The following is a 55,268-nucleotide window of genomic DNA, read 5'->3' as shown; positions in this document are numbered from 1 at the left end:
TGTTCAGCACCTCGTCCGTGATCAACCCGCTCATCTCGGTCCACTGCTGCCGCCGCGACATCCGGTGCAGCTCCTCGTGCAGCGTTCCCCAGCCGTGCAGCTCCAGCACCGGCCGGTAGGCGGGCGTCGACCCGTAGAACGCGATCTGCCGCTTGACGTCGGCGATCTCCTCGTCGTTCGTCGCGGCGAACACCGGGCCGCTGATCTCGAAGCCCTCCAACGTCTTCCCCGCCTTCGCGCGGCCGCGTTCGAGCGCCGGCAGCGTCACCTCGCGCAGGTACCGCTCCGTCGTGAAGTTGTGGCACAGGAAGCCGTCCGCGACCTCGCCCGCGACCTCGGTCATCAGCTCACCGACGCCCGCGAGGTAGATCGGCGCGTTGCCGTGCGGGTTCGGTCCCGGGTCGAAGAACGGTGTCATCAGCGTGTGCTTGTAGAACTCGCCGCGGAACGCCAGCCGCTCGCCGGTCTCCCACGCGTGCCAGATCGCCCGGATCGCCAGCACGAACTCGCGCATCCTCGCGGCGGGTTTGCTCCACGGCATCGAGAACCGCTTGGTGATGTGTGCTTCGACCTGCGAGCCCAGCCCGAGGTTGAAGCGGCCCTTCGAGAGCAGCCGCAGGTCGTTCGCCGTGGTCGCGATGGTCATCGGGTTGCGCGCGAACGCCACCGCGATCGCCGTGCCGAGCTCGATCCGTTCGGTCGCCGCGGCGGCACCGGCCAGCGCCAGGAACGGGTCGTGCTTGGTCTCCGCGAGCCAGAACCCGTCGTAGCCGCCGTCCTCGGCCCGTTTCGCGATGGCCCCGGCGTCGCCTGGGGTGTAGTCGACGGCACTCCTGTCCAGCTTCATGCCGCTGAGGCTATGAGGGCTATGAGGTCACCGGCGCGGCGGCTCGCAGGCGATGCCGTTGCGGTTGTAGTCGAGTTCGACCCGGTACCCCGGCTGGCCCCAGTAGATCGGAGCCGCGCCGGCCCGCCAGGCGTCGTCGCACGTCGCGAAGAAAACGGGCTTCGGCGTCGGCTTCGTCGTGGTGGTCGGCTTGGGCGGGGTCGTGGTGGGCGGTGGTGGAGGCGGAGGCGGCGGAGTGGGGGTCACGGTGGCGTCCTTGCCGCCGCACGGTGCTCCCCACAGCCCGATCGGGACGCGTTGCGCGGCCCCCTCGGCTTCCTTCTGCGCGGGCGACGGGGCGCCCGCAGTGCGCCCAGCGCCGTTGCCCAGCGCGAGCAACGCGTAGTCCGTGCCGTCGGCGAGGGTCAGCGCGCCGGTGGCACGGTCGTAGCGCACCTGCTGGTTCAGCAGCATGCTCCGCGCGAAGCCCGCGGCGGCCTCCGCCCAGCACGGTCCCGGCTGGGCGAGGCCGCTGACCTCTGCCTTCGACCCGTCGGACAGCATCACGGCGCGCCCGTCGACGACCGACACCACGCTGATGCCCAGCATGGCCGGTGGCACCGACGGCGACGTCGTGACCTGCGTCTCCCCGGCTCGTTTCTCCACCGCAACGGGAGTCGACTGCTGTGCCTGCGCGGTGCACCCCGCGCTCAACAAGGCCAGCAGGACACCGCCCACAGTTCTCCACCCCGACATGACACCGAATGGTCCTACTCGGGCGGGGTGTGGCCAAGGTTACGTATTTGGCCCAGATCGGTTCACGGGTATTCCGAACTGAAATACGGAGATGCGCAGTTCAGCGCGCGGGCTTCAACGTCCAGACGACGGTCATCTCGCCGGTGGTCACTCCCTCGGCGTTGGTGATCGTGATCGTCACCGGGAACTCGGGCCGCGTACCGGACTCCAGCTCGGCCAGAACCTCGTCCGCGGAACGGCCCAGAACGGCCTCGGCACGCAGAACGCCGAGCGCGACCTTCTTGTACGCGATGTCGGCACGGGCGACCAGCGGCGTGGCCTTGCCCAGGTGAGCGGCGAACGCGGCCATCACCACGGCGCCCGACGCGGTCTCGGCGAGACCGAACATCATCGCGGCGTGCGGGCCGCCGACGTGGTTGCGCAGCGTCTCGTCGTCGGGCAGCGACGCGACGACACGGCTGGCGGAGACCTCCTCGAACTCGATGCCGGTGGTCTTCACCCACGGCACGGCCTGCTTCATGGCGTCAGCGACGAAAGACACGTCTTGGCTCATGAGACGGATGCTACCGGCGGGTAACCAGCGAAGCTACCCGTCGGTAACCACTACTCCTCGCAGCCTCACCACTCCTCTGTGGAGTGAGACTTGAAACCCACTTGCGTTCCGGTCGACCGAGATGGATGCTTGTAGCGAGCAACTAGTTGGGTGATACAAGCAACGGGGTGTGGGATGGTCGAACCGGGCAGCTGCCACGTCGATCCCGAGCAGGGGCTCGCCGATCGCGTGAGCATGGCGATGACGCGCCTGAACAAGATGCACGCCCAGGTCACACACCAGATGTCGAAGCAGGGCTTCGACAAGTCGGCGTTCATCCTCCTGCTGACGATCGCGGGTCTCGGCGAATGCCGGTCCAGCGCTCTCGCGGAGGCGGTGTTCTCCGACCCGTCCACGGTCAGCAGGCAGGTCGCCGCGCTGGTGAAGGACGGGCTCGTCGAGCGCCGTGCTGATCCGGCGGACGGCCGGGCCAGCGTGCTGGCGGTCACCCGGGCGGGACGCGAGTTGCTCGTTGAACGACGCCGGATGCGCATCGAAGCGTTCGAGCGGGTGTTCGCGGGCTGGTCTGAAGAGGAACTCAAGGTGTTCGCGGACCAGTTCGAACGCTTTGTCCAGGACTACGAGTGCACCATTCCGGCGCTTCTGACCGAACGCGGACTGGGGATCCGCGCAGGAGGGGAAAAGTAGAGATGTCACAAACAACCGAGGCGACACCCTCAGGGGTCTCGTTGACGCACCGCCAGATCATGACGGTGCTGTCCGGCCTTCTGCTGGGCATGTTCCTCGCTGCGCTGGACCAGATGATCGTCGCCAGCGCCATGAAGACCATCGCGGACCAGCTGCACGGCCAGACGCTGCAGGCGTGGGCGACCACCGCCTACCTGATCACCGCGACCATCACGACCCCGTTGTACGGCAAGCTGTCGGACATCTACGGGCGCAAGCCGATGTACCTCGCGGCGATCTCGCTGTTCCTGCTCGGCTCGCTGCTCTCGGGCATCGCGACGTCGATGTACGAGCTGGCCGCGTTCCGCGCGGTGCAGGGCCTGGGCGCCGGCGGTCTGATGTCGCTCGCGTTCGCGATCATGGCCGACATCATCTCGCCGCGTGAGCGCAACAAGTACTCGGCGTACTTCATGGCCGTGTTCGGTTCGGCGAGCGTGCTCGGACCGGTCATCGGCGGTGTGTTCGCCGGTCTGGACTCGTTCCTCGGCGTCACCGGCTGGCGCTGGGTGTTCCTCGTGAACGTCCCGATCGCGCTGCTCGCGCTGTTCGTCGTCGGCCGCGTGCTGAACATCCCGCACAACCGCGTCGACCACCGCATCGACTTCGGTGGCGCCGCCGCGCTGACCATCGGCCTGGTGCCGCTGCTGATCGTGGCGGAGCAGGGCCGCGAGTGGGGCTGGGCGTCCGGCACGTCGATCGCGATGTACGTGATCGGTGTGCTCGGCCTGATCGCCTTCGTGTGGGTCGAGAACCGCATGGGCGACGAGGCGCTGCTGCCGATCCGGATGTTCCGCAACCACACGTTCGCGCTCGGCAACACGATCAACTTCGTGCTCGGCATCGGCATGTTCGGCGGCATGGTCTCCATCCCGCTGTACCTGCAGATCGTGAAGGGCGTCTCGCCGACCGTGTCGGGTCTGATGCTGCTGCCGATGACGTTCGGCATCATGTCGGCCACGGCGATCGCGGGCCGCATCACGTCGAAGACCGGCCGCTACAAGGTCTTCCCGATCATCGGCGCCGGGCTGATGGCGACCGCGCTGTTCCTGTTCAGCACCATCGGCACGGACACGCCGAACTGGCTGACCATGGTCTACATGTTCGTCATGGGTGCCGGTCTGGGCCAGTGCATGCAGACGCTGCTGCTGGCGATCCAGAACGACGCCGAGCCGCGTGACATGGGTGTGGCGACCGCTTCGGCGACGTTCTTCCGCCAGATCGGTGGCACTGTCGGTACCGCGGTGTTCCTGTCGATCCTGTTCACCACGGTGGGCGACAAGATCGCGGAAGGCCTCAAGGCCGCCATGCAGACCGAGGCGTTCAAGGTCGCGCTGAGCCACAACCCGGAGTTCGCCAAGTCGCTGCAGGCGGGTGGCGGGTCCGGCGTGGACATCAACAACACCGAGTTCCTCAACCACCTCGACCCGGTGCTGGCCAAGCCGTTCCTCGACGGGTTCTCCAGCGCGATCGACCTGGTCTTCATGACCGGCGGCATCGTGATGATCGCGGCGTTCGTCCTCGTGTGGTTCCTGCGCGAGAAGCCGCTGTCGACCAAGTCGGGTCTGGAGCGGGTCGCGGACGCCGAGTCGATCGCGGTCTGACTTTCAAACGATGAACGGCGCTTTTGTCCACCTCAGGTGAACAAAAGCGCCGTTCGTCGTTGTCAGCTCAGTGCAGCGTTTCGCCGCGCGCCTCGGCGTCCTTCAGGCGCTGGTAGGAACGCTTGATCTCGGCCTCGGCCTCGGTGCGGCCGACCCAGGTCGCGCCCTCGACGCTCTTGCCGGGCTCGAGGTCCTTGTAGACCTCGAAGAAGTGCTGGATCTCCAGGCGGTCGAACTCCGCCAGGTGGTGGATGTCGCGCAGGTGCTCGTGCCGCGGGTCGAAGGCCGGAACACACAGAACCTTGTCGTCGCCGCCCTTCTCGTCGGTCATGCGGAACATGCCGATGGCACGGGCCGCGATCAGGCAGCCGGGGAACGTCGGCTCCTGGACGAGGACGAGGGCGTCCAGCGGGTCGCCGTCCTCACCCAGGGTGTTCTCGATGAACCCGTAGTCAGCCGGGTACTGCGTCGACGTGAACAACGTGCGGTCGAGGCGGATGCGGCCACTCTTGTGGTCCACCTCGTACTTGTTGCGCACGCCCTTGGGGATCTCGATCAGGACGTCGAACTCCACTGGTCCTCGCTCATGTAGCCCATTCGTGACGCCACTAGTGTGGACCACGACGCCCTGTCAACCCTCATCGGAGCGGCGGCTGGAGGGTGTGAGATTGCCCGTACCGAGCTGACGGAGGTCGCTTTGCCGGACGAGCCCATGTGGCCGACCGAGGACGACGACACCGAGCTCGACTCGGCGCCTTCCGAGCCAACTGTGCAGGTCAGCCGCCCGTCCGTCGACCAGCCGACGATGCGTTTCCCCCTCGCCTCCGTGCTGGCCACACCGTCCACTGAGGAGCCGTTGCGCTCGTCGCCGGTCGGTGGCGCCTCGAGCGGGGCGGGCAGCGGTTCCGGTGGCCCGAGTGTGCCTTTGAACGGTTCCGGCGGGTCGGCGGGCGGATCTTCGGGTGGGAAGTCTCACGGCACGATTGGTCCAGGTGGCGGCCAACCGCAGCCGGTCTCGGAGCGCACGACCGCGGATCTCTCCAAGACGGAGCCACCGCGGGCGGCGCCGGTGCGGATCGAGCCGCGGGGTGAGCAGACCCGCGTGGTGCCGAAGCCCGACCTCGTCCACAAGCCCGACGCCGCTCACAAGCCCGAGGTCGCTCACAAGCCGGAAGTTGTCCACAAGCCCGAGGTTGTCCACAGGGCGGAGCAGAAGACGGCGGAACTGTCGGTCCCGCCTGGCAAAATTGAAAACGGGGGACCCCAGGGAGGGGACCCTCGCGCCAGCATGGCCGCCAACGCCAAGACGGCGCGCGTCGACCAGCTGCCGATGTCCGAGCCGTCGTGGTTCGACCAGCCGGTCAGACCGGACCAGCAGCCCTCGCGCGAGCAGCCGCAACGTCCCGAACAGCAGCGTCCTGAGCCGCAGCGGCCCGAACCTCAGCGTCCTGAGCAGACCATGCGCGTCGACCAGCTCCAGCGCCAGGAACCTCCGCGCCAAGAGCCTCCGCGCCAAGAACCTCCCCGCCAAGAACCGCCGCGCCAAGAACCTCCCCGCCAGGAGCCCCCGCGCCAGGAACCGCCGCGCCCCGAAACGGCCCGCTTCGACCAGCCGCAACGCCCCGAACCGCCCAAGCCCAAGGACCCGGTCCGCGAAACCCTCCCCGTCTCCGGCTACGACGAGGAGCCGCAAGACCGCCTCACCGACGAGCCGAAGAAGGGCCGCAAGTCCCTCGTCGTGGTGATCGGCCTCCTGGTCGTCGCGGCGCTGGCCGGCGCCACCGTCTACGCGGTCAAGGAGTTCGGCGGCGCCAAGGCGATCGAGACCAGGCCTCCCGCCGCACCGGCCGTCGTCCAGCCGCTCGTCAAACCGGCCGGCGCGGGCTCCCCGGCGCCGTCCGCGGCGGGGGTGAAAGGCGTTCTCACCGGACCGGCCGGCAACAGCGCGCTCGGCACGCTCACCGGCAGCGTCGTCGACCCCGCCAACGGCGCCGCGCTGTGGCAGCAGGGCGACACCACGCCCGCTACGCCGGCGTCGAGTCTCAAGATCCTCACGGCGGCCGCCGCCCTGCTGAGCCTCGAGAAGACCGACCAGCTGTCCACCAAGGTCGTCCAGGGTGCCGAGCCCGGCACCGTGGTGATCGTCGGCGGCGGTGACCCGACGATCTCCGGCACGCCCGGCAGCTCCGTCTACCCCGGCGCGGCCTCCCTCGACGACCTGGTCAACCAGGTCAAGCAGAAGGGCACGGTCACCAAGGTCGTCTTCGACCTCGGCCGGTACGCGGGCGAGGCGCTCGGGCCGCAGTGGGAGTCGGCGGACATCGGCGGCGGCTCGGTCGCGCCGATCGTGCCGTTCATGCTCGACGGCGGACGTGTCGACCCGAAGAACGTCAACGGCGCGCGCACCGGCAGCCCGGCTCAGGCTGCGGCGGACGCGTTCGCGCAACGCATCGGGGCTCCTGGCGCGACCGTCGGCACGGCTCCGCAGGGCGCGCAGGTGCTCGGCGAGATCAAGTCGGCGCCGATCGAGCAGCTCGTCGACAACATGATGCAGATCTCGGACAACGTCCTCACCGAGGCGATCGCCCGCGAGATCGCGATCAAGAGCGGCAACGAGCCGTCGTTCGCGGGCGGGGTCAAGGCCGTGCGGGACGTGCTGACCAAGAACGGGTTCGACCTCACCGGGGCGAACTTCGTGGACGGCAGCGGGCTGTCCGCGAGCAACAGGATCCCCGCCAAGCTGCTCACCGACGTGCTCTCCCAGGCGGCGAAGCCCTCGCTGGACGACCCGCGCACCGCGAAGCTCCGGCCGTTGCTGACGGCGTTGCCGGTGGCGGGCGGCAGCGGCACCCTCGCCGGTCGTTACGGCGGGAACGCCGCGCAGGGCAGGGGCTGGGTGCGGGCCAAGACCGGCACGCTCACCGGGGTCAACGCGCTCGCCGGCACGGTCGTCGACGTGGACGGGCGGGTGCTGGTCTTCGCGTTCATGTCGGCCAGCAACCGCAACGCCGAGACCGAGGTGCGGCCCGCGCTGGACGTGATGGCCGCTGCGTTGCGGGGTTGCGGCTGTTCGTAGCGGGGCGTGCGCAGGTAACTTCGGCAGGGTGAACGGCGCGACGGAGGCAGAGCTCGGCCCGGTGGACTGGGAGCTGGCGGTGGCGACCGCGGTGCGGCTCGTGCGACCAGGCCCGGTGATCGGGAAGGACGAGGCCGACCACGTCGTCGGCAGACTTCGCGAGCTCGCGCCGCAGGCGGAGGTGCACGTCCGCGAGCTGACCGGCCTCGGCCAGGGGCTGCCGCTGCTGCCCGGCGAGGTCGTCGACCGGCCCGCCTGGGTCAGAGCCGCCGCGCAGGGTCTCGCCGCGCTGACGGCGCCCGCCATGCCGCGTCAGTCCGGTGCGATGGCGGGCATCCTCGCGGGCACGGCCGGCGTGCAGGCCGGTGTGGTCATGGCGTTCCTGTCCTCGCGGGTGCTCGGCCAGTTCGACCCGTTCGGCCCGGACGACCAGCTCGCCGGACGGTTGCTGCTCGTCGCGCCGAACATCGTTGGCGCACAACAGGCCCTCGACGTGCCCGCGGACGACTTCCGGATGTGGGTGTGCCTGCACGAGTGCACGCACCGCCTGCAGTTCACCGGCGTGCCGTGGCTGCGGAAGTACTTCTCCGACCAGGTCACCGCGCTGCTGTCCGCAATGGACGAAGACAGGGCGCCGCTGTCCGAGGTGATCCGCGACTTCCGGCACAAGCTGCGCGAGGGCGACGGCCCGATCGGGCTGATCGAGCTCATCCAGTCGCCGCAGCAGAAAGCCGTGCTGGACCGGTTGATCGCACTGTCCACTTTGCTCGAAGGCCACGCCGACCACGTGATGGACGCGGTCGGCCCGTCCGTCGTGCCGTCCGTCGGGACCATCCGCAGCCGCTTCACCGCGCGGCGCAAGGGCGGCGGTCTGCTCGACCGGATCCTGCGCACGGTGCTCGGCGTCGAGGCGAAGGTGCGCCAGTACGCGGAGGGCGCGGAGTTCACCGAGTACGTCGTGGAGCGCGTGGGCATGGACGGCTTCAACGCGATCTGGACGTCCGCCGAGACCCTGCCGACCCGCGCGGAGATCGCCGAACCGATGACCTGGCTGCGCCGCGTGGCACCGTGAACGGCCCGGTCGCCGAGATCAGGACGGCGGTCCGCAGGTTCCTCGACGACGTCCGCCCGGACGCGGTGACGGTCGCGGTGTCGGGCGGCGCCGACTCGCTCGCGCTGGCGGCCTGCGTGGCACGGCTGGTGCCCGACGCGTCCGCCGTGGTCGTCGACCACCAGCTCCAGCCCGGTTCCGCCGAGGTGGCCGCCCGCGCGGCCCGGCAGTGCGCCGAGTTCGGTCTCGTGGCGCGGGTGGAGACCGTCACGGTCGACGGCGCCGGTGGGCCGGAGGCGGCGGCCCGCAAGGCCCGCTACGCGGCTCTGAGGCCGGCGGAGGGCGTGGTGCTGCTCGGCCACACGCTGGACGACCAGGCCGAGACGGTGTTGCTCGGTCTGGGCCGCGGGTCCGGTCCGCGGTCGATCGCGGGCATGCGCGCGTACGACCCGCCGTGGGGCCGTCCGCTGCTCGGCGTCTCACGATCGATCACCCGTGCCGCGTGTGTGGAGCAGGGCATCGAGACGTGGGAGGACCCGCACAACGATGACCCGTCGTTCACGCGTGTGCGTCTCCGCAACGAAGTCCTGCCGTTGTTGGAGAACATCTTGCAGGGCGGTGTCGCGTCGTCGTTGGCGCGCACGGCCGCACAGTTGCGTGAGGACTGTGACGCACTCGACTCTCTCGCGGAAGCCTTCGCCGGCGACTGCTGCGCGGTCGACGACATCGACGAGTTGCCCGTCGCACTGCGACGCAGAGTGCTCAGGTCGTGGCTCATCGGCGAAGGTGTGCCGGAACTGTCCGATTCGCATCTGCGTCGTGTTGACGCACTGGTGAGTGAATGGCGCGGTCAGGGCGGTGTTTGGCTACCCGGCGGCTTTGTCGTGCGGCGCGCGCATGGCAGGCTCGTTGTGGAACCACAGTCTTAAGCAGAGGGGACCTGTCCGTGTACGACGGCGACATCGCATCCGTGCTCATCACCGAGCAGGAGATCAGCGACAAGGTCACCGAGCTCGCCAAGCAGGTCGCGGATGATCACCCAGAAGGTGACTCCGACCTCGTGCTGATCACCGTGCTCAAGGGCGCTGTGATGTTCATGGCCGACCTCGCCCGTGCGCTGCCCGTTCCGGTGCAGCTCGAGTTCATGGCCGTTTCGTCCTACGGCTCCTCCACGTCGTCTTCTGGCGTGGTGCGGATCCTGAAGGACCTGGACCGCGACATCGCCGACCGCAACGTGGTGATCGTCGAGGACATCATCGACTCGGGCCTGACGCTGTCGTGGCTGCTCAAGAACCTGCAGTCGCGCAGGCCGCGCTCGCTCGAGGTGTGCACGCTGCTGCGCAAGCCCGACGCGGTGAAGGTCGAGGTGCCGGTGAAGTACGTCGGCTTCGACATCCCCAACGAGTTCGTCGTCGGCTACGGCCTCGACTACGCCGAGCGGTACCGGGACCTGCCGTACATCGGCACGCTGGACCCGAAGGTCTACTCCAGCTGAGTTGTCCACAGATCTGCGAACGGTCGTTTCCGCAGGTCAAAGAGCAATAGAATGGCCAAGGGGCCGTCCCCCCGGGAGGGTGGGGGCTGCCCCTTGGCCGTTTCGATCAGCAGTTCGGGCGGCACCGCCGCTGCGACACCGCGTCCAGCAGCACGCCGCGGATGTCCTCCGGGTTCTTCGCCTGGTACGCCTTGCCGCCGGTGGCAGCCGAGATGGAGCGCAGCGCGTCCATGTCGACCTCGTCACCGAGGCCGACCATGATGATCGGCACCGGCTTGGCGGGGTCGGCCTCCCGCTTCAGGGTCTCGATCAACGCGTTCGTGTCGATCGACGAGCCGGTGTCGTCGTTGCGGCCGTCGGTCATCAGCACGACCGAGTTGACCTTCGACGCGTCGTACCCGGCCAGCACGTGCCGGAACGCGGCCAGGGTCGTGTCGTTCAGCGCCGTGCCGCCGCCGACCAGGCCCGGCAGCTGCGACGCGCCGGCCTCCAGACGCTTGCGGCGGGTCACGCCTGCGATGGGCTCGCCGAGCGGGCCGATCGGGACGAGCTCGATCCAGTCGTTCGGCGGCTTCTTGTTCGTCGAGAACGCCCACAGGCCGATCTGCGTGGTGTCCGGCAGCATCGACAGCGCGGTCATGGACGCCTCGGTGGCGGACTCGACGCGGGTCTTGCCGTTGCCGCTCTTCTCGATCATCGAGCCGGAGACGTCGATGACGGTCAGCATGCGCATGTCCAGGCTGATGGCGCCCCACGTGCGCAGCAGCTCGGACACCTGGTCCGCGGACGGGGTCTCGATCAGCTTCACGTCGCCGGCCTGCACGCCCTCGACGTCGGTCGACCACTTGGCGGGCGCGGCGCCCTGGACGGTGCGGAAGCCCGCCTCGCCGAAGCGCTTGGACGTCTCGGCCGAGCGCAGGGCCTTCTCGAACTCCGCGGCGGCCTCGCCGATGCCCTCCGGCTCGTTCGGGCGGGAGACCCGGACCAGCGGGTAGTCGAAGGAGAGCGTGCCCTCCTTGGGCGGGGCGCCCAGGACGGCGTTGTCCTTGGCCGCGCGGTTGTTGGCGACGACGGACTGCTCGGTGGCGGCGAACAGCGGTGCCTTCGCCGCGTCCGTGCTGACCTTGCCGAACGAGTCGCGCACCGACGGCACGGCGCTGCGGCCCACGCGCAGCAGGGTGCCGACCAGCTCGGGCTTGGGCGTTCCGTCCGCGTTGCCGAGCAGCGTCCTGATCACGAACAGCGCGGCGAGACCCTCCGAGGTCATCGTCGGGTCGCTCATCGAGACCTGGACCTTGGGGTCGACGACCTTGGACCAGGAGACGGGCGAGACCGGGAAGCCGATCTTGGACATCGCCGACTCCGAGCCCGCCATCACGAGCGGACTGGACGCCAGCGACGGCTTGATGTCCAGCTTCGGGGCCTCCGGACCGGTCTCGGCGGCCTGGCGCTGGGCCTCGGCCGCCCACATCGACGAGTCGGGGATCCACAGCGAATGGGGGTTGATCTGCGCGGTGGGGAGCTCGTTCGCCACGTCGGCTGCGTTGCGCGACTCGACCTGGACCTGAACGCACCGGCCGTTCACGACCGGTTGTGACCGCTGGTAGTCCTGTGCCGCCGCGTTCACCACGTCTAACGCGGCGGGGGTGACGGCGACCTTCAACGGAAGTGCGCCTGAGCAGTCGGCACCGCTGGTGACACGCAGTGCCACGACCGTGACGCCCGCCGCCGCGACCACTCCGAGCAGGGCTGCCACGGGGACGGCCACCCGCCGGAACAATCCGGGGGACGTGTGACGTGCTGACATACAGTTACATACCTTCGGTCACGTGTTCACTCTTTCGAGTGGCGGGGGAACACTCGGGGGACGAATGAGGATGACATGTGACCCCCAAACGTAATGAGATGGCGTGACCTGCGTCACTCGTCTGGACGGCCGTATTTGTTCCGGATGAACCAAACTGCGTGAACGTGCGTGGCAGGGGTCACCCGCGGGAACCCGGAACCGCCCCCGGCCGTTGGTTGCTCAGTACCCGACCAGCGGGCGGTAGGCTGGTCGGACGCGGTATGTGGGTCTTCCACTGCCCGACGCGCAAGTCAGGGAGGGTCGAGGCCGCCCGCCGGCCGTAAGTGCATGGACCGCAAGCGCCTGCTTCGCAACCCGCTGCTGTGGATCGCTGCGGTGTTGCTGCTCTACTTCGTCTTCACCGTGCTCTTCGACGACTCACGGGGTTACCACCAGGTCAAGACCTCTCAGGCACTCCAGCAAGTGCGGGAGGGCAACGTCAAGGAAGCCACGATCGAGGACAAGGAGCAGCGTCTCCGACTCACCCTCGTCGACGGCAAGAACTTCGAGGGCAGCAACCGCCTGATCACGCAGTTCCCGGCCAGCTCGACGGACGAGATCTTCAACGTCCTCGACCAGGCCTCCAACAAGCCGGTCGTCGAGACCAAGGTCAGCCAGGAGTCCATCCTGATGCAGATCTTGATCTACCTCGTGCCGCTCGGCCTGTTGCTGCTGCTGCTCATGTGGATGATGAACAACGCCCAGGGCGGCGGCAACCGCGTCCTGAACTTCGGCAAGTCCAAGGCCAAGCAGCTCTCCAAGGACATGCCCAAGACGACGTTCGCCGACGTCGCGGGTGCCGAGGAGGCCGTCGAGGAGCTCGAGGAGATCAAGGACTTCCTCCAGAACCCCGGCCGCTACCAGGCGCTCGGCGCCAAGATCCCCAAGGGCGTGCTGCTGTACGGCCCGCCGGGAACCGGTAAGACGCTGCTCGCCCGAGCAGTCGCCGGTGAGGCGGGCGTGCCGTTCTACTCGATCTCCGGTTCGGACTTCGTCGAGATGTTCGTCGGTGTCGGTGCCTCCCGCGTGCGTGACCTGTTCGAGCAGGCCAAGCAGAACGCGCCGTGCATCATCTTCGTCGACGAGATCGACGCGGTGGGCCGCCACCGCGGTGCCGGTCTCGGCGGCGGTCACGACGAGCGCGAGCAGACGCTGAACCAGCTGCTCGTCGAGATGGACGGCTTCGACTCGCGCGGCGGGATCATCCTGATCGCGGCCACGAACCGTCCCGACATCCTCGACCCCGCCCTGCTGCGTCCCGGCCGCTTCGACCGCCAGATCCCGGTCTCCGCGCCGGACCTGAAGGGCCGCAAGCAGATCCTGCGGGTGCACTCGAAGGGCAAGCCGCTCGCCGCGGACGCCGACCTCGACGGCCTCGCGAAGCGCACCGTCGGGTTCTCCGGCGCCGACCTCGCGAACGTCATCAACGAGGCCGCACTGCTCACCGCCCGCCAGAACGGCCACGTCATCACGGCCGGTGCGCTGGAGGAGTCGGTGGACCGCGTGATCGGCGGTCCGGCCCGCAAGAGCCGGATCATCTCCGAGAAGGAGAAGAAGATCACCGCGTACCACGAGGCCGGGCACGCCCTGGCCGCGTGGGCGATGCCGGACATCGACCCGGTCTACAAGGTCACGATCCTCGCCCGCGGCCGCACCGGCGGCCACACCCTCTCGGTGCCAGAAGAGGACAAGGACCTGATGACCAGGTCCGAGATGATCGCGCGACTGGTGTTCGCACTGGGTGGCCGTTCCGCGGAGGAGCTCGTCTTCCACGAGCCCACGACCGGTGCGTCCAACGACATCGAGCAGGCGACCAAGATCGCCCGCGCGATGGTCACCGAGTACGGCATGAGCGCGCGGCTGGGTGCCGTGAAGTACGGCCAGGAGCAGGGCGAGCCGTTCCTCGGCCGCTCGGCCGGTCGTCAGGCGGACTACTCGCTCGAGGTCGCGCACGAGATCGACGAGGAGGTGCGCAAGCTCATCGAGGCGGCGCACACCGAGGCGTACGAGGTGCTGGTCACCTACCGCGACGTCCTCGACGACCTCACGCTCGAGCTCATCGAGAAGGAGACCCTGCACCAGAAGGAACTGGAGCGGATCTTCGCCCGCGTCGAGAAGCGGCCGCGCATCACCCAGTTCAACGACTTCGGTGACCGCACGCCGTCCGACATCCCGCCGGTCAAGACCCCCGGCGAGCTCGCCAAGGAACGCGGCGAGCCGTGGCCGCCCGTCGTCGAGGACACCCTGGACGACGAGCCGGACCAGCCGGCGCCCGCGGCCGCGGAGCCGACCGAGGAGCTGCCGTCGCCGAACGGGTCGAACGGTGTGCACCAGCCGGGTCAGCCGGTGAACCAGGCGGGTCCGCCGAACTACGGCGCCCCGCCCGGATGGACCCCGGCGACCGTGCCCGGCGGCAAGCCGCACAACGTCTGGGAGCCGAAGAAGCAGCAGCCAGACCAGGACGAGCGGCAGTGACAGAGCAACACCAGCTCGACGCAGACGCCGGCCTCACCCGCAACGGGGAGGCCGGCGTCTCCGCGCGGCGGGCCTTCGACCAGGCCCGCGCCGAGGCAGCGGTGCGCGAGTTGTTGATCGCGTGCGGTGAGGATCCGGAGCGCGAAGGCCTGCGCGAGACACCCGCACGGGTGGCGCGGGCCTACCGGGAGTTGTTCGCCGGTCTCTACACCGACGCGGACAGCGTGCTCGCGAAGACGTTCGACGAGAGCCACGAGGAGCTCGTCCTCGTCACGGACATCCCGATGTTCAGCTTCTGCGAGCACCACCTGCTGCCGTTCCACGGCGTCGCGCACGTCGGGTACATCCCGAACGAGCACGGCCGCGTGACGGGCCTGTCGAAGCTCGCGCGGCTGGTCGACCTGTACTCGAAGCGGCCGCAGGTGCAGGAGCGCCTGACGTCCCAGGTCGCGGACGCGCTGGTGCGCAGGCTGGAACCGCGCGGCGTGATCGTGGTCGTCGAGGCCGAGCACCTGTGCATGGGCATGCGCGGCGTGCGCAAGCCCGGTTCCCGCACGACGACCTCCGCGGTGCGCGGGCTGCTGCGCACGTCGGCGTCCTCGCGGGCGGAGGCGATCGAGCTGATCAGAGGCCGGACCCGGTGACAGGTCTGCCGAAGCCCGGCCGCTGCGTCGTGATGGGCGTGCTGAACGTGACGCCCGACTCGTTCTCCGACGGCGGTCGCTACCTCGACCGCCGGGAGGCCGTGCAGCACGGCGTCGAGATGCACCAGCGCGGCGCCGACCTGATCGACGTGGGCGGCGAGTCGACGCGGCCCGGCGCCCAGCGCGTCGAGCCCGCCGAGGAGATCGCCCGCGTGGTGCCCGTCATCCGCGCGTTGGTCGCCGAGGGCGTGCCGGTCAGCGTCGACACGATGCGCGCGGCCGTCGCGTCGGCGGCGTTGGAGGCCGGCGCGTCGATCGTGAACGATGTGTCCGGTGGTCTGGCGGACCCGGAGATGGCTTCGGTGGTGGCCGCTGCCGGCGTGCCGTACGTGCTGATGCACTGGCGTGGGCACAGCACGGAGATGGACTCTCTCGCGCAGTACGACGACGTCGTGGTGGACGTGCGCTCCGAACTGCTGGAGCGCGTCGAGGCAGCGATGGCCGCGGGTGTCGCGGAGTCGTCGATCGTGCTCGACCCGGGACTGGGCTTCGCGAAGCTCGGCGACCACAACTGGGAGCTGTTGCAGCGCCTGGACGAGCTGGTCGAGCTGGGCTTCCCGGTGCTGGTGGGAGCGTCGCGCAAACGCTTCCTCGGCACGTTGCTCGGCAACCGTCCACCGGACGGCAGGGAGGACGCGACCGCGGCGGTGTCTGCTTTGGCGGCGTTCAACGGAGCGTGGGGTGTGCGGGTGCACGACGTCGACCGGACCTTGGACGCGGTCGCCGTCGCCGGGGCGTGGAGGCGGGGACATGGCTGACCGGATCGCGTTGACGGGCCTGAGGGTTCGCGGCAACCACGGGGTCTTCGAGCACGAGAAGCGCGACGGGCAGGAGTTCGTCGTCGACATCACGCTGTGGCTGGACCTGAGCTCGGCTTCGAAGACGGACGACCTGACGCAGACCGTCCACTACGGCGAGCTCGCCGAGATGGCCGCCGGGATCATCGGCGGCGAACCGTGCGACCTGATCGAGACCGTCGCCGGCCGGATCGCCGACACGGCCATGCAGGACACGCGGCTGCACGCGGTCGAGGTGACGGTGCACAAGCCGTCCGCGCCGATCCCGCTGACCTTCGACGACGTGTCGGTGACGATCCGCCGATCGCGCAGGCTCGCCGCACCGCTGCCCAAGGAAGCCCGGTGACCCGCGCCGTTCTGTCGATCGGCTCGAACCTCGGCGACCGCCTGGCCTTCCTGCAGTCCGTGGTGGACGGGTTGAAGCCCTTCGTCGTCGCCGTGTCGCCGGTCTACGAAACGGCGGCGTGGGGCGTCGAGGACCAGCCGGACTTCCTCAACGCCGTGGTGATCGTGTCGGCTGACGACGTCGACGAGTGGGGCTGGCTGCGGCGCGGTCAGGCGTTGGAGAACGCCGCCGGACGCGTGCGGGAGAAGCGCTGGGGACCGCGCACGTTGGACGTGGACGTGGTTTCGGTGGACGGGGTGACGTCGGACCACCCGGAGCTGCTTCTGCCGCATCCTGGGGCGTTTGAGCGCGCAACAGTTCTCGTGCCGTGGCTGGACGTGGAACCGGACGCGGTGCTCGCGGGTCACGGACCCGTTGCGGCGCTGGAGTTCTCGGCCGAGGGCGTGCGGCGGCGTGACGATCTCACGCTTTCGGGTTGGATGGACTCGTGAGGTTCACCCGTCCCCGCGACCTGACGGCCGTTGCGATCATCGCCGGCCTGCTCGCACATCTGCTGCTGCGCCTGTCCTACGACTCGTTGCCGCCCATGCCCGCGCTGGCCGGGTCGACGTTGTTCGTCATCGCGGTCGTGGAGGTCGTGCTCGCGTTCTCGTTGCGCTCCAGGATCCAGCGCCGTCCTGGCGCGCGTCCGGTGCAGCCGCTGACCGCCGCCCGCGCCGTCGCGCTGGCGAAGGCGTCGTCGGTTCTGGGCGCGTTGATGTTCGGTGCCTGGACCGGGTTGCTGATCTACGTGATCCCCGTCCGCGACTCGTTCCCCGCCGCCTCGAACGACCTGGTGGCGGCTGCCGTCGGGATGATTTCGGCCGTGGCGCTCACGGCTGCGGCGCTGTGGCTCGAGCACTGTTGCAAGACGCCCACCGAGGGTTCCGGGAACGAATAGATACCCGGCCGTAGGTCTCAGTCACATAACTACGCGGTACCGTAGGGCCCATGACCGGGCGAGGCGCGTCGATCGACGACGAGCAGGAAGATCACGGTCGTGGCTCCGGGCGATTGCTGTTGGTAGCGGCACTGGCTCTTGCTCTGGTGGCCGCGGCGGTGCTCGTGCTGAGTGACAGCGCCCGAATGCTGCGCCTGGCCGTGGTGGCCGCGCTGTGGGCGGCACTGGTGGGAGCCTTCCTGGCCGCCAAGTACCGCAAGCAGGTCACCGAGCGCGACGACGAGGTGGCCGACCTCCAGTCCGTGTACGAACTGGAGCTGGAGCGCGAGGTCGCCGCGCGCCGCGAGTACGAGCTCGAGGTCGAGGCCGAGACCCGCAAGCGCATCGAGGAGGAGTCGCGCGCGGACATCGAGGCCCTGCGCGCCGACCTGCACGCGTTGCGCGACAACCTCCAGGCGTTGCTGGGCGGCGACGTCCTGGTCGAACGCGTGGCGTTGCGCGCGGAGTCGACCCGCCTGCGCTCCCTGGCCTCGGACGCGGCCCGCCTGACCGCGGGCCCCGAGAAGCGGATCATCAATGCGAAGCCCGCTGTGACCACCACGTCGTCGGTGGAGAAGCCGTCCGAGCGCACCGAGCTGATCGAACGCGTCGCGCACGAGGCCAAGGTGCAGCCGCCGCGCCGCGAGCCCGCGAGGCCGGAGCCCGCACGCCCCGAGCCGACCAGGACCTCACCCCGCCCGCAGCCCGCCGTGGTGCGCCGCGAGCCCGTGAAGGCCGCGAAGCCGGAACCGGCCCGCCAGCAGCCCAGGCCCGCCGCCGCAGGGGTGGCGGCGCGTCCAGGTGCCACTACGGGCTCGCAGCCCGTTCCGCCTGTCCAGGCGGTCCAGGCCCAGGTGCAGCGGACCGAGCGCGTGCCGAGGCCGCAGCAGCCGCCGGCCCGCACCGAAGCGGTGCAGCGCCCCGAGCAGCCCCCGAAGGCGCCCGCGGCCGTCGCGAAGGCCGTGGAGACCCGCAAGCCCGAACCGCGGTCCCGCGTGGCCGAGCGCACCGAGATGATCGACCCGAAGGCGTTGCAGGCCTCCACCGGCCGCCGGCGCACCGACGACCGCCCGGCTCCGGCCCAGGACAGCGGCTCGTGGGAGACGCTGAAGCCGGAAAGCCCGTCCGGTGGCCGCAGGCGCGCCGACGACCAGCCCTCGCGCCGCACGGCGTCCGAGGACTCCCTGGTGTCGCTGTCGCCGCCGAGCCGCCGTCCCGCCGAACAGTCGTCGACGAGGCTGCCCGCGGTCTCCCCAGGCCGACGCTCTGATGAGCCGTCGGTGTCGGGCCGCCGGGTGGCCGAGGACTCGTCCACCCGCCTGCCCGCGGTCTCGACGGGCCGCCGAGCCGCCCCGGAAGACCCGTCGGGCGCCCACGCGGACGGCAAGTCGGTCAGCGAACTGCTGGCGTCCCTGGGCGGAGGCGACGCTCCTCGCCGCCGTCGCCGCCGTGACGACTAGCCCTACTTGTCGATGTCGCCGACGATGACGGCGAAACTGCTCAGCACGGCCGGCAGGTCGTCCACCTTGGTGCCGGGCAACAGCGCTCCGAGCGCCTGAACGTTGTTGAACGACGGCGTCCGCAGCTTGAGGCGCCACGGCGTCTTCTCACCGCGCGACGACAGGTGCACCCCCGACGTGCCGAGCGGTGCCTCGACGCGCGTGTAGACCGAGCCCTCGGGAGCCTTGATGGCCTTGGGCAGCCGAACGTTCACGGGCCCCTGCGGCAGACGATCGAGGCACTGCCTCGCCAACTCGACCGACTTCTGGATCTCGTCCTGGAGACACCGCACGCGCGCCGCAGCATCGCCCCCGGTCCGCACGACGGGCGTGAAGTCCAGTTCCTTGTACGCAGGCAGCGGATCGTCGCGCCGCAGATCGAAGTCCACCCCGCTGGCCCGCCCGATCGGCCCGGTGACGCCGAACGCCAACGCGTCCTCGTGCGACAGAACCCCGAGGCCTTCCAGCTTGGTGAAGTCGATGTGCGGGATGTCCACAGTGGACAAGAAGTCGGCGGTTCTGGACGTCCAGCCCGCCGGCACGTCCTCGCGGAGGCCACCGATCCGGTTGAACATGAAGTGGATGCGGCCCCCGGAAGCCTCTTCCATCAGCGCTTGGACGCCCTCGCGGTAGGCGGCGGCCTCGGGCGCCAGCGGCGTCAGGAAAACCATGTGCGCCAACAGCCTGTTGAGCTCGCAGAGGAGAGCGCGAAGCCACTGGGCGCGTGCGGGAACGTCCATGCCGGTCATGCGCTCGACGGCCAGCGCGACAGCAAGCTCGTTGCAGAACGCGGAAAGCCAGTCGTGCCGATTGGCCAGCGTCAGCACCTGCCGGTAGTCGCGAACCTCGAAGAGCTTCTCGGCCCCGCGGTGCAGATGCCCGACGAGGGGCTCGGCAGCGGTGATCACCAGGTCCGGCGTGACCGTCAGCCGAAGACGGTAGGCGCCGTGGGCCGACGGGTGAAGTGGCCCCAGGTCGATCACGCGGTCCACGCCCAGGTACTGGGCGCCTGCTCCTACGCCGACGGTGATCTGCTCGCTCACCGGAGCATGGTTTCACGGCGCCGGGAAGCCGCTCGGACGCGGTTCGCGGCCTGGTGGGCGCCGGGGTGCTCGGGGGCTCGTCGTGGTGTTGGGGGCGCGTGCGTTGGTGGTGCGTGGGTTGGCGGTGCGGCTCGCGTGCCGACGGGCCTGGCTCGTGTCCTGGTCGGGGGTGCTGGTCGGTTTGCGCTGCCTTGGTTGGGGCATTGGTGCGGCCAACGCTCGTGGCGGGCTCGATCGATGGCGGGCGTGACGGATGGCGAGCGTGACGGATGGCGAGCGTGATGGATGGCGAGCGTGATGGATGGCGAGCGTGATGGATGGCGAGCGTGATGGATGGCGGGCCTGAGCGATGACGGACGCGATCGATGCGGCTCGTGCCTGGTGCGTGCTGGGCTGGGTCAGCGTGGCTCACACGGTGGCGGCCCGGTCGGGGTCCGCACACGCTGGCGGGTCCGCCAGGTCCCTGGCACCTTGGTCGGCCAGCCAGGTGCCTCGCACTTCGGCGGGACGACTTCAGACCGCCTCCGGTCTGTCGCTCACGAGTTCATTGCGCAGCTCAACCCGACCGCTCGCGCCTCGCCGTGCCGCTCGACCTCGGCCGCTCACGCACTCCGCCGTGTCGCTCAACCCCGCCGCTCACGCCATCGCCCAGCCGCCCAATCTCGCCGGACCGCTCACATCGCCCAGCCGCTGAACCCCAGAGCCTCGTCGAGCTGCCCGCCCCAGCCGCTGAACCCCCGCCGCCCACGCCCAGCCGCCCGCCTCAGCCGACCGGCCCAGCTGCCCGCCCCGCCCACTCGTCCCACCCACTCGCCCCAACTCACCCATCCAGGCCAGGCGATCACGCCCTCGTCACGCCGAAGTAGAAGCACCCGTGCGACAAGCTCCGAACCTGCACCGCCTCAATCGAAGGATCGTTGAACAATCCTTCGATCACACGATCGAACGATCCCGGCTCCACCACCTCCCCATCCACGATCTGACCTGCGGCGTTGTAGGAACGTAGAATCCGGGTATTGTTCAACAATTCAACAGGGAGACGATCCAACGACGGTGCCCCCGCGCACTCCACGTGCGTGAAAACCGGCCCGACCTCCGAGTAAGGCCCTTTCCCGAACGGCGGCGAGTACCGGAACAACCACACCGGCTCGTCGGCCAGCGACTTCCGCAGACAGCACCGCAAAGGCACATCTGGTTCGGACGCCCGGTACTCCCGGCCAGGATCGGACAGAGCGGCGGAAGGCAGAACGTTGTGGATTCGCATACCGCAGAACGATCGTCGTCAGACCACGGAAAAGCTGGCGGGATTCGGACGCCAGGGCGGCAACTCGGGCAGCAGGTCCGAAACAGCCACCCCGCACCCGTGCAGCAACCAGCCGAACGACCCCAGCCCGCGAGGATCACGCAGCTCGGCAACCCGCCCAGCCCGAGCAGCCGACTCCAGCCACTCCCACCCAGAGCCGGAAACCGCACCGGTCACCCCGAGAGCGGCCAGCGCATCCCGTTGTGACACCAGCACGAACGGCTCACCGGCCGCCGCCGCGCACGAGTCGAAGGCCACGTGGGCCGTGATGTCGCACGACCCGTCGAACACCGGCGGCACCTGGCGCCCGTCGCGGTACCCGGTCAGGGTGAAGCGGCGGGACGACACGAGGTGGCCGTAGTCGATCGCCAGGGCCGCGCCGCGCACCGACGACACGGCAAAGGCCCAGGCGGCGTCACGCGGGGCGCCCACCTCTGCTTGCTCACCAGGGCGCAGAGTTGGCCACCACCGGGTGATCCACGGGTCGGCAGAAGGTCCGGTCACGACGGGGCACGGGATCGAGTCGAGCCACTCGTGCCCGACCAGCAGCCCGACGCACGAAGGCACCGAAGAAGTCCAGTGAACTCCAGGCAGCTCAACGGGTGGGCCGAGTTCGACGGCCGTCACGCGCAGGCGGGAGGCCAGCGAGCCCGAGGCCAGGGAACGGACTGCGAAGGCCAGTTCGCCTCCTCCTGCGCCGACGTCCACGAAGTCCACTACCGGGGGAAATCCGAGGGCCGCGTCCACCCGCGACAACAGCTCCAGAAGCGCCGAGGCCAGTTCCGGTCCAACCAGTGGTGACGTGCGGAAGTGCGAGGAAGGCTTCTCACCGCGTGCGAAGAAGCCCGACGGGCCGTACAGGGCGGCGTGCCAAGCGGCTTCCCAGTCGAACACCGGACAAGTGTGCATCTAAGGTCATTTCCCGTGAACGACCACACGCCGACGCCACCAACGGTGCCGACGCCAACGCCAGCATCAACGCCGACGCCGGCACCGACGCCGACGAAGAAGCGCATCGAGCAGCGCCGCTGGACCGTCCTGTTCCCGGTCGTGGCGCTCATCGCGCTCGCCGCGGCGGGACTGGTGCTGTTCGCGCTCGGCACGTCGAGCATCGGCATCGAGCCGTTGCTGGTCGGGGCCGCCGCGGCGTTGATTCCCGTCGCGTTCGTGGTGAGCGCGTTCCTGTGGATCGACCGGTGGGAGCCGGAGCCCGCGAAGATGCTGCTCTTCGCGTTCGTGTGGGGTGCTTGCGGGGCGACGATCAGCTCGCTCGCGTTCAACCAGACCGCGCGTGTGCTCGGCGACCTCCTCACCAACGACGGCACGACGTTCACCGCGGTGGTCGGGGCGCCGATCGTCGAGGAGGCGACCAAGGCCGCGTTCCTGCTCGCGGTGTTCCTCCGGCGACGTCACGAGTTCGACGGGGTCGTGGACGGCATGGTCTACGCGGGCATCACGGCCGCGGGCTTCGCGTTCACCGAGAACATCTGGTACTTCGGCCGGGTCTTCCTCCAGGACGGCCTCGGCAACATGGGCGGCGGGGTGATCGCCCTGTTCGTGCTGCGCGGGGTGCTGTCGCCGTTCGCGCACCCGCTGTTCACGGCCATGACCGGGATCGGCGTCGGCATCGCGGCGAGCACCAGCAACGCCACGGTCCGGATCTTCGCGCCGATCGGCGGCTACCTCACCGCGGTCGGGCTGCACTCGCTCTGGAACTTCTCGACGACCGTCGGCACCGGGTCGGACTTCATCAACCTGTACTTCCTGATCATGGTGCCGGTGTTCGCGGGAGCGGTCGCGATCGTGGTCTGGCAGCGGCGCAGGGAGCAGCGGATCGTCGCCGGGCAACTGGCGGCGATGGCGCAGAACCGGTGGATCGCCACCAGCGAGGTGGCCCTGCTGGCCAGCCTCAACGGGCGCAGGAACTGGCTGCGGGCGGTCAAGCGCAAGTCCGGTGACTCGGCGGTCAGGGCCGTGAAGAGCTACCAGATCGCGGTCACCGAGCTGGCCTTCCTGCGGCACCGCATCGAACAGGGAACGGCGGGCCAGAGCGCCGAGCAGCGCCACGGGGTGCTGCTCGACACCCTGCACGCCGCCAGGGCCGCCGCGCGCCGGTGAGTCCCGTCACCGACCGGGCACAGGCCCGGAAGTGCGGATTACGCTCGGCGGCGTCGTCTGGTACCCGCACTTGGGACTGGAACGTCAGAAGGAGTTAGTCGCATGGACGCGACCCCACGTCCGGCCAGGCTCGCCGTCGGTGTCATCTCGGCAGGCCGGGTCGGCTCGGTGCTGGGCGCCGCGCTGGCCAGGACGGGCCACGTGGTGGTCGGCACGTCCGCCGTCTCCCAGGCCTCCCGCAACCGCGCGGAGGAGCTGCTGCCCGGTGTCCCGGTCGAGGACCCGACCGAAGTCGCCCAACGCGCCGACCTCGTGCTGCTGGCGGTGCCGGACGACGAGCTGGAAGGCCTGGTCAAGGGCCTGATCGCCACCGAAAGCCTGCGTGCGGGCCAGATCGTCGTGCACACCAGCGGCGCTCAGGGCGTCAAGGTTCTCGAACCCGCTGCCCAGCTCGGTGCGCTCACCCTCGCCCTGCACCCCGTCATGACGTTCACCGGCCGCCCCGAGGACCTCCAGCGGATGAGCTCCGCGTGTGTCGGCGTCACGGCCGCGGACGGTGACGAGGTCGCCTGGAGCGTCGGCGAGGCGCTGGTCGTGGAGATGGACGCCGAGCCGATCAGGGTCCCCGAGGCCGTCCGCCCGCTCTACCACGCGGCACTGGCCCACGGCGCGAACCACCTGATCACGCTGGTCCGCGACGCCGCCGACCTGCTCACGAACGCCGGCGTCGCCAACGCCGAACGCCTGCTCGGCCCGTTGCTGTCCGCCGCGCTCGACAACGCGCTGCGCCACGGCGACCGGGCCCTCACCGGTCCGGTCGCGCGAGGCGACACGGGTACCTTGCGCAAGCACCTCGGCGTGCTGGCCGAGCAGGCGCCCGAGACCCTGCCCAGCTACCGCGTGCTCGCCCGGCGCACCGCCGACCGGGCCGAACGCTCCGGGCTGCTCAAGCCCGACGCGGCCGACGACGTTCGCACCACTCTTGAGGACTGACGTGACCAAGCCATTGACCAAGGACGACTACCGCCCGGACGACGTCACGGTGCACCGCGACCCGCAGCGGATCAACCGCGTGGTCAGGGCGCTGCGGGGCGCCGGCCGCAACGTCGCGCTGGTGCCCACGATGGGCGCCCTGCACGCGGGCCACCGGCAGCTGATCCGCGAGGCGCAGGTCATGCAGAACACGGTGGTCGTGGTGTCGATCTTCGTGAACCCCTTGCAGTTCGGGCCGAACGAGGACCTCGCGAAGTACCCGCGGCAGTTCGAGTCCGACCTGGACATCTGCCGCGAGGAGCGCGTGGGCCTGGTCTTCGCGCCGTCCGTCGAGGACATGTACCCCGAGGGCGCGCAGGTCACCGTGCACCCCGGCCCGCTGGGCGACGACCTGGAGGGCGCGTCCCGCCCCGGTCACTTCGCCGGCGTGCTGACCGTGGTGTCGAAGCTGTTCAACATCGTGCAGCCCACGTACGCGGTGTTCGGGCAGAAGGACTACCAACAGCTGCAGCTCATCCACAAGATGGCGCGGGACCTGAACTTCCCGCTCGACGTCGTCGGCGTGCCGACCGTCCGCGAGCACGACGGCCTGGCGCTGTCGTCCCGCAACGCCTACCTGACGCCGGAGCAGCGCCACCACGCCGTGACGCTGTCGGCCGCGCTCACCGCCGGTGCACACGTGTCGTCGCAGGGCGCGGACGCGGTGCTCAAGGCCGCGCACGACGTCCTCGCGCAGGTGCCCGAGGTCGAACTCGACTACCTCGAGCTGCGCGGGGTCGACCTCGGTCCCGCACCGGAGAACGGCGACGCCAGGCTGCTCGTGGCGGCCAGGGTCGGTTCCACCCGTCTGATCGACAACATCGCGGTGTTGCTCGGCGAAGGCGACGAGTAGGGGGAATGACATGTTCCGCACGATGCTGAAGTCCAAGATCCACCGCGCCACCGTGACGCAGGCGGACCTGCACTACGTCGGCTCGGTGACGGTGGACGAGGACCTGATGGAGGCCGCCGACCTGCTGGCGGGCGAGCAGGTCGCCATCGTCGACGTCACCAACGGCGCGCGCCTGGAGACCTACGTCATCCCCGGCGAGCGCGGGTCCGGCGTGCTGGGCATCAACGGCGCGGCCGCGCACCTCGTGCACCCCGGCGACATCGTGATCCTCATCGCCTACGGGCAGATGGACGACGCCGAGTCCCGCACCTACCAGCCGCGGGTCGTCTTCGTGGACGCCGACAACAAGGTCGTCGACCTCGGTGCCGACCCCGCGCACGCCCCCGAGGGCTCCGGTCTGGTGAACGGCTCCACGAGCGCACCTTCGTCCGAGACCGTTGAGGCGACCGCGCTCGACGCGCTGATCCAAGCCGAGAACTGAGGAAACGCACAGTGCTGCTCGCCATCGACGTCGGCAACACCAACATCGTGCTCGGCCTGTACGACGGGGTCGGCGACACGGCCCCGCTCGTGCGCGACTGGCGGATGCGCACCGACGCGCGCATGACCGCCGACGAGCTCGCGCTGACCATGCGCGGCCTGCTCGGCGAGTACGCGGACAAGATCACCGGCATCTCCGCGCTGTCCACCGTGCCCGCGGTGCTGCGCGAGCTGCGGGTCATGCTCGGCCGCTACTACGACACCGTGCCGAAGGTGCTGGTGGAGCCGGGTGTGAAGACCGGCGTGCCGCTGCTCGTCGACAACCCGAAGGAGGTGGGCTCGGACCGCGTGATCAACACGCTGGCCGCGCACCACCTCTACTCGACCTCGTGCATCGTCGTCGACTTCGGCACGTCCACGAACCTCGACGTGATCTCGTCGCGCGGCGAGTTCCTCGGCGGTGCGCTGGCGCCCGGCATCGAGATCTCGGTCGACGCCCTGGCCGCGCGCGCCGCCCAGCTGCGCAAGGTCGAGCTGGTCAGGCCGCGCAACGTGATCGGCAAGAACACCGTGGAGTGCCTGCAGTCCGGCATCGTCTACGGGTTCGTCGGGCAGGTGGACGGGCTGGTGCGCAAGATCACCGAGGAGCTCCAGCAGACCGATCCCGGCCCTGTGACGGTGATCGCCACGGGCGGGCTCGCTCCACTGGTCGTCTCGGAGTCGTCGACGATCGCGCACCACGTGCCCGACCTGACCCTGCTGGGGTTGCGGCTCGTCTTCGAGCGCAACATGTCTACTCGCTGACGCGAACCGTCCGGAAGACCTCGCTGCGCAAGGGGACGTCGAACGGACCGTTCGACGTCTCCGGGCGTTCGCGCAGGAACTCGAGCATCTTGTCGTTGACCGCGGCTCGCTCCTCGTCGTCGATGACGAGCATGCGCGAGTGCGTGTTGATCCAGGCGACCGTCGCTTCCGGCGAGTCCCGGCGGTGGACGTGCGGGAACACCGCGTGCTCCGCCGGCCCGAACGACGGGTGCGCCATGACCTCCACCGGATCGTGGCGCTGCGACTCGACGCTCGTGTTGGACAGCTGTTGGAACTCCTCGAGCCACGCGACGTCCGGGTCCGTGTCCAGCCACATGGCCGCCAGCACCCCGCCGGGCCGCAGCACGCGGGCGATCTCCGGCAGTGCCTTCTCCTGGTCGAACCAGTGGAACGCGGTGCCGACGAACACGGCGTCGATGGTCTGGTCGGGGACCGGGATGTGCTCGGCGTGACCGGGCAGCGCGCGCACGTCGTGCACACGGCGCACCAGCTCGGACAGCATCTGCTCGTTGGGCTCCACGGCCGTCACGCGGTGGCCTTCCGCGACCAGGCCCGCGGTCAGCTTGCCGGTGCCGGCGGCGAGGTCGAGCACGTCCAACCGCTCGGTAGTGCCTAGTGGCTCCAGTGCCCACCGGATCGCCGCCACGGGATAGTCAGGCCGGTGTTCGGCGTAGGCCTCTGCCTGCGCGCCGAACGAGTCCGCTCGCCTCGCGTGTAGATCCATCCGTCCAACTTAGGCTGTCGCTGATCGGGCGGGGTATCCGGTTCGCTTTGACCAAACGCCGAACCGTACTCTTCTCGGCGTGAGTGAGCAGCCGAAGCAAAACCTCGTGACCAGCGAAGAAGACCTGCCAGAGCAGATGCGCGTGCGCCGGGAGAAGCGTGCGCGGCTGCTCGCTTCCGGCAAGGAGCCGTATCCCGTCGAAGTCGCGCGCACGCACACGTTGCGCGAGATTCGCGACGCGCACCCCGAACTCGAACCCGACACGCAGACCGGCGAGCTCGTCGGCGTGACCGGGCGCGTGATGTTCATGCGCAACACCGGAAAGCTGTGCTTCGCGACGTTGCGCGAAGGCGACGGCACCGAACTGCAGGCGATGCTGAGCCTCGCCGGTGTGGGGGAAGAAGCGCTTTCCGAGTGGAAGACCGACGTCGACCTCGGTGACCACGTTTTCATCCACGGCGAGGTCATCAGCTCGCGCCGCGGTGAGCTTTCCGTGATGGCCGACGCGTGGCAGCTGACGTCGAAGTCGTTGCGCCCGTTGCCGGTCGCGCACAAGGAACTCGGCGAGGAAACCCGCATTCGCCAGCGTTACGTCGACCTGATCCTGCGGCCGACCGCTCGCGACACTGTTCGGACCCGTGCGAACGTGGTTCGTTCGCTGCGCGACTCGTTCCACCGGCGCGGATTCCTCGAAGTCGAGACGCCGATGTTGCAGACGCTGCAGGGCGGTGCGAGCGCGCGTCCCTTCATCACGCACTCGAACGCGCTCGACATCGATCTGTACCTCCGCATCGCGCCCGAGCTGTACTTGAAGCGCTGCGTGGTCGGTGGCATCGAGAAGGTCTTCGAGATCAACCGCAACTTCCGCAACGAGGGCGTGGACTCGTCTCATTCGCCCGAGTTTTCGATGGTGGAGTACTACGAGGCGTACGCGACGTACGACTCGAACGCAGCACTCACCCGCGAGCTGATCCAGGAAGCCGCGGAAGCGGTGTCGGGTTCTCAGATCGTCACCTTGGCGGACGGCAGCGAGTACGACCTCTCGGGTGAATGGGCGACGCTCAGCATCTACGAGTCGTTGTCCGGAGCGGTCGGTGAGGAAATCACCCCCGAGACGCCTGCCGAGGTGCTGCGCAAGCTTTGCGACCGGCACGAACTCGAGGTCAACCCGAAGTTCGGGCACGGCAAGCTGGTCGAGGAGCTGTGGGAGCACCTGGTGTGCGACTCGCTCTACGCCCCGACGTTCGTGCGCGACTACCCGGTGGAGACGTCCCCGCTGACCAGGCAGCACCGCACCAAGCCCGGTGTCGCCGAAAAGTGGGATCTGTACATCCGCGGATTCGAACTCGGAACCGGTTACTCCGAACTGGTGGACCCGGTGATCGAACGGGAACGTCTCGAAGCGCAGGCGCGGCTCGCCGCGGCCGGTGACGTCGAGGCCATGCCGATCGATGAGGACTTTCTGCGATCACTGGAGTACGGAATGCCACCGAGTGGTGGCGTCGGAATGGGTATCGATCGGCTGCTGATGGCCCTCACCGGCCTGGGTATCCGGGAGACCATCTTGTTCCCGCTCGTTCGCCCTGAATGAGTAACTTTCCGGGATGTCGATAGGTGCAATGTGGCACCCGTGCGCTAACCTGCCTCGCAGAAGGCTTTAGTTGGCGACGCGGGTGACCGCGCATTCGGGGTCCAGGAGGATACGCATGGCGCAGAAGGTCACGGTGACCCTCGTCGACGATCTGGACGGTTCCACCGCTGAGGAGACCGTCGAGTTCGGACTGGATGGGGTCAGCTACACGATCGACCTTTCCTCGGGCAATGCGGGCAAACTGCGGGACGCTCTTGCCGACTTCGTCGGAAGTGCACGTCGTGCGGGTGGCCGCAAGCGCGTTGGGCCTGGTCGTCCTGCGAGTGTGAAGGCACGTCCGGCATCAGCGGATCGTGAGCAGAACCAGGCCATTCGCGAGTGGGCCCGCAAGCAGGGCATGAAGGTGTCGGACCGCGGCCGCATCCCGGCCGAGGTGCTCGACGCGTACCACCAGCAGGGCTGAAATTCGGTAAAACACGAAGGGGTTCCGGGAATCTTCCCGGAACCCCGAGGCGGGCCACATTGCTCGGTGCTGCGCACCTTCGCTGTGGCCCGCAGTGCTTTTCGGGGAGATCCCCGAACCTCTGGGGCGTTTTTTAGGTGACTGTTCAACTACGCGCTGGATCGACGTTGAAACCCTTCGCGAGGTCGTCCAGCATCGCGTGCGCGCCCTGAAGGCTGACCGATGAGACCCAAACGACATCGGAGATGTCCTGCTTCTGGCCCTTTAGTTGACCCCACAACGGGTTGGCCAAATATTGCTGCTTGATCTTCTCGGTTTCACCCTTGGGGTCGGTCCAGGCCGAGACGAGGATCCGTTCGGCGTCGAGCGAGGAGATCTGCTCCTGGCTGAGGTCGACGGCGATCTTGTCCGAAGTCGGCTGGCCCTGCGGCCTCGCGAGGCCCGCGTCGGCGAACAGGACGCCGCCGGGGAACGACTTCTCCGTGTAGAGCCGCACGGTCTGCTCACCGGCGACGAACCGGGCCAGTGAGATCGACGGGTTGTGGCCGGCCTTGGCGCGGATGGCGTCGCCGATCTTCTTGGCCCGCGCCTCGTAGGCGGCGATCTTCTCGTTGGCCAGCTGCTCCTTGCCCAGCGCCTTGCCGAGCAGGCGGATGTTGTCCTTCCACGTCGGCCCGGTCGTCACGCTGAACACCGTGGGGCCGATCTTGGACAGCTTGTCGTAGATCTGCTCGTGCCTGACCTTCGCGGACACGATCAGGTCAGGGCCGATCGTGGCGAGCTCCTCGAGGTTCGGGCTGGCCAGCTCGCCGACGGCCTTGGCGTTCTTCGCGTACTTGGCCGCGTCCTGCGCCAGGTAGTCCGGCAGGCCGTCGGTGCGGTAGCGGGTGTACGCGACGACCTCGGTCTCCAGTGCGAGCGCGGCGTCGACGTAGCTGCTGTCGAGCGCGGCGATCCTCTTCGGCCGGTCCTTGATCTCCGTCTTGCCCATGGCGTGCTCGATCGTCACCGGCGTCCAGCCCTGGTCGGCGGGCGCACTCGGGCTCGTCGTGGTCGCCTGACCACAGGCGGTGAGCGCGAGTAGCGCCACACTCATCAGAGCTGTTCTTCGCATCGGGGACTCCAGAGATTCGGTTAGGCTTACCTGGCTTTCCGTGAGCATAAGTCGGGCATTTGGAGGGGTGGGCGTTGGGCCGTAAGAGGTTGGTCGGCCTGCTCTTCCTGCTGCTCGCGCTGGTCGCCGTGTGTCTGGCCAGCATCGCGATCGGCTCCAAGGAGATCCCGCTGTCAGGGGTCTGGCACGGCCTCTTCACGCCGACCGGCGTCGAGGACGACGTGGTGATCCGCCAGCTGCGGATCCCGCGGACGTTGATCGGCATCGCGGTGGGCGTCGCTCTCGGCGTCGGTGGCGCGCTGATGCAGGGCCACACGCGCAACCCGCTGGCCGACCCCGGCATCCTCGGCGTCACGCACGGCGCCGCGCTCGCGGTCGTGCTCTCGATCTTCCTGCTCGGCGTCTCGTCGCTGGTCGGCTACATCTGGTTCGCGTTCGCCGGCGCGATGATCGCGAGCGTGGTGGTGTTCCTGCTCGGGTCCGCTGGGCGTGGCGGTCCGTCGCCGGTGACGCTGGCGCTGGCCGGTGCCGCGGTCTCCGCGCTGATGCACGGCCTGGTGTCCGCGATCGTGCTGCTCGACCAGCAGTCGCTCGACGCGTTCCGGTTCTGGCAGGTCGGCGCCATCGCGGGCCGCGACATGTCGGTGCTGACGCAGGTGCTGCCGTTCCTGGTCGTCGGGCTGGTCCTCGCGGCGTTCAACGCGCCGGGGCTCAACGCGTTGTCGCTGGGCGAAGACGTGGCTCGTTCGCTGGGCGTGCGGGTCGGGATGACGAGGTCGTTGGGCATCCTGGCGATCACGCTGCTGGTGGGCGGGGCTGTCGCGGCGTGCGGGCCCATCGGGTTCCTCGGCCTTGTGGTGCCGCACGTGGCGCGCGCGTTCACCGGCCCCGACTACCGCTGGTTGCTGCCGTTCTCCGCCGTGCTGGGCGCGATCCTGCTGCTGTTCGCCGACGTCGTGGGCAGGGTGGTGGCTCGTCCGTCCGAGGTGGAGGTCGGCGTGATGCTGGCGCTGCTCGGCGCGCCGTTCTTCATCTACCTGGTGCGTCGCAAGAAGCTGGTGAGGATTTGACCGCGCTCAGGGTCGGGGCGACCTCGTTCAAGCTGCGCCGGCGGCCGCTGGTGGTGGTCGCGGTGGCGCTCGTGCTGCTGGCCGTCGTCCTGGTCGTCGACATCATGATCGGCGACTTCCCGCTGACCGCCTCGCAGGTCGTCGACACCTTGCTGGGCGCAGGCACGCGCCGCGACCAGTTCGTGGTGATGGAGCTGCGGATGCCGCGAGCGCTGACGGGCCTGCTCGTCGGCGGTGCGCTCGGACTGTCGGGCGCGATCTTCCAGGCGATCGTGCGCAACCCGCTGGCGTCGCCGGACATCCTCGGCGTGACCTGGGGCGCCGGCGCCGGAGCGGTCTCGGTGATCACGTTCGCCGGGTCGCTGGGCGTGGTGACCGGCGGTGCGGCGTCGATCGGGCTGCCGCTGGCCGGGCTCGCGGGTGGTTTGGCCGCGGGCCTGCTGGTGTACGCGCTGGCGTGGCGGCAGGGCATCGAGGGCTTCCGGATGGTGCTGGTCGGCATCGGCATCACCGCGGTGGCCGGCAACTTCACGCACTACCTGCTGACCGTCGGCGACGTGCAGGACGCCGGGCGCGCGATGGTGTGGATCACCGGGTCGCTGAACGGGCGCGGGTGGGAGCACGTCGTGCCGGTCGCACTGGCGCTTGTCGTGCTGGTTCCCGTGGCGTTGATCGGTGGGCACGTGCTCGGGGCGCTGCAGTTCGGGGACGAGACTTCGCGCGGGCTCGGGGTGCGGGTCAACCTGGCACGGTCTTTCCTGATCGTGGTGGCGATCGTGCTGGCGTCTGTGGCAACGGCTGCGGCTGGACCGATCGCGTTCGTTGCGCTTGCCACGCCGCAGATCGCCTTGCGGTTGGCGGGGACCGCGCAGCCGCCGTTGTTCGGGTCCGTGGTGGTCGGCGGGGTGCTGGTCATGTTGTCGGACCTGGTGGCGCGGACGGTTTATCGGCTCGAGCTGCCGGTCGGGGTGGTCACGGCTGTGCTCGGGGCGCCCTATCTGATGTATCTGCTGGTTCGTAGCCGTCGGGAGGCTCGGGTATGAGTGTTCGGCTTGAGGCCTCTTCGTTGTGCGTCGGGTACGGGGAGCGGCTGGTCGTCGATTCGTTGGACCTGTCGATCGTTGGTGGGACCGTCACTGCCGTTATCGGGCCGAACGGGTGTGGGAAGTCGACGCTGTTGCGGGCGTTGGGGCGGTTGTTGCCTGCTCGTTCTGGGGCTGTTCTGTTGGACGGCAAGCAGATCGATCGGATGGCCACTCGGGACGTGGCTCGGGTGTTGGGGTTGCTGCCTCAGGCTCCGTCTGCTCCTGAGGGGCTGACTGTTGCCGATCTGGTGGCTCGGGGGCGCCATCCGCATCAGGCCTGGTATCGGCAGTGGTCGTCTGATGATGCTGCGGCTGTGTCTGCCGCGATGGCGATGACCGGGGTTTCGGATCTTGCCGACCGGACTGTGGACGAGTTGTCTGGTGGGCAGCGGCAGCGCGCGTGGATCTCGATGGCTCTTGCCCAGGGCACGGATCTGCTGTTGCTGGATGAGCCGACTACCTACTTGGACCTCGCGCATCAGATTGATGTGTTGGATCTGGTGCAGGAGTTGCACTCGTCCATGGGGCGGACTGTCGTGATGGTGTTGCACGACTTGAACTTGGCTGCTCGGTATGCGGACACGATCGTTGCCATGCGCGATGGGCGGATCGTGGCTCAGGGTTCGCCGGCTGAGGTGTTGACCGAGGCGATGTTGTCGGACGTGTTCGGGCTGGATGCTCGGGTTGTCGAGGATCCGGTTTCCGGGACACCGTTGGTGGTGCCGGTGGGGTCTCGGCATCGGGTGTCCGGTCCGTAGGTGGTCTTGTTGGGTGGGTCCGTTCCTGTTTCAGGCTTCCGGGCTCGCCGGCCCAGGCCCCGACGTGGATGAACGGCGCTTTTGTCCACCTGAGGTGGACAAAAGCGCCGTTCATCCACCTGAGATCGCTCGCTTCGGCTCGGGCCGTTGGCCCTCGTTCAGTTGCTGGAGCAGGTGCGCGGGCAGGCCGTGCAGGGCTCTGCGTCCGGGAGGACGTAGTGGAAGCAGCAGCTGTTTCGCTTGCGCTTCCAGCCCTCGTCGGTGAGGTGCAGGGTTGAGGCGGAGACGAAAGGTTCGAGCTTTTCGGGGAGGATCAGTGCTGCCTCGGTGACGCCTGCGTTCTCGTCGCCGCACACTCGGCCTGCGGCCCAGGGGCCGTATTCGAGCATGTCGGTGGCTGCTGCCCAGAGTTGGCGGCGGCCGAAGCGGACCACCTGGCCGAATGAGGCGACGAACTGGGCCGCGTGGGCCGCGTAGCGGGCGCGCAGGAGGGCGGCCAGGGCGGCTTCTGAGGGGACGACTGTTGCGGCTGGGTGGTTCGAGGCCGGGTCGTCTGGGAGGCAGGCGAATTCGTCGCTGAGGATCGCCATGCCGTCCGGGTGGGGGCGGCCGTCCTGGGCGATTCTGAACGCGGTGTCGCAGGGCTTGAGGGTGGGGACTCGGCGGGCCGTGTGGAAGAGGAGGCCTGCGAGGTAGCCGGGGACGTGGAGGTACCAACCCATGATGTAGCCGGCGGTGGCTCGGTCGTCGGACTCGCCGTATTGCTCCACCAGCCATTCGGCGAGGTCTTTGCGCCACAGGTCGAACTTGGTGGGCTCGGACAGGAGGTCGGAGCAGATCGTCCAGTCGCTGGGCTGGGTGCCGAACCTGATGTCGGTGTCCAGGTTCAGGCGGGCGATGGATTCGGCCAGAGGCGTGAGCGCACGCGGGTTCTTCTGTGAGACCCTCGCCGGTACGGTCAACGCGCATGTCCTATCTCATGGGTATGAGGCTTGCCTAACCTTACCCAAAGATGACCAAATTGCGCCCGGCGAGGTGGGCCCGGTCACAGGAGTATGGCTCAACTCGGCGGTGTTCGCGCTGAGCGGACATCGCCCGATCTGTGGAATCCGTTGCCTTCGACCTGCGTTGATGCTGATGTCACTGTTCTCCGGACGCCGATGGGCGCTTGTGGGAACCACGGGTCTCGGGGCCGCCCACTACAGTGGAGCCACGGTGCCGCGCTCACCAGGGTAGATCGGTGGAGCCGAGGACCGCCGACGCAGCAGTCAGGGAGTGCGAATGTTCGAAAGGTTCACCGACCGCGCGAGGCGGGTGGTTGTCCTTGCCCAAGAAGAGGCACGGATGCTCAACCACAACTACATCGGCACCGAGCACATCCTCCTGGGTCTGATCCACGAGGGTGAAGGTGTCGCCGCCAAGGCGCTCGAGTCGTTGGGGATTGCGCTGGAGGGCGTCCGCCAGCAGGTCGAAGAGATCATCGGCCAGGGCCAGCAGGCTCCGAGTGGACACATCCCCTTCACCCCCCGTGCGAAGAAGGTCCTGGAGCTCTCGCTGCGCGAGGCGCTTCAGCTCGGCCACAACTACATCGGCACCGAGCACATCCTGCTCGGGTTGATTCGCGAGGGCGAAGGCGTCGCGGCGCAGGTCCTCGTGAAGCTCGGCGCCGACCTGAACAGGGTGCGGCAGCAGGTGCTGCAGCTGCTGTCCGGCTACTCGACGGAGAAGGGTTCGTCGGAGTCGCCAGGGCGTGGCGAGGGCACCCCGTCTTCGTCCCTGGTCCTCGACCAGTTCGGGCGCAACCTCACGGCTTCGGCCCGTGAGGGGAAGCTCGACCCGGTGATCGGGCGCACCAAGGAGATCGAGCGGGTCATGCAGGTGCTGTCCCGCCGCACCAAGAACAACCCGGTCCTCATCGGCGAGCCCGGCGTCGGCAAGACGGCCGTCGTCGAGGGGCTGGCGCAGATGGTCGTCAAGGGCGAGGTGCCCGAGACGCTCAAGGACAAGCAGCTCTACACGCTCGACCTCGGCTCGCTGGTCGCGGGCTCGCGCTACCGCGGTGACTTCGAAGAGCGCCTGAAGAAGGTCCTCAAGGAGATCCGCACGCGCGGCGACATCATCCTGTTCATCGACGAGATCCACACGCTCGTCGGTGCGGGTGCCGCCGAGGGCGCGATCGACGCGGCTTCGATCCTGAAGCCGATGCTCGCGCGCGGTGAGCTGCAGACGATCGGTGCCACCACGCTCGACGAGTACCGCAAGCACGTCGAGAAGGACCCCGCGCTGGAGCGCCGCTTCCAGCCGATCCAGGTGGGCGAGCCGTCGCTCGAGCACACCATCGAGATCCTCAAGGGCCTGCGCGACCGGTACGAGGCGCACCACCGCGTCTCGATCACCGACTCCGCGCTGGTCGCCGCCGCCACGCTGGCCGACCGGTACATCAACGACCGGTTCCTGCCGGACAAGGCGATCGACCTCATCGACGAGGCCGGCGCGCGCATGCGCATCCGCCGCATGACCGCTCCGCCGGACCTGCGCGAGTTCGACGAGAAGATCGCGGACGTCCGTCGCGACAAGGAGTCCGCGATCGACGCGCAGGACTTCGAGCGCGCGGCGAAGCTGCGTGACGCGGAGAAGCAGCTCCTGGGCCAGAAGGCCGAGCGGGAGAAGCAGTGGAAGGACGGTGACCTGGACGTCGTCGCGGAGGTCGACGACGAGCAGATCGCCGAGGTCCTCGCCAACTGGACCGGCATCCCGGTGTTCAAGCTCACCGAGGAGGAGACCACGCGTCTGCTCCGCATGGAGGACGAGCTGCACAAGCGGATCATCGGCCAGGTCGACGCGGTCAAGGCCGTGTCGCAGGCGATCCGCCGCACCCGCGCCGGCCTGAAGGACCCGAAGCGCCCCTCCGGCTCGTTCATCTTCGCCGGCCCGTCCGGTGTCGGTAAGACCGAGCTCTCGAAGGCGCTCGCGAACTTCCTGTTCGGCGAGGACGACGCGCTCATCCAGATCGACATGGGCGAGTTCCACGACCGGTACACCGCGTCGCGGCTCTTCGGTGCCCCTCCCGGTTACGTCGGCTACGAAGAGGGCGGCCAGCTCACCGAGAAGGTGCGCCGCAAGCCGTTCTCCGTCGTGCTCTTCGACGAGATCGAGAAGGCCCACCAGGAGGTCTACAACACGCTGCTCCAGGTGCTGGAGGACGGCCGCCTGACCGACGGTCAGGGCCGGACGGTGGACTTCAAGAACACCGTCATCATCTTCACGTCGAACCTGGGCACGTCGGACATCAGCAAGGCCGTCGGCCTCGGCTTCACCTCGGGTCAGGACACCGCGTCCAACTACGAGCGCATGAAGAACAAGGTCAACGACGAGCTGAAGAAGCACTTCCGCCCCGAGTTCCTCAACCGCATCGACGACATCATCGTCTTCCACCAGCTGACTCAGGACGAGATCATCAAGATGGTGGACCTGATGATCGCCCGCGTCGAGGCGCAGTTGAAGAACAAGGACATGGCGATCGAGCTCACCGATCGTGCCAAGGCCCTGCTCGCGAAGCGCGGCTTCGACCCGGTGCTGGGCGCCCGCCCGCTGCGCCGGACGATCCAGCGCGAGATCGAGGACACCCTGTCGGAGAAGATCCTGTTCGGCGAGATCCAGCCGGGCCAGATCATCATCACCGACGTCGAGGGCTGGGACGGCGAGTCGGACCAGCACGACAAGGCGAAGTTCGTGTTCCGCGGCGAGGCCAAGCCGAACCGCGTGCCGGACGCCCCGCCGGTCGACCTCACGGCCAACGCGGCCGCCGAGTCGCAGGACGCTCCGGCGACCGAGACCGAGTGATCTAGCCGCATGTCAGAACGGCCCCCAGGCTTTCTGGGGGCCGTTCTCGTCTGTCCGTTCAACAATCTGCGCCCTCGGCGACTCCTGAGGTGAGACGCTTCCGCCGGAGGGCACGTGGACGTGCCGGCGTTCCTGCTGAACCCGTTGGTCGCGTTGAGGCCTTGGCAGCGTGGCCCGCGCTCACGCCGTCGCCGAGCAGACCCCGCCCTGAGCGAGCTGGCTGCGAAGCTGGGTGGTTTCGTTTCCGGCCCCGGTGAAGCGGCTGCGTGGACTCTTCGCCTCCATCGCTCGAGGCTCGAGCCAGAACTGACGCTGAGCTTCCAGCGCGGGCCGTGGCACGTCCGAGTTCTTCGAACTGTCCTTTGAGGATGGTTTCGTGCACGCGGTGTGCGGAGGTCAGGTGCGGGCCAACGAGATGGAGAGCCGCGCGACCCCACCGCCGTCCTCTGAGGATCACATCACCTCACTGACCTGATTTGCCCGTTTCGCCGCGAACCGGAAACCCGTCCTGCGACTATTACGGCCGCTCGCGTGATCTTGCCCGAGCGGAGTTCCTGCGGGAGGTTCTTGTGCCATCGGCGGCGTTCGAGCAGCTGGTCGCTCAGTTCGAGCGGTTCCAGTCGCAGATGCAGCGCGTTGACCAGCAGTTCGCCAACATCGGCGAGATGCAGCAGCAGCTGACCGAGATGGAGGCGGTGGCCACCTCGGCCGACCGCGCCGTGACGGTGGTCGCGGGCCCGTCCGGCAGCATCAAGGCCATCAGGCTCACCGACCTCGCCATGCGCAGACCGCCCAACGCCCTGGCCGCCGAGCTGATGTCGACCCTCCAGCAGGCCGTGGCCGAAGCCGCCCGCCGCCAGGCGGGCATCGTCGAGGGTGCGATCGGCGACGACATGAAGCTGTCCGACCAGGTCCTGGAAACTCAGTCGCAGCTCTTCGGATTGTCCAAAGAGGAACTCCGCACCGTTCGCTCAGAAGACACCGCACCGCAACCGCCGGCGCCTCAGCGTCCTCCGATGCCACCGCCGCCCGCGCCGCCGGTGCAGAACGCCGGCCCGGTCCGTCAGCCCGCACCGCCCCGCAGGCCCGCACCCGAGCCGCACGACGACTTCTCCGACCAGAACATCATGCGCGGTGACGGGTGGAACGCGCGTTCGCCGCAGCCGCCCGCCGCTCCGTCCAAACAGGACGGCAAGTTCCTGAACCTCTTCGACGACGAGGACGGCCGATGAGCGGGTTCAGCGTCAACCCTGAAGAGCTGCGCGAGTACGCGGGCAAGCTCGACGGGCACCGCACCACGGCGAGCGCCATCAAGGGCCTCGTGGACAAGGCGGACGTGTCGAACAAGTCGTGGGGCGTCGTGGGCCTGTTCGTCTTCGACACCTACAAGGATCTGCTGAGCGACCTCAAGGACACGTTCCAGGCGATGGAAGAAGGCCTGGAGTCCGGTGCGGGCAAGTTCCGCGACACGGCTCAGGGCTATGCGGACCAGGAAGCGGCCCTGAAGACGATTCTCGACGGCATCCAGGTCGACAGGGGGTAGATCGCGTGGCCGAGGAGGAGATCAGCGCTGGTGGCGTCGACATCAAGGTCGGCGAGAAGACCACCGGGGAGAAGGCCGTCGAGGCGATCCCGATCTACGGGAACTTCGTCAAGGCGAAGGACGCGATGGGCGACTCCGGTGAGACCGGTGGTGCGTCCGCGCTGTCGTCCGAAGGCAGTGCGCTGATCAGCGGGCTGACCGAGGCCGGGCAGGGTCTCGTGATGGATCCGCTCGGCTGGCTGGTCGGGCAGGGCCTCAACTTCCTGATCAGCGTGGTGCAGCCGCTCGAGGACGCGATCCACTTCGTCAGCGGCGACGGTCCCGCGTTGCAGCAGGCGGGAGAGAACTTCGGCGCCATTGCTGAGGGCATCGCCGAGCTGCGCACCACGTTCGCCGACGACCTGCAGAGCACCGTGCAGACCTGGGGCGGCAGCGCTTCCGAGGCGGCGGGAACCAAGCTCGGGGAGTTCGCCCACGGCATCGACGGAGTTGCCGGGCAGGCCGGTGAACTGGCCGAACTGTTGTTGATGTCGTCGATGATCATGCAGGTGATCGAGGACGTCATCAAGGCGATCCTCACCGAGCTGATCACGTGGCTGATCATGATCTGGATTCCGGCACTCGCCGCCGCGGTGCCGAGCTGTGGCGCCTCGACGGCCGCGGCGGGTGCGGCGACCGGAGTTCGCGTCGCCAGCACGGCCGGCCGGGTGTCGCGGATCGTCGCGAAGCTGCGTCAGCTGCTGACCAAGATCATGGACTTCCTGCGCACGCTGGCGAGCAAGGCCAAGAGCCTCGGGACCGGCTTCAAGAAGGCCATGGCGGACAAGAAGGTCACCAGCCAGCAGGCGACCGACGCGCTCGCGGGCAAGTCGAAGTGGGAGAGGTTCAAGAGCAACCCCGTCACCAGGCTGAACAGTCATGACGGTGTGGTCGGCGAGCGTGTGCACCAGGGCTTCGGGAAGTCGATGCTGGACGCGGTCGGCAACGAGGCCCTGGCGCAGGTGAACCCGGCTCACGAGAAGGGTCTTCGCAACACGTCGATCCAGGAGAAGGCCGCTGAGTCCCGCGAGACCGGCACGGATCATTCGAAGCAGCGCATCGAAGGGTTTTTGGACATCTGACCATGGACATCCTGCTGAAGATCCTTCACAACGTGATCCTGACGCCCTACTTCCTGGCTTGGACCGCCGCGGCGATCGTGTTCCTGGTCGTCCGGCGCTGGTGGCACTTCCGCGGCCACGCGAAACGGCGCGAGGCGCAGATTGCCGCGCTGACGCCGTTGGCGCAGCGCATCGGCGGCAGGGTGCTCGGCCCCGACGAAGCGGCCATGTGGACGGCCGAGCTCTGCAAGCCCTTCTGGAACGAGTTCTCGGTCGCGCTTCGATCGAAGCGGCAGTTCGACCTGTCGCTGGACTTCCAACGCGGTCCGTGGCACGTCAGGGTGACCGAAGCATCGGTCAGGTACGACTCGCGCGGATTCGGTGTGCGCTGGCTGCAAGAGCACCGCATCGAGATCGCCACCGCTCGCCTCGCGCCGCTGAAGGTCAGGCGGCCGACCAGGTACAACGTCAACAACGGACAGCCGTTGTCTCCGGGCCAGCTCGAGTCCGAGTGGACGCAGATCGTCGGCCACAAAGCGGAGACGGCGAAGCAGGCTGACGCCCAGTGGGTGCCGGTTCCGCTGCTGCCTCCGATGGACCAGGAGTTCTCGGCGTACGCCAGCGACCCGGCCGCGGCGGCCAGGGAGCTGAACTTCGACGCGTTGCACTGGATCATCGACCAGGACGGGAGATTGCCCGCCTTCGCCAAGGGGCTGCCGCTGACCTTCGAGTCGGGCTTCGTCTACCTGGTGGTGCACGACCACATCTACCCCGACGACCTGATGGGCGTGGTCGACACGATCTGCGGGCTGCTCGACAGGATGCCCGGCGCACGGCCGAGGCACCCCGCGGCAGCGGTCTGAGTCAGCGTGGTGTGACGACGTAGCCCGCCAGCACGATCTCCTCCAGATCAGGGTCGTCGTCCTCGATCACACCTTCGTAGTTGAAGCCGAACAACGCGCGCAGCGCCGCCTCTCCCAGGTCGAGCGGGTGGAAGCGGAACGGGTACTCGTCCTCGTCGTCGAGGCTTTCGAGGAACTCCGGATCGCCCGCCAGGTACTTCTCCTCGAACGGCAGGGGAGTGCCGACGTCGGAGATCACGCCGCTGTCCGGGGAGAGGCTGAACGAACGCCGCAGGGTGCCGTCCGGCTCCCAGATCGCGTACGCGAAGAAGTCCACGACGCTGTGCATGGCGTGCAGGTACAGGGTGCGGCCGGCGGCTTCGCGGATGAAGCGCGCGTCGAGTTCGGTCGGGGCGTCGCCTGCGGCGTCCTGGGTGCAGACGATCGACAGGCCGGGGAAGACTGCGGCGTAGACCTCGCCCTTCGGCGGGTTGGACGAGTAGAGGGAGCCGTCGGCGATCGGACGGATGTCGCACGACGGGTAGAGCCGCGCTACCAGCGCCGCGGTGGCTTCGCGGTCGATCTTCGGTGACGAGCGCAGCACCTCGCTGACCTCGCCGGATGCGTAGAAGAGCATCCAGTCCTTGGTTCCCATGAGGTCAGCATGCCGGACAGGTCTGACACATTCCGACGCAACGGGAGCCCGCCGCCAACCGTCCTCAGGCTGTGGGGACCACACCGGAGACTGACGCGCACTCGGGCACGCTGCACGGCGTGGTCACCACCGAGGTGAAGCCGCCCAAGAGCGGTTTCACCACGTTCCTGCTGGTCGTGTGCGCGATGGCGTTCGTCGCGGCGGCGATGCTCAGGCTGCTCGGCATCGACGGCACCCGGTACATGATCGCCACGACCTCGCTGACCCCGTACGTCACCGTCGCGGGGCTGCTGATCGGCCTGTTCGCGCTGCTCCGCAGGAGGTGGGTCGTCGGGCTGACGATGACCCTCGTGGCGATCGTGATGGTCGCGAACGTCGCGCCGAGGGCGTTCCCCGACTCGCGGCCGAACGGCGTGGGACAACCGGTCCGGGTGATGACCTCGAACCTCCTCGTCGGCATGGCGGACGCCGAGGCGATCGTCAGGGAGGTCAGGGCGCGCAAGATCGACATTTTGGCGATGCAGGAGCTGACGCCGGAGATGGTGCGCGACCTAGAACGTGCGGGCCTCGACCAGGTGCTGCCCAACCGCGTCTTCCTGGACGAGCCGGGCGGGTCCGGCAGCGGCATCGCCTCGAAGTACCCGCTCACACAGCGAAACCTGACCCCGCCGGGCACGTTGCAGCAGGCCGGTGCGGTCGTGGACCTGCCGGGCAAGGACATCGAGGTCGTCTCGGTGCACCCGCTGCCGCCGGTCGTCACGGCCGGTCCCGAGGCGTGGCAACGAGAGCTGGCCGGGCTGCCCAGCCCCGACTCGACCGGCGCGATCAGGGTGCTCGCGGGCGACTTCAACGCCACCCTCGACCACGTCGGCATCACGCGCCTGCTGAACAAGGGTTACGTCGACGCCGCCGACCAGGTGGGCAAGGGCCTGATCCACACCTGGCCGAGCGACAGCGGCATCTGGCCGCCGCCGGTCACCATCGACCACGTGCTGGTCGACCAGCGCTGCCCGGTCGACACGACGGACGTGTTCGACGTGCCCGGCAGCGACCACCGGGCCGTCGTCACGCAGTTCGTCGTGCCAAAGTTCTGAGCGCCTCCGCGGCCCCGGCGGGCAGCGAGACACCACGGCCGTGCCGGACCTCGGGCTCGCGGGTGTTGATCCGGATCAGCGAACCGGAGGCGGCGCTCGCCAGCTCGGCCTGACGCCGCACGGTGGGAACCGCGGTGCCCGCGCCGATCTCGATCACGACCAGCCGTTGCTGCGCCCGCCGCCACTCGGTGAGCGCGTCGAGCTGCGCCTGGCTGCGGTGCGGCACCCAGCCCCAGTCGCCGAACATGAGGATGTTGGGCCTGGCCAGCCCGCCGCAGTTCGGGCACGACGGCAGCTCACCGACGGCCCGCATCGACTCGGGGTCGACGGTGACGTCGAACGAGCACTCCCAGACCTCGTCGGTGCACGGTTCCACGCACTGGACGTGGTGGATCGACCCGTGGACCTCGGCGACGTCGGTGAAGCCGGCCTTCTGGAACTGTCCGTCCACGTTGGACGTGAAGACGCGGGCGCCCCACCCGCGCAGGATCTCGAAGCCCTCGTGCGGCACGGTGGCGCGGTAGAGGTGCAACCGGTGGCCGTAGAAACCCCACGCCAGCGCGGGATCGTCGGCGAAGTGCACAGGATCCGCGATCTCCTCGAACTTCAGCCCGAGCCGCTCGTACGGCGGATAAGCCCGCCAGAAGCCCTCGGTGCCGCGGAAGTCCGGCAGACCGGAGTCGACCCCCATGCCGGCACCGGCGCAGACGAGCAACGCGTCCGCACCGGCGATCAGCTCGGCGGCTCTGTCGTAGGCCTGGTCGATCACTGCTTGGGCTTGCTCCCCAGCACGACCTCGAACTCCAGCAGGTCGGCACCGGTCGACACGGGCTTCGCGCGCTCACCCGAGTGCGCCGCCGCACCGGCCTGCCCGTCGCGCCAGGCCACGAAGTCCTCGTCCGTCTCCCAGTGCGTGACGACGAAGTAGCGGTCCTCGCCCGCGACCGGCCGCAGGAGCTCGAAGCCGAGGAAGCCCGGCTGGTCGTCGACCGCGCCGAGGCGGGCGGCGAACCGCTTCTCCAGCTCGGGGCCTGCGCCCTCGGGAACCTTGATCGCGTTGATCTTCACGACTGCCATGACACCCACACTAGCGGCGCACTCCGGCAGGCAGCAGGTACTGATCTTCCGGAATGCCCGAGTCGCGGAACCAGGCCTTGAAGAAGCCGTCCAGCTGCTGCCCGGACGCCTCCTTGAAGTGGTTCTCGAACTCGGGCCAGGTGGCGTTGCCGTCCCGGTGCTTCGCGGCCCACGACTGCAGGGCCTTGAAGAACACGTCGTCCCCGACCTGCTTGCGCAGCGCGTGCATTCCCATGAGGCCCTTGTCGTAGACGCCCCTGAACTCGTTGCCCTTGCCCATGTCGTAGAGCTTCGGCGCCCAGAACGACGTCCGGCTGCGCAGCTCCTGGACGCGGGAGCGGTAGCGGTCGTCGAGGTTCGTGCCCTCCTTCTCCAGCCACAGCCACTGCGAGTAGGAGGCGAGGCACTCGTTCAGGCAGATGTCCGCCCAGTTCTCGATCGACACCGAGTCGCCGAACCACTGGTGGGCGTTCTCGTGCACGACGGTTTCGAGGTCCGCCCACGACGCGTAGATCGGGCGGGTCTGGGTCTCCAGGGAGAACCCGATCTGGTCGGCCACCCAGATGCTGCCCGCCGCGCGTTGCGGGTACGGGCCGAACTTCGTCTCCAGGTACGCGAGGATCTCCGGCACCCGCGCCTGGATCGGCTTCTTCTGCGCCGACGTGCCGGGGGCGTAGGCGTCGAGGACAGGGGTGCCGCTCGGCAGCTTCGAACGCACGACCTCGAACTTGTCGATCGCCACGGTGGCCACGTAGGTCGCGAGCGGCGTCTCCTCGGACCAGTTGAACGTCGTCCAGCCGCCGTCGCGCGTGACCGGGCCCTCCTGGCCGTTCGAGACCGCCGTCCAGCCGTCCGGGACGCGGGCGGCGATCTTCAGGGCCGCCTTGTCGCGCGGGGTGTCGTTGGCCGGGAACCACGTCGTCGCGGAGTGCGGCTGGCCCGCGGCGAACGCGCCGCCCGTCGACGAGATCTGCCAGCCGCTGCGGCCCAGCGAGGAGTCGTTGATCGTCGTGGGCTCGCCGCCGTAGGTGACGACGGCGGTGAACTGCTTGCCCTTCGCGAGCGGCGCGGCGGGCGTGATGACCAGCTCGTGGTCGCCCTCCTGCGCGAACTTCGCGGGCCGGCCGCCCACCTTCACGTCGCTGACCTTCAGACCCTCGAGGTCCAGGTTGAAGCGCGAGAGGTCCTGCGACGCGGTGGCGGTGATCGTCGCGACGCCGTCCAGCTTCTTCGAGCCGGGGTCGTAGGTGATCGCGAGGTCGTAGAGGCCGACGTCGTAGCCGCTGTTGCCGTCCGTCGGGTAGTAGGCGTCGCCCGCGCCCGCACCGGCCTCCACGGCGGCCTCCGGTGACGTCTCCTGGCGTGGCTGCCGCGCGGGATCGCTGCCCGGCGTGCGGAACACGACGAGCAGACCTGCGACGAGCACGATCAGCACCAGGGCGATCAGGTACGGGCGGGCCTTCATGCGTTAATCATCCCTGTGTCGGTGGTGGAGTTCGGCGGAACGGGCCAAGGCGTGCTGCTCCTGCACGGCCTGATGAGCAGGGCCGCGGCCTGGTGGCCGGTGGCGCAGTGGCTCAGGCCGTTCGGCCGCGTCGTCGGGATCGACCAGCGCGGGCACGGCCGAAACCCGCAGCGGGGACCATTTCGCACCGAGGACTTCGTCGCCGATGCCGCTGCCGCCATCGAGGACCTCGGCCTCGGACCCGCCGTGGTGATCGGGCACTCCATGGGCGGGCTGCACGCGTGGTGTCTCGCGGCGACCCGTCCGGACCTGGTCAGCGCGATTGTGGTCGAGGACTTCGCCCCGGACAACAGGGGCAGGACGATCGACGAGTGGAAGTGGCTCTTCGACGCGTGGCCGGTGCCGTTCCAGTCGGTCGCGCACGTGACGTCGTACTTCGGCGATTCGGTGTTCGCCGAGTACTTCGAGGAACGCGCTGACGGCTGGCACCTGATCGCGTCGATGGACGACCTCTACGAGATCGCCGCCCACTGGGGCACGCGGGCGTACTGGGATCTCATCTCTGAGGTCCGCTGCCCGTCACTGGTCATCGAGGCAGGCCGGGGCGGCCAGCTGCCGGGGCAGATGGAGGAGGCGGCGCGGCTTTCTCGTGGGCAGTACCTGTACGTGCCGGAAGCCGGCCACGTCGTGCACGCGAGTGCGCCTTGGGTTTACCGCGGGGCTGTGGAGGCCTTCTTGAGCACGTCGATCTCGCCGGTCTGAGTGTCGACGATGGAGACCTCGCGGACCTTCGCTCGGATGGGTTCGACGGGGAAGACCTTGGCGAACGCGGCCTTGGTCGCTTCGTCGTCGATGTCCGCCGCGAGCGTGCAGTGCGGCACCCAGTTGCCCGGCAGGTAGTACGCGCTCGGGTTCTTCACCTTGCTCGCCAGCACGTCGTGGATGGCGGAGTGGACCGCGAGCAGCTCGTTGTCGACCACGGCACCGAGCATCAGGACGTTGTCGACGGTCGAGAACGTGCCGAGCGTGTGCAGCCAGAGGTCCGGCATCCAGAGGCGTTCGAGGTCTTCCCGCAACTCCTTGCGCACCTTCGGGCCGATGGTGCCCGCGACGGCGTACGTGAGGTGCGGTGCCTGCTCGTGACGGGCGCCGATCTGCCGCCAGAGGTCGCGGACCTTCTTGTCCGCCTCGTCGTCGAAGAACGCCACCAGCGCGTGCATCAGTGCTCTCCCGGCAGCGCGAACAGCCCGTCCCGAGTCTGCTCGACCAGGCCGTCGTCGAGCAGCGAGACCAGGCACTTCTCCCGCTGAGTGATGTCGTTCCAGACGATGTCGAGCTGAGCCTTCGGCACCGGCCCCGGCGCCCCGCGCAACACGTCGAGCAGCTTGCCCCGCACCTGCCGATCCGTCCCGGCGAACTTCTGCACCTTCTTCTCCGGCCCCGCATACGCAGGACGCCCGGCGAGCTGCCACGCGCACACGTCGTACAGCGGGCAGTCGGCGCACTTCTGGTTCTTCGCCGTGCAGATCAACGCCCCGAGCTCCATCAACGCCGCCGAGAACACCGCGGCGTCGTCCTGGGCCTCCGGGAGTATCGCCTCGACGTCGCGAAGATCGCGCTTGGTCGACGGCGGCCCGGCATCCCCAGCACCGTGCACAGCGCGCGCGACGACCCGTCGGACGTTCGTGTCGACGACAGCGCACTTCTGCCCGTACGCGAACGTGGCCACCGCACGAGCCGTGTAGCTGCCAATGCCCGGCAACGACTCCAGCGTTTCAACATCTGACGGCACAACGTCGCCGTGGTCTCGCGCGATCGCGGTAGCGGCCTCGTGCAGCCGCAGGGCGCGCCGGGGATAGCCGAGCTTTCCCCACATTCGCAGCACTTCACCCTGGGACGAGGCGGCCATCGCCGACGGCACAGGCCACTTCGCCAGCCACTCGTGCCAGATCGGTTCGACGCGCGACACGGGCGTCTGCTGCAGCATGATCTCGCTGACCAGCACGCCCCAGGCGGTGCACGAAGGGCGGCGCCACGGCAGGTCGCGCGCGGCGGTGTCCCACCAGCCAAGCAACAACTCGTGATTCATCGCGCGCCATTCTCGCATCGCGAAAGTCACGCGGGGCCCCCGCGTGCGGAGAAAATCAGGCGGCGGCGGTCTCCGCGGCGTCGACCTCGCGCAGCTCGCCCGTGTGCACGTCGTAGACGAAGCCGCGGATCTTGTCGGTGTGCGGGATGAACGGGCTGCGCCGCAGCCGCGCCATCGAGCCGCGCACGCTCTGCTCGACCACCTTGAACGCCTCGACCGCCCAGGTCGGGCGCAGGCCGGTGTCGGTCTCCAGCTCGTCCTTGAAGTCGTCCTCGGTCACCATCTCGAGGCCGCAGTTCGTGTGGTGCACCAGCAGCACCTCGCGCGTGCCCAGTTTGCGCTGGCTCAGCGCGAGCGAACGGATCATGTCGTCGGTGACGACTCCGCCCGCGTTGCGCAGCACGTGCGCCTCACCCTGCTTCAACCCGAAGATCTCGAACACCCGGATGCGCGAGTCCATGCAGGTCAGAATGGCCACCTGCAGGGACGGCTTCGCGGACGAACGGTCTCCTGGAACCACGTTCCCGAGCTCGTAGTTCCGCTTGAGCAGTTCGTCGATCGCGGTCATGACAACCTCCATGGCCTACCGGCGGACACCCCGCGTCGATTGGAACTCGCGTTAGCAGCCGTTCACAAGGGGAAGAGGGTCAATATCACGTTCACCGGATCGAGCGATGCTCGCCTACCGCTGGATTCCACCTGGTCGGGCTAGTTTCGGGCCGTGATCGAGCCCACAGGACCGCTGCCGTCCACGGTGTACTGGCGCCGCCGCATCGCCGCGATCGGTGCCGCGCTGGCCACACTGGTGCTCGTGATCTGGATCGTCGGGATGTTCGGCTCGAACGACGAGACCTCCCAGCCGACGAACGCGGCCGCGGCGTCGTCGTCGAACCCGCCGCCGAGCATGTCCGAGGCGGCCGCCGCGTCGTCCTCCTCGACCACGCCGCCGCCCACCGAGACCACGCCTCCGCCTCCTCCGCCCGGACCGCCGCAGCCCTGCCCGGACGACGTGATCGGGGTCGTCGCGAAGGCCAACAAGCCCTTCTACACCATCGGTGACCAGCCGGAACTGTCGATGGACGTGGTGAACAACGGGACCGTGCCGTGCATCAGGGACATCGGCCGGCAGCACCGCGAGCTCACGGTCATGACCGCCGACGGCGCGACTCTGCTGTGGTCCAGCAACCACTGCCTGGCGACCGCGGGCACCGAGGTGCGGGTCATGCAGCCGAAGGAGATCTTCAACTACGGCACGAAGTGGGCGGGCTCCACCTCGAAGCCGGGGTGCGGTGCGCACACCCGGCTCGGGCCCGGCGACTACCTGCTGGTGGCGAAGCTGGCCGGGAAGGCCAGCTCACCAGTGGTGTTCAGGCTCGAGTACTGAGCCTCGGAGCACTGGGCCTCACGGCCCGAACCAACGCTCCTCGGCACCGCCGCGCGGCGCCCCCGACGTCTTGCCGATGATCAGCTCCGTGGCGAGGTTGACCGACCGCGGCCGCGACCGCTCGTTCGCGTCGAGCAGCAGCTTGCCCGCCGCCCGGCCCTTCTCCATCACCGGCTGACGGACCGTCGTGAGCCCGGCCTCCTCGCCGGCGCGGATGCCGTCGAAGCCGGTCACCGTGATGTCGTGCGGCACGCGCAGGCCGCGGCGGGCGGCCTCGGTCAGCGCGCCGAGCGCCAGCACGTCCGAGGTGCAGATCAACGCGGTCACCTGCGGGTCGCGGTCGAGGACCTGGGCCGCGCCGGACGCGCCGGAGGCCATGTTGTGGTCGAAGCGCTCGACCACGGGCACCTGCGACCAGTCGACGCCCGCCTCGCTGAACGCCTCGGCCAGGCCGGACAGGCGGTTGCGCTGCACGTGGAAGTGCGCGGCGTGCTGGCGGTCCGCGGTCACGAAGCCGTCGTTGCGGTCGCGTGCGAGACGCATGCAGACGACGCCGATCCTGCGGTGCCCCAACGAGATCAGGTGCTTCGCGAGCTCGTACATCGCGCCGCGGTCGTCGATGCCGACCCGGTCGACCGTGCCGAGGTCCGGCTGGTCGCAGACCACGGTGGGCACCGGGCGCTCCAGCACGGCGGCGAGGTGCGGGTCGTCGTCAGGGACCGAGTAGACGACGAAGCCGTCGACGCCCGCGCGGTGCACCGACGCGACGTCCTCGCGCTCAGGGTTCGCGGGGACCAGCAAGAGGCCCGTGCCGGCGTCTTCACACGCCAGTGCGAGGCCCTCGAGGAAGCCGATCGCGGCCGGGTCGCGGAACGCGTAGGAGAGGTTCTCGGTGAGCAGCAGGCCCACCGCCCCGGCCTTGCGCGTGCGCAACGAGCGCGCCACAGGGTCCGGGCCGGGATAACCCAGCCTTCGGGCCGTGTCCAACACCCGCCGCCTCAGCTCGGGGGAGAGCTGGTCGGGACGGTTGTAGGCGTTGGACACCGTTGTCCGGGAAACGCCCAGCTCAGCGGCCAGAGAGGCCAACGTTGCCGGACGTCGCACATGCATCGACCGCGCCATGAAAGGACCGTAACGGTTCAGAACCAATTCGTGAAGCGAGGGTGACCTGTGTCCCTCAAATGACGCATCCGCCCTGGTTGACCCATCTGCCTTGTTCAGAATTTGGTCCAGACCACTAAGCGTCTCACTTCGGCGGGGCCGTCGACTCCCTGACGACCAGTCGCGGCCGGAACACGCGGGTGTAGTTGTCAGTGCCCTGCCTGCGGCGATCCGGGTCCAGACGCAGCACGAGCTCGTCGATCGCGGCCGCCGCCATCTCCTCGATCGGCTGCGCGAGCGTGGTCAGAGCGGGCGACGAATAGGCGGCCAATGGAATGTCGTCGAATCCCACGACGGACAGGTCGTCCGGTACGGAAATCCCTCGTTGGTGTGCTTCGCGCATGACGCCGAGCGCCATGTGGTCCGACGAGCAGATCACCGCGGTCGGCGTCACCGTGTCGAGCAACCGGGCCAGTGCCTGGCCGCCGCCCTCCGCGCTGAACGGCGCGTGCGAGACGTACTCGGAGCCCGCCGGCAGGTGGTTCTCCTCCAGTGCGGCCGCCCAGCCGGCGCGCTTCAGGCGGGAGGGCAACGAGCGTGCCGGGCCCGAGACGAACCCGATCCGCTCGTGGCCGAGCTCGATCAGGTGCTTCGTGGCCGTGTAGCCCGCGAGCTGCTCGTCCACCGTCACGTCGGGCACGTCCAGCGCGGGCGTGGCACCGTTCAGGAAGACCATGTGGACGCCGTCCGCGACGAGCTTCGCGTAGTAGCTCGGCCGGGGCGCCTGACCGAGCGGCACCTCGACGTTGGTGATCTCCGGTGACACGAACACCATGCCCTCGACCCCGCGGGCCAGGAGCATCCGGACGTACTCCTCCTCGCCCATCGGGGCGCCGCTGCGGGTGTTGCACAGCAGCGAGGAGTAGCCGAGGCGTGCGGCCCGCGTCTCCAGTGCTTCGGCGAACGCGGGGAAGACCGGGTTCGAGAGCTCCGGCACGAGCAGGCCGATCACACCGGTGCGTTGCAGCGCACCGAGGCCGCGGGGGGTGTACGGCATCTCCGCGAGGACCGACAGCACCCGCTGCCGGGTCTCCTCGTTGACGCCCGCCCGTCGGTTCAGCACGCGGCTCACCGTCGAGATGGACACCCCGGCTGCCCTCGCGATCTCGGACAGTCCGGACACGTTGCCTCCCTGCTCAGCTCGGTTGCGGGGCAAGCCTGCCGTGTCCGGAAAAAATTTGCAACGAGCGTTTGCAAGACGGTGCCGTTACGGCTTGGTTACGGTCGACGTCTTGACCTGACCATGGTTCTGGTAGTGAAATCGCCCGCAACATTATCGCAAAACCTTGCAAGACCCTCATCTCACTCCGGGATGAGGCCCCAGCTGGAGGGAACGGCAGCAACGATGCGACGGACAACCCTCGTGACCGCCATGGCGACGGGTGTCGCCCTCGTGCTCACCGCCTGTGGAGGCGGTGGATCGAGCAGCAGCGGATCCGACTCGGGCGAAGTGACCTTCTGGGACACCAGTGGCCCCAACGAGAGCCCCGTGTTCAAGAAGATCGCGGAGGCCTGCGCCACCAAGGACGGTTACAAGGTCAAGACCGAGACCGTCGCGTTCGACCAGGCGCTGAACAACTACAAGACCGCCGCGCAGGGTGGTCAGGGGCCGGACGTGTTCCGCTCCGAGGTCGCCTGGGTGCCGCAGCTGGCGAAGAACGGCCTCGTCGCCGACCTGAGCGACACCGACCTCGCGAAGGACACCAGCGACTTCCTCGAGGTGCCGCTGGGTTCCACGAAGTACGAGGGCAAGTCGTGGGGCGTCCCGCAGGTCACCGACTCGCTCGCCCTGCTGTACAACAAGAAGAAGCTCGCCGACGCCGGTGTCACGCCGCCGAAGACGTGGGACGAGCTGAAGGCCGCGTCCGCGAAGCTGGGCGGCGAGAAGTCGTTCTTCCTCAACAACGACGCGTACTACGCGCTGCCGTTCATCTACGGCGCGGGCGGCGACCTGGTCGACGCTCAGGCGAAGAAGATCGTGGTCAACTCCGCGGACAACGTGAAGGCGCTGCAGACCGCCAAGGGCCTGCTCGACGCCAAGGCCGCTTCCACCGCGCTCGACCCGACGAACTCCTACGCGAACATGCAGGCCGCGTTCTCGTCCGGTGACGCCGCCATGGTCATCAACGGTCCGTGGGCCGTCGCCGACTACCTCAAGGGCGCCGCGTTCACCGACGCGTCGAACCTCGGCATCGCGCCGGTCCCCGGTGACTCCGCCGGCAAGGGCAGCGCGCCGGTCGGTGGCCACGACTACGTGATCCGCCAGGGCACCAAGGCCAAGCAGTCCTCGATCAAGTTCATCCAGTGCATGAGCTCGGCCGAGTCGCAGGCCCAGGTCGCCAAGGAGCTCGGCCTGCTGCCGACCCGCAAGTCCGCGTACAGCAACGCCGACGTGAAGGCCAACGCCGTCGTGTCCGCGTTCGAGCCGGTCGCCAAGTCCGCGCACGCCCGTCCGTGGATCCCGGAGGGCGGCCAGCTGTTCGACCCGCTGAAGATCGCCTACGCCGACGTCCTCGCCGGCAAGAAGGAAGCCAAGGCGGCGCTCGACGAGGTCGCCAAGGCCTACAAGGACACCGTCGTTCCCGAGTACTCCGTCGGCTGATTCCTGATCGGGGTGGCCGGGTCTCCGGCCACCCCTTAGTCGGAGGGAGAGATCGGTGCGCCGGTTCTTGGAACGGCACTGGTACGCGTACGCGATGGTCCTGCCTGTCGTGGTGGTCATCGCAGTGTTGGTGCTCTACCCGCTCGCGCAGGGCGTGTTCTTCACCTTCACCAACATCAACGAGGCCAACATCGCGAACCCGGTGCTCGACCGGCCGGCGACGTACGAGGGCGTTGGTTTCAAGAACTACCTGAACGTGCTGTCCGGCGACGCGTCGTACGGGGCGTTCTGGGGCACGCTGGTCCGCACGCTCATCTGGACGTTCGGCTGCGTGTTCTTCCACTACACGATCGGCCTCGGCCTGGCGCTGCTGCTCAACCGCCAGGTGAAGGGCCGCACGTTCTACCGCGTCCTGCTGATCCTGCCGTGGGCGGTGCCCGCGTTCATCAGCGCGTTCGCGTGGAAGTACATGTTCAACGCGCAGTACGGGATCATCAACCAGTTCCTGCGCTCTCTGGGGCTTCCGGACCCGGTGTGGCTCGGCCAGTCGAACTGGGCGCTGCTCGCCGTCATCATCGTGAACGTCTGGCTCGGCGTGCCGTTCCAGATGGTCGCGCTGCTCGGCGGACTGCAGTCGATCCCCGGCGATCTCTACGAAGCGGCCGAAGTGGACGGTGCCACGCCGTGGCAGCGCTTCGTGCACGTCACGTTGCCCGGCCTGCGTTCGGTGTCGTCGACGGTGATCCTGCTGGGCATCATCTGGACGTTCAACATGTTCCCGGTGATCTACCTGATCGCGGGCCCGAACCCGAACACGCGCATCCTCGTCACGTACGCGTTCGAGCGGTTCTTCTCCGGAGCGTCCCGCGACTACGCCATCGCGTCGACCTACGGCGTGCTGATCCTTTCCGTGCTGCTGGTCTTCGCCACGGTCTACCGCCGTGCGCTGCGTTCGCAAGGCGAGGTGTGGTGATGACGCTCGACGCAACGTCGTTGCAGGTGGTCAAGGCCACCGACCGCAGGCTCAAGCGCGCGGAGCGGTCCAAGCTCGCCTCGTTCGGCCTGCACGCCGCGCTGATCACGGCGTCGGTCATCGCTGTGTTCCCGGTGTTCTGGGTGCTCGTCACGTCGTTCAAGCCGGACGCCAAGGCCGTCGAGACGACGCCGAAGCTGTTCAACGAGTCCTCTTTGGACAACTACGGGCGGATCCTGGACGGGGAGAAGGGCGACTTCCTCTCCTGGTTCGGCAACTCGGTGCTCATCGCGCTGCTGACGACGGTCATCGCGGTGTTCCTGTCGGCGACGACCGGGTACGCGGCCTCCCGCTTCCGGTTCCCCGGCAAGCGATCCCTGATGTGGATGTTCCTCGTCGTGCAGATGTTCCCGTTCGCGGTGCTGATCGTGCCGCTGTACAACATCCTGCTCACGCTCGGGCTGCAGGGACTCTCGATCGGCCTCGTGCTCGTGTACTGCACGACCGCGGTGCCGTTCTGCACCTACATGCTCAAGGGCTACTTCGACACGATCCCGTCGGACATCGACGAAGCCGGCCGCGTGGACGGCCTTTCGCCGTTCGGCGTGTTCTGGCGGCTGGTCATGCCGCTGGCCAAGCCGGGTCTCGCGGTGACGTCGTTCTACGCGTTCCTGACGGCGTGGGGCGAGGTCGCGTTCGCGTCGGCGTTCCTGTCGGCGGCGGACGAGTCGAAGACACTGGCCGTCGGCCTGCAGGTGTTCGTGCAGCAGAACCGCACCGAGTGGGGGCACCTCGCCGCCGCGTCGATCCTGGTGGCGATCCCCGCCGTGATCGTGTTCTACCTGGTGCAGCGGTTCCTGGTGACCGGGCTGTCGTCCGGCGCCGTGAAGGGTTAGTTCGTCCCGTCGTAGCGCAGCCTGGCCTCGTCGACCTGGGTCAGGTTGCGCTTCGACCACTCGGCGAGGTTGTGGAAGATCGGCGCGAGACTGCGCCCCAGCTCGCTGATCTCGTACTCCACCCGTGGAGGAACCTCCGGGTGGTAGGTCCTGGTGATCAGACCGTCTCTTTCGAGCTGCCGCAGCCGCTGCGTCAGCACCTTCGGCGTGATCGTGCCGATCCGCCGCTCCAGCTCGACGAACCGCTGGCGGCCGTACTGGTTCAGCGTCCACAGGATCGGCGTCGTCCAGCGGCTGAAGACGAGGTCGACGACGGGCGCGATCGGGCAGGCCAGCTCCGGTACGGGCTCCACGGGTAGTCACTTTCCTCTAGGTACCTACTAACTTCACGATGTTAGCTTTCCTCGCGATACCGAATCAACGGCTGAGGAGAAGCTCGTGATCGTGGTGACTGGGGCTACCGGCAACGTGGGACGCCCGCTGATGGAGTTGCTGGGGGACGGGGCTCGCGGGGTGTCGCGGCCGGAGGTGGATCTCGCCCGGCCGGAGACGCTCGAACCTGTCGTGGACGGTGCCGAGGCGTTGTTCCTGCTGTTCGGCGGCGAGCTGCTCGGGCCGGACACCGACATCGCCGGGCTGCTGGACGTGGCCAAGGCCGGCGGGGTGCGCAGGGTCGCGCTGCTGTCGTCGCAGGGTGCGGGAACGCGGCCGGGCATGGTGCCGCACTCGCGGTTGGCGTCGTTCGAGGAGGCCGTGCGGCAGTCGAGTCTGGAGTGGACGATCCTGCGGCCGAGCGGGTTCTTCACCAACGCCTACGCCTGGGCCGGTGGGGTGGCCGCGGCGCCGTTCGCGGACGTGGCGCTGCCGTTCGTCGACCCGGTGGACATCGCTGCCGTTGCGGCTGCGGCTCTTCAGGGTGGTCACGAGGGGCGGACGTACGTGCTGACCGGGCCGGAGGCGATGACTCCGCAGGAACGGGCGGAGGCGCTGTCGTTGCCGTTCGTCGAGCAGTCCGTCGAGGAGGCTCGGCAGCAGATGTCGCAGTTCATGCCACCGCCCGTCGTGGACGGGACGCTGACCATTCTGGGATCGCCGACGGCGGAGGAGCAGCAGGTCAGCCCACACGTCGAGCAGGTGACCGGCCGGCCCGCGACCCGTTTCGCCGACTGGGCTGCCCGCAACGCGAAGGCCTTCTGAAACGGCCTGGCTCAGTCCCCGAACAAGGCCGAGCCAGGGCGCTTGCCGACCGGGTCGCTCACGACGAGGCCGCCGCGCCAGTGGCCGGTCTCGAGGTTGAACGGTCAGGGTTCTCTCGGCGTATCGCTCCCTGTTGTTTGGCGCGAAAAGCACGTCCG

The 55,268-nt window shown here is 68.6% G+C and carries 56 protein-coding genes (1 of these 56 only partly in view); 35 read left to right on the top strand and 21 right to left on the bottom strand.

Annotation, left to right across the window (positions count from 1 at the left end; all coding sequences use genetic code 11):
* From ACFOWZ_RS46280 to ACFOWZ_RS46270, 3 genes are all read right to left on the bottom strand, one after another.
* Window positions 1–847, bottom strand: partial view of a TIGR03617 family F420-dependent LLM class oxidoreductase gene (locus ACFOWZ_RS46280; RefSeq protein WP_382380795.1) — the 5' portion only. The gene continues 116 nt to the left of window position 1, outside the view; 847 of the gene's 963 nt are visible here — the first part of the coding sequence; it begins with the start codon at window positions 845–847; its stop codon lies beyond the left edge, outside the window.
* 27 nt (window positions 848–874) lie between these two features.
* Entirely contained in the window at window positions 875–1,582 is a 708-nt protein-coding gene (locus ACFOWZ_RS46275; protein WP_382380793.1) for a thermonuclease family protein, read from the bottom strand.
* Window positions 1,583–1,682: 100 nt separating this feature from the next.
* On the bottom strand, window positions 1,683–2,135 hold the full coding sequence (locus tag ACFOWZ_RS46270; protein WP_382380791.1) for a DUF4442 domain-containing protein: 453 nt from the start codon (window positions 2,133–2,135) through the stop codon (window positions 1,683–1,685).
* A 174-nt stretch (window positions 2,136–2,309) separates the two neighbouring features.
* Between ACFOWZ_RS46270 and ACFOWZ_RS46265 the strand changes: the two genes are divergently transcribed.
* Together ACFOWZ_RS46265 and ACFOWZ_RS46260 are read left to right on the top strand one after the other, a co-directional pair.
* Entirely contained in the window at window positions 2,310–2,822 is a 513-nt protein-coding gene (locus ACFOWZ_RS46265; protein WP_382380789.1) for a MarR family winged helix-turn-helix transcriptional regulator, read from the top strand.
* 2 nt (window positions 2,823–2,824) lie between these two features.
* The gene (locus ACFOWZ_RS46260) at window positions 2,825–4,462 is read left to right on the top strand and encodes an MDR family MFS transporter (protein WP_382380787.1); all 1,638 of its coding nucleotides are present in this window, start codon (window positions 2,825–2,827) and stop codon (window positions 4,460–4,462) included.
* A 67-nt stretch (window positions 4,463–4,529) separates the two neighbouring features.
* On the opposite strand, the gene ACFOWZ_RS46255 is transcribed toward ACFOWZ_RS46260, so the two are convergent.
* Window positions 4,530–5,036 carry an inorganic diphosphatase gene (locus ACFOWZ_RS46255; protein ID WP_030472603.1) on the bottom strand — a complete coding sequence of 169 codons (507 nt, stop codon included), beginning with the start codon at window positions 5,034–5,036 and terminating at the stop codon, window positions 4,530–4,532.
* 123 nt (window positions 5,037–5,159) lie between these two features.
* Between ACFOWZ_RS46255 and dacB the strand changes: the two genes are divergently transcribed.
* From dacB to hpt, 4 genes are read left to right on the top strand one after another with little or no spacing between them, the layout of a single operon-like run.
* Window positions 5,160–7,538, top strand: a complete 2,379-nt coding sequence (dacB, locus tag ACFOWZ_RS46250; RefSeq protein WP_382380785.1) for a D-alanyl-D-alanine carboxypeptidase/D-alanyl-D-alanine endopeptidase — start codon at window positions 5,160–5,162, stop codon at window positions 7,536–7,538.
* 28 nt (window positions 7,539–7,566) lie between these two features.
* On the top strand, window positions 7,567–8,610 hold the full coding sequence (locus tag ACFOWZ_RS46245; RefSeq protein WP_030472605.1) for a zinc-dependent metalloprotease: 1,044 nt from the start codon (window positions 7,567–7,569) through the stop codon (window positions 8,608–8,610).
* On the top strand, window positions 8,607–9,518 hold the full coding sequence (gene tilS / locus ACFOWZ_RS46240) for a tRNA lysidine(34) synthetase TilS (RefSeq protein WP_382380783.1): 912 nt from the start codon (window positions 8,607–8,609) through the stop codon (window positions 9,516–9,518). Before ACFOWZ_RS46245 ends, tilS begins: the two co-directional genes overlap by 4 nt.
* A gap of 17 nt (window positions 9,519–9,535) precedes the next feature.
* On the top strand, window positions 9,536–10,084 hold the full coding sequence (hpt, locus tag ACFOWZ_RS46235) for a hypoxanthine phosphoribosyltransferase (protein ID WP_030472607.1): 549 nt from the start codon (window positions 9,536–9,538) through the stop codon (window positions 10,082–10,084).
* 106 nt (window positions 10,085–10,190) lie between these two features.
* On the opposite strand, the gene ACFOWZ_RS46230 is transcribed toward hpt, so the two are convergent.
* On the bottom strand, window positions 10,191–11,891 hold the full coding sequence (locus tag ACFOWZ_RS46230; RefSeq protein ID WP_382380780.1) for a substrate-binding domain-containing protein: 1,701 nt from the start codon (window positions 11,889–11,891) through the stop codon (window positions 10,191–10,193).
* Window positions 11,892–12,218: 327 nt separating this feature from the next.
* Here ACFOWZ_RS46230 and ftsH point away from each other — a divergent pair, with 327 nt between their 5' ends.
* Genes ftsH through ACFOWZ_RS46195 form a run of 7 tightly spaced genes read left to right on the top strand, consistent with a single transcriptional unit; the run spans window position 12,219 to window position 18,691 of the window.
* Window positions 12,219–14,405 (top strand): ATP-dependent zinc metalloprotease FtsH, encoded by a 2,187-nt coding sequence (gene ftsH / locus ACFOWZ_RS46225; RefSeq protein ID WP_035913308.1) that lies wholly within the window; start codon window positions 12,219–12,221, stop codon window positions 14,403–14,405.
* On the top strand, window positions 14,402–15,049 hold the full coding sequence (gene folE / locus ACFOWZ_RS46220) for a GTP cyclohydrolase I FolE (RefSeq protein ID WP_382380776.1): 648 nt from the start codon (window positions 14,402–14,404) through the stop codon (window positions 15,047–15,049). Before ftsH ends, folE begins: the two co-directional genes overlap by 4 nt.
* Before the next feature lie 32 nt (window positions 15,050–15,081).
* A complete protein-coding gene (folP, locus tag ACFOWZ_RS46215; RefSeq protein ID WP_382381318.1) occupies window positions 15,082–15,867 on the top strand; it encodes a dihydropteroate synthase in 786 nt (261 codons plus the stop codon).
* Entirely contained in the window at window positions 15,860–16,252 is a 393-nt protein-coding gene (gene folB / locus ACFOWZ_RS46210) for a dihydroneopterin aldolase (protein WP_382380774.1), read from the top strand. The genes folP and folB overlap by 8 nt, the downstream gene beginning before the upstream one ends.
* Window positions 16,249–16,743, top strand: a complete 495-nt coding sequence (folK, locus tag ACFOWZ_RS46205) for a 2-amino-4-hydroxy-6-hydroxymethyldihydropteridine diphosphokinase (protein WP_382380772.1) — start codon at window positions 16,249–16,251, stop codon at window positions 16,741–16,743. The genes folB and folK overlap by 4 nt, the downstream gene beginning before the upstream one ends.
* The gene (locus ACFOWZ_RS46200) at window positions 16,740–17,192 is read left to right on the top strand and encodes a DUF3180 domain-containing protein (protein ID WP_382380770.1); all 453 of its coding nucleotides are present in this window, start codon (window positions 16,740–16,742) and stop codon (window positions 17,190–17,192) included. Before folK ends, ACFOWZ_RS46200 begins: the two co-directional genes overlap by 4 nt.
* Window positions 17,193–17,242: 50 nt before the next feature.
* Complete coding sequence (locus ACFOWZ_RS46195; RefSeq protein WP_382380768.1) at window positions 17,243–18,691, top strand: DUF6779 domain-containing protein; 1,449 nt, start codon at window positions 17,243–17,245, stop codon at window positions 18,689–18,691.
* 2 nt (window positions 18,692–18,693) lie between these two features.
* Here ACFOWZ_RS46195 and ACFOWZ_RS46190 read toward each other — a convergent pair whose 3' ends face one another.
* The 3 genes from ACFOWZ_RS46190 to ACFOWZ_RS46180 all read right to left on the bottom strand — a co-directional run bounded on the left by ACFOWZ_RS46190 (window position 18,694) and on the right by ACFOWZ_RS46180 (window position 21,970).
* Window positions 18,694–19,773 (bottom strand): NADH-quinone oxidoreductase subunit D, encoded by a 1,080-nt coding sequence (locus ACFOWZ_RS46190; RefSeq protein WP_382380766.1) that lies wholly within the window; start codon window positions 19,771–19,773, stop codon window positions 18,694–18,696.
* 841 nt (window positions 19,774–20,614) lie between these two features.
* Window positions 20,615–21,037 carry a DUF1203 domain-containing protein gene (locus ACFOWZ_RS46185; protein WP_382380764.1) on the bottom strand — a complete coding sequence of 141 codons (423 nt, stop codon included), beginning with the start codon at window positions 21,035–21,037 and terminating at the stop codon, window positions 20,615–20,617.
* A gap of 18 nt (window positions 21,038–21,055) precedes the next feature.
* Window positions 21,056–21,970, bottom strand: coding sequence for an SAM-dependent methyltransferase (locus tag ACFOWZ_RS46180; protein ID WP_382380762.1), 915 nt, complete (start codon window positions 21,968–21,970; stop codon window positions 21,056–21,058).
* A 120-nt stretch (window positions 21,971–22,090) separates the two neighbouring features.
* Between ACFOWZ_RS46180 and ACFOWZ_RS46175 the strand changes: the two genes are divergently transcribed.
* From ACFOWZ_RS46175 to ACFOWZ_RS46155, 5 genes are all read left to right on the top strand, one after another.
* Window positions 22,091–23,194, top strand: a complete 1,104-nt coding sequence (locus tag ACFOWZ_RS46175; protein ID WP_382381316.1) for a PrsW family intramembrane metalloprotease — start codon at window positions 22,091–22,093, stop codon at window positions 23,192–23,194.
* A 102-nt stretch (window positions 23,195–23,296) separates the two neighbouring features.
* Window positions 23,297–24,187 carry a Rossmann-like and DUF2520 domain-containing protein gene (locus ACFOWZ_RS46170; protein ID WP_382380760.1) on the top strand — a complete coding sequence of 297 codons (891 nt, stop codon included), beginning with the start codon at window positions 23,297–23,299 and terminating at the stop codon, window positions 24,185–24,187.
* 1 nt (window position 24,188) lies between these two features.
* Complete coding sequence (panC, locus tag ACFOWZ_RS46165) at window positions 24,189–25,079, top strand: pantoate--beta-alanine ligase (RefSeq protein WP_382380758.1); 891 nt, start codon at window positions 24,189–24,191, stop codon at window positions 25,077–25,079.
* 10 nt (window positions 25,080–25,089) lie between these two features.
* Complete coding sequence (gene panD, locus ACFOWZ_RS46160) at window positions 25,090–25,560, top strand: aspartate 1-decarboxylase (protein ID WP_030471054.1); 471 nt, start codon at window positions 25,090–25,092, stop codon at window positions 25,558–25,560.
* An 11-nt stretch (window positions 25,561–25,571) separates the two neighbouring features.
* Complete coding sequence (locus ACFOWZ_RS46155) at window positions 25,572–26,363, top strand: type III pantothenate kinase (RefSeq protein ID WP_030471053.1); 792 nt, start codon at window positions 25,572–25,574, stop codon at window positions 26,361–26,363.
* Here the strand turns inward: ACFOWZ_RS46155 and ACFOWZ_RS46150 are convergent.
* The gene (locus tag ACFOWZ_RS46150; RefSeq protein ID WP_382380755.1) at window positions 26,353–27,108 is read right to left on the bottom strand and encodes a class I SAM-dependent methyltransferase; all 756 of its coding nucleotides are present in this window, start codon (window positions 27,106–27,108) and stop codon (window positions 26,353–26,355) included. The two genes, ACFOWZ_RS46155 and ACFOWZ_RS46150, sit on opposite strands and share 11 nt — an antisense overlap.
* 136 nt (window positions 27,109–27,244) lie before the next feature.
* On the opposite strand from ACFOWZ_RS46150, the gene lysS reads away from it, so the two are divergent.
* Together lysS and ACFOWZ_RS46140 are read left to right on the top strand one after the other, a co-directional pair.
* Window positions 27,245–28,699: a lysine--tRNA ligase gene (gene lysS / locus ACFOWZ_RS46145; protein WP_382381314.1), complete on the top strand. Its 1,455-nt coding sequence runs from the start codon at window positions 27,245–27,247 to the stop codon at window positions 28,697–28,699.
* 115 nt (window positions 28,700–28,814) lie between these two features.
* Window positions 28,815–29,162, top strand: a complete 348-nt coding sequence (locus tag ACFOWZ_RS46140; protein ID WP_382380753.1) for a histone-like nucleoid-structuring protein Lsr2 — start codon at window positions 28,815–28,817, stop codon at window positions 29,160–29,162.
* A gap of 145 nt (window positions 29,163–29,307) precedes the next feature.
* Here ACFOWZ_RS46140 and ACFOWZ_RS46135 read toward each other — a convergent pair whose 3' ends face one another.
* Window positions 29,308–30,258: an ABC transporter substrate-binding protein gene (locus ACFOWZ_RS46135; RefSeq protein ID WP_382380751.1), complete on the bottom strand. Its 951-nt coding sequence runs from the start codon at window positions 30,256–30,258 to the stop codon at window positions 29,308–29,310.
* A 92-nt stretch (window positions 30,259–30,350) separates the two neighbouring features.
* On the opposite strand from ACFOWZ_RS46135, the gene ACFOWZ_RS46130 reads away from it, so the two are divergent.
* The 3 genes from ACFOWZ_RS46130 to ACFOWZ_RS46120 are packed head-to-tail and all read left to right on the top strand — an operon-like array spanning window position 30,351 to window position 33,189.
* Window positions 30,351–31,346 (top strand): FecCD family ABC transporter permease, encoded by a 996-nt coding sequence (locus ACFOWZ_RS46130; RefSeq protein WP_382380749.1) that lies wholly within the window; start codon window positions 30,351–30,353, stop codon window positions 31,344–31,346.
* Complete coding sequence (locus ACFOWZ_RS46125) at window positions 31,343–32,389, top strand: FecCD family ABC transporter permease (RefSeq protein WP_382380747.1); 1,047 nt, start codon at window positions 31,343–31,345, stop codon at window positions 32,387–32,389. The genes ACFOWZ_RS46130 and ACFOWZ_RS46125 overlap by 4 nt, the downstream gene beginning before the upstream one ends.
* Complete coding sequence (locus tag ACFOWZ_RS46120) at window positions 32,386–33,189, top strand: ABC transporter ATP-binding protein (protein WP_382380745.1); 804 nt, start codon at window positions 32,386–32,388, stop codon at window positions 33,187–33,189. The genes ACFOWZ_RS46125 and ACFOWZ_RS46120 overlap by 4 nt, the downstream gene beginning before the upstream one ends.
* A 158-nt stretch (window positions 33,190–33,347) precedes the next feature.
* Here ACFOWZ_RS46120 and ACFOWZ_RS46115 read toward each other — a convergent pair whose 3' ends face one another.
* Window positions 33,348–34,151: a (2Fe-2S)-binding protein gene (locus ACFOWZ_RS46115; RefSeq protein WP_382380743.1), complete on the bottom strand. Its 804-nt coding sequence runs from the start codon at window positions 34,149–34,151 to the stop codon at window positions 33,348–33,350.
* 319 nt (window positions 34,152–34,470) lie between these two features.
* On the opposite strand from ACFOWZ_RS46115, the gene ACFOWZ_RS46110 reads away from it, so the two are divergent.
* The 5 genes from ACFOWZ_RS46110 to ACFOWZ_RS46090 all read left to right on the top strand — a co-directional run bounded on the left by ACFOWZ_RS46110 (window position 34,471) and on the right by ACFOWZ_RS46090 (window position 40,538).
* Entirely contained in the window at window positions 34,471–37,032 is a 2,562-nt protein-coding gene (locus tag ACFOWZ_RS46110) for an ATP-dependent Clp protease ATP-binding subunit (RefSeq protein ID WP_382380741.1), read from the top strand.
* Between the two features lie 569 nt (window positions 37,033–37,601).
* A complete protein-coding gene (locus ACFOWZ_RS46105; RefSeq protein WP_382380739.1) occupies window positions 37,602–38,264 on the top strand; it encodes a YbaB/EbfC family nucleoid-associated protein in 663 nt (220 codons plus the stop codon).
* Window positions 38,261–38,575: a WXG100 family type VII secretion target gene (locus ACFOWZ_RS46100; RefSeq protein WP_382380737.1), complete on the top strand. Its 315-nt coding sequence runs from the start codon at window positions 38,261–38,263 to the stop codon at window positions 38,573–38,575. Before ACFOWZ_RS46105 ends, ACFOWZ_RS46100 begins: the two co-directional genes overlap by 4 nt.
* Window positions 38,576–38,580: 5 nt before the next feature.
* Complete coding sequence (locus tag ACFOWZ_RS46095) at window positions 38,581–39,696, top strand: WXG100 family type VII secretion target (RefSeq protein ID WP_382380735.1); 1,116 nt, start codon at window positions 38,581–38,583, stop codon at window positions 39,694–39,696.
* Window positions 39,697–39,698: 2 nt separating this feature from the next.
* Window positions 39,699–40,538, top strand: a complete 840-nt coding sequence (locus ACFOWZ_RS46090) for a hypothetical protein (protein ID WP_382380734.1) — start codon at window positions 39,699–39,701, stop codon at window positions 40,536–40,538.
* A gap of 1 nt (window position 40,539) precedes the next feature.
* Here the strand turns inward: ACFOWZ_RS46090 and ACFOWZ_RS46085 are convergent, their stop codons facing one another.
* A complete protein-coding gene (locus ACFOWZ_RS46085) occupies window positions 40,540–41,172 on the bottom strand; it encodes a DUF6928 family protein (protein ID WP_382380732.1) in 633 nt (210 codons plus the stop codon).
* 71 nt (window positions 41,173–41,243) lie between these two features.
* Here ACFOWZ_RS46085 and ACFOWZ_RS46080 point away from each other — a divergent pair, with 71 nt between their 5' ends.
* Entirely contained in the window at window positions 41,244–42,266 is a 1,023-nt protein-coding gene (locus tag ACFOWZ_RS46080) for an endonuclease/exonuclease/phosphatase family protein (protein ID WP_382380730.1), read from the top strand.
* Here ACFOWZ_RS46080 and ACFOWZ_RS46075 read toward each other — a convergent pair.
* Genes ACFOWZ_RS46075 through ACFOWZ_RS46065 form a run of 3 tightly spaced genes read right to left on the bottom strand, consistent with a single transcriptional unit; the run spans window position 42,238 to window position 44,808 of the window.
* A complete protein-coding gene (locus tag ACFOWZ_RS46075) occupies window positions 42,238–43,032 on the bottom strand; it encodes an SIR2 family NAD-dependent protein deacylase (RefSeq protein WP_382381312.1) in 795 nt (264 codons plus the stop codon). The genes ACFOWZ_RS46080 and ACFOWZ_RS46075 overlap by 29 nt on opposite strands.
* The gene (locus ACFOWZ_RS46070) at window positions 43,032–43,343 is read right to left on the bottom strand and encodes an antibiotic biosynthesis monooxygenase family protein (RefSeq protein ID WP_030471038.1); all 312 of its coding nucleotides are present in this window, start codon (window positions 43,341–43,343) and stop codon (window positions 43,032–43,034) included. Before ACFOWZ_RS46070 ends, ACFOWZ_RS46075 begins: the two co-directional genes overlap by 1 nt.
* 10 nt (window positions 43,344–43,353) lie before the next feature.
* Complete coding sequence (locus ACFOWZ_RS46065) at window positions 43,354–44,808, bottom strand: M1 family metallopeptidase (protein WP_382380727.1); 1,455 nt, start codon at window positions 44,806–44,808, stop codon at window positions 43,354–43,356.
* A gap of 15 nt (window positions 44,809–44,823) precedes the next feature.
* Between ACFOWZ_RS46065 and ACFOWZ_RS46060 the strand changes: the two genes are divergently transcribed.
* Window positions 44,824–45,570, top strand: a complete 747-nt coding sequence (locus ACFOWZ_RS46060) for an alpha/beta fold hydrolase (RefSeq protein WP_382380725.1) — start codon at window positions 44,824–44,826, stop codon at window positions 45,568–45,570.
* On the opposite strand, the gene ACFOWZ_RS46055 is transcribed toward ACFOWZ_RS46060, so the two are convergent.
* From ACFOWZ_RS46055 to ACFOWZ_RS46045, 3 genes are read right to left on the bottom strand one after another with little or no spacing between them, the layout of a single operon-like run.
* Complete coding sequence (locus ACFOWZ_RS46055) at window positions 45,519–46,028, bottom strand: 2'-5' RNA ligase family protein (RefSeq protein WP_382380723.1); 510 nt, start codon at window positions 46,026–46,028, stop codon at window positions 45,519–45,521. The two genes, ACFOWZ_RS46060 and ACFOWZ_RS46055, sit on opposite strands and share 52 nt — an antisense overlap.
* The gene (locus tag ACFOWZ_RS46050; RefSeq protein WP_382380722.1) at window positions 46,028–46,897 is read right to left on the bottom strand and encodes an A/G-specific adenine glycosylase; all 870 of its coding nucleotides are present in this window, start codon (window positions 46,895–46,897) and stop codon (window positions 46,028–46,030) included. The genes ACFOWZ_RS46055 and ACFOWZ_RS46050 overlap by 1 nt, the downstream gene beginning before the upstream one ends.
* A 55-nt stretch (window positions 46,898–46,952) precedes the next feature.
* Window positions 46,953–47,465, bottom strand: coding sequence for a beta-class carbonic anhydrase (locus tag ACFOWZ_RS46045; RefSeq protein ID WP_382380720.1), 513 nt, complete (start codon window positions 47,463–47,465; stop codon window positions 46,953–46,955).
* 153 nt (window positions 47,466–47,618) lie between these two features.
* Between ACFOWZ_RS46045 and ACFOWZ_RS46040 the strand changes: the two genes are divergently transcribed.
* Window positions 47,619–48,281, top strand: a complete 663-nt coding sequence (locus tag ACFOWZ_RS46040) for a hypothetical protein (RefSeq protein ID WP_382380718.1) — start codon at window positions 47,619–47,621, stop codon at window positions 48,279–48,281.
* A gap of 18 nt (window positions 48,282–48,299) precedes the next feature.
* On the opposite strand, the gene ACFOWZ_RS46035 is transcribed toward ACFOWZ_RS46040, so the two are convergent.
* Window positions 48,300–49,403 (bottom strand): LacI family DNA-binding transcriptional regulator, encoded by a 1,104-nt coding sequence (locus tag ACFOWZ_RS46035; RefSeq protein WP_030471030.1) that lies wholly within the window; start codon window positions 49,401–49,403, stop codon window positions 48,300–48,302.
* 124 nt (window positions 49,404–49,527) lie between these two features.
* A complete protein-coding gene (locus tag ACFOWZ_RS46030) occupies window positions 49,528–50,565 on the bottom strand; it encodes a LacI family DNA-binding transcriptional regulator (protein ID WP_382380715.1) in 1,038 nt (345 codons plus the stop codon).
* A gap of 222 nt (window positions 50,566–50,787) precedes the next feature.
* On the opposite strand from ACFOWZ_RS46030, the gene ACFOWZ_RS46025 reads away from it, so the two are divergent.
* From ACFOWZ_RS46025 to ACFOWZ_RS46015, 3 genes are read left to right on the top strand one after another with little or no spacing between them, the layout of a single operon-like run.
* On the top strand, window positions 50,788–52,044 hold the full coding sequence (locus tag ACFOWZ_RS46025; protein ID WP_382380713.1) for an extracellular solute-binding protein: 1,257 nt from the start codon (window positions 50,788–50,790) through the stop codon (window positions 52,042–52,044).
* Between the two features lie 55 nt (window positions 52,045–52,099).
* Window positions 52,100–53,017: a carbohydrate ABC transporter permease gene (locus tag ACFOWZ_RS46020; RefSeq protein ID WP_382380711.1), complete on the top strand. Its 918-nt coding sequence runs from the start codon at window positions 52,100–52,102 to the stop codon at window positions 53,015–53,017.
* Window positions 53,017–53,913 (top strand): sugar ABC transporter permease, encoded by an 897-nt coding sequence (locus tag ACFOWZ_RS46015; protein ID WP_382380709.1) that lies wholly within the window; start codon window positions 53,017–53,019, stop codon window positions 53,911–53,913. Before ACFOWZ_RS46020 ends, ACFOWZ_RS46015 begins: the two co-directional genes overlap by 1 nt.
* Here ACFOWZ_RS46015 and ACFOWZ_RS46010 read toward each other — a convergent pair.
* A complete protein-coding gene (locus tag ACFOWZ_RS46010) occupies window positions 53,910–54,266 on the bottom strand; it encodes a winged helix-turn-helix transcriptional regulator (RefSeq protein WP_382380707.1) in 357 nt (118 codons plus the stop codon). The two genes, ACFOWZ_RS46015 and ACFOWZ_RS46010, sit on opposite strands and share 4 nt — an antisense overlap.
* Window positions 54,267–54,351: 85 nt before the next feature.
* Between ACFOWZ_RS46010 and ACFOWZ_RS46005 the strand changes: the two genes are divergently transcribed.
* Window positions 54,352–55,110, top strand: a complete 759-nt coding sequence (locus ACFOWZ_RS46005) for an SDR family oxidoreductase (RefSeq protein WP_382380705.1) — start codon at window positions 54,352–54,354, stop codon at window positions 55,108–55,110.
* The last annotated feature ends 158 nt before the right edge of the window (window positions 55,111–55,268 follow it).

Source organism: Lentzea rhizosphaerae, assembly GCF_042649515.1.
Lineage (GTDB): Bacteria > Actinomycetota > Actinomycetes > Mycobacteriales > Pseudonocardiaceae > Lentzea > Lentzea aerocolonigenes.
The sequence above is the reverse complement of the archived record's forward strand: the minus strand, read 5'-3'. Positions and strand labels throughout refer to the sequence as shown.

What these genes read in the sequence shown, in the direction of transcription:
- ACFOWZ_RS46275 (WP_382380793.1), bottom strand. Translation starts at nt 1,582, where the DNA reads ATGTCGGGGTGGAGAACTGTGGGCGGTGTCCTGCTGGCCTTGTTGAGC.
- ACFOWZ_RS46270 (WP_382380791.1), bottom strand. Translation starts at nt 2,135, where the DNA reads ATGAGCCAAGACGTGTCTTTCGTCGCTGACGCCATGAAGCAGGCCGTG.
- ACFOWZ_RS46265 (WP_382380789.1), top strand. Translation starts at nt 2,310, where the DNA reads ATGGTCGAACCGGGCAGCTGCCACGTCGATCCCGAGCAGGGGCTCGCC.
- ACFOWZ_RS46260 (WP_382380787.1), top strand. Translation starts at nt 2,825, where the DNA reads ATGTCACAAACAACCGAGGCGACACCCTCAGGGGTCTCGTTGACGCAC.
- ACFOWZ_RS46230 (WP_382380780.1), bottom strand. Translation starts at nt 11,891, where the DNA reads ATGTCAGCACGTCACACGTCCCCCGGATTGTTCCGGCGGGTGGCCGTC.
- ftsH (WP_035913308.1), top strand. Translation starts at nt 12,219, where the DNA reads ATGGACCGCAAGCGCCTGCTTCGCAACCCGCTGCTGTGGATCGCTGCG.
- folP (WP_382381318.1), top strand. Translation starts at nt 15,082, where the DNA reads ATGGGCGTGCTGAACGTGACGCCCGACTCGTTCTCCGACGGCGGTCGC.
- folB (WP_382380774.1), top strand. Translation starts at nt 15,860, where the DNA reads ATGGCTGACCGGATCGCGTTGACGGGCCTGAGGGTTCGCGGCAACCAC.
- ACFOWZ_RS46195 (WP_382380768.1), top strand. Translation starts at nt 17,243, where the DNA reads ATGACCGGGCGAGGCGCGTCGATCGACGACGAGCAGGAAGATCACGGT.
- ACFOWZ_RS46185 (WP_382380764.1), bottom strand. Translation starts at nt 21,037, where the DNA reads ATGCGAATCCACAACGTTCTGCCTTCCGCCGCTCTGTCCGATCCTGGC.
- ACFOWZ_RS46170 (WP_382380760.1), top strand. Translation starts at nt 23,297, where the DNA reads ATGGACGCGACCCCACGTCCGGCCAGGCTCGCCGTCGGTGTCATCTCG.
- panD (WP_030471054.1), top strand. Translation starts at nt 25,090, where the DNA reads ATGTTCCGCACGATGCTGAAGTCCAAGATCCACCGCGCCACCGTGACG.
- ACFOWZ_RS46150 (WP_382380755.1), bottom strand. Translation starts at nt 27,108, where the DNA reads ATGGATCTACACGCGAGGCGAGCGGACTCGTTCGGCGCGCAGGCAGAG.
- lysS (WP_382381314.1), top strand. Translation starts at nt 27,245, where the DNA reads ATGCGCGTGCGCCGGGAGAAGCGTGCGCGGCTGCTCGCTTCCGGCAAG.
- ACFOWZ_RS46140 (WP_382380753.1), top strand. Translation starts at nt 28,815, where the DNA reads ATGGCGCAGAAGGTCACGGTGACCCTCGTCGACGATCTGGACGGTTCC.
- ACFOWZ_RS46135 (WP_382380751.1), bottom strand. Translation starts at nt 30,258, where the DNA reads ATGAGTGTGGCGCTACTCGCGCTCACCGCCTGTGGTCAGGCGACCACG.
- ACFOWZ_RS46120 (WP_382380745.1), top strand. Translation starts at nt 32,386, where the DNA reads ATGAGTGTTCGGCTTGAGGCCTCTTCGTTGTGCGTCGGGTACGGGGAG.
- ACFOWZ_RS46110 (WP_382380741.1), top strand. Translation starts at nt 34,471, where the DNA reads ATGTTCGAAAGGTTCACCGACCGCGCGAGGCGGGTGGTTGTCCTTGCC.
- ACFOWZ_RS46100 (WP_382380737.1), top strand. Translation starts at nt 38,261, where the DNA reads ATGAGCGGGTTCAGCGTCAACCCTGAAGAGCTGCGCGAGTACGCGGGC.
- ACFOWZ_RS46090 (WP_382380734.1), top strand. Translation starts at nt 39,699, where the DNA reads ATGGACATCCTGCTGAAGATCCTTCACAACGTGATCCTGACGCCCTAC.
- ACFOWZ_RS46085 (WP_382380732.1), bottom strand. Translation starts at nt 41,172, where the DNA reads ATGGGAACCAAGGACTGGATGCTCTTCTACGCATCCGGCGAGGTCAGC.
- ACFOWZ_RS46070 (WP_030471038.1), bottom strand. Translation starts at nt 43,343, where the DNA reads ATGGCAGTCGTGAAGATCAACGCGATCAAGGTTCCCGAGGGCGCAGGC.
- ACFOWZ_RS46065 (WP_382380727.1), bottom strand. Translation starts at nt 44,808, where the DNA reads ATGAAGGCCCGCCCGTACCTGATCGCCCTGGTGCTGATCGTGCTCGTC.
- ACFOWZ_RS46055 (WP_382380723.1), bottom strand. Translation starts at nt 46,028, where the DNA reads ATGCACGCGCTGGTGGCGTTCTTCGACGACGAGGCGGACAAGAAGGTC.
- ACFOWZ_RS46050 (WP_382380722.1), bottom strand. Translation starts at nt 46,897, where the DNA reads ATGAATCACGAGTTGTTGCTTGGCTGGTGGGACACCGCCGCGCGCGAC.
- ACFOWZ_RS46045 (WP_382380720.1), bottom strand. Translation starts at nt 47,465, where the DNA reads ATGACCGCGATCGACGAACTGCTCAAGCGGAACTACGAGCTCGGGAAC.
- ACFOWZ_RS46035 (WP_030471030.1), bottom strand. Translation starts at nt 49,403, where the DNA reads ATGGCGCGGTCGATGCATGTGCGACGTCCGGCAACGTTGGCCTCTCTG.
- ACFOWZ_RS46025 (WP_382380713.1), top strand. Translation starts at nt 50,788, where the DNA reads ATGCGACGGACAACCCTCGTGACCGCCATGGCGACGGGTGTCGCCCTC.
- ACFOWZ_RS46015 (WP_382380709.1), top strand. Translation starts at nt 53,017, where the DNA reads ATGACGCTCGACGCAACGTCGTTGCAGGTGGTCAAGGCCACCGACCGC.